This window comes from Streptomyces sp. NPDC001070 (assembly GCF_053598835.1).
Map to the genome: position 1 here is coordinate 112,367 of NZ_JBSFLB010000007.1, position 56,331 is coordinate 168,697.

A 56,331-nucleotide genomic window follows, 5' to 3' on the forward strand; every position below is an offset into this window, starting at 1 on the left:
ACGCCATTCGTTCACATGTTCGACTCTGAGGACATGGCCAGGCCGGGCCAAGCCCGCGCGGCACCAGCCACTCGATCGAGCTACTCCCCGGCATTGAGCTCCATCCGGCCCGCAGCTCGACGACGGCCTGAATGACGGGAGCAGTATCAGTCACAGGGCTGTCACAAGGCCGGCCCTTACTCGGTCATCAGACGCAAAAGGGGCACATCGTTCGAGCCCTGTGTCACCGACCCTCCCAGACTCCCGAGGACAGCACTCGATGACCACGACCAGCCTCGACACAGTGACACTCGGTAAGCAAGTTAACGCGTCTGATATATCCGACACGGCAATCGCGCTGTTCGACGAGCAGGGGACGGTCGCCGCATGGACACACATCGCCGAACGGCTCGTCGGATTCTCCGCCGGGCAGGTCGTGGGCCGGTCCGCCGCACTCGTGCTGCCATCCTTCGGCGAAGCGACGACGACATCAGCGTTCGTCGAGCAGTGCCGTGCCGAAAACGGCTGGTCGGGCGCGACGGCGGTGCGCCACCGGGACGGCCGTGTACTCGACGTCAACCTGCGGATCACGATGTTGCGAGGTCAGGACGGAACAGCGCGATGGCTCGCGTCCGTGACCGACACCGTCCCGCAGGCCGGGGACGGGATAGACGGATCGGTGCGGGGGCCCCTCCTCGCCCGCGCGCCGATCGGTGTCGGCATTCGTGACCGGCGGCTGCGGTGCACCTACGTGAACGACGTTGCCGAGAGCCACGACGGCCTTCCGCGTGCCCGACGGCTCGGACGTCGATTCACCGAGGTACTGCCCGGTGCCAATGCCGAAACAGTCGAGGCGGTGATGCGACAGGTCCTCCAAAACGGTGCGACCAAGGTCCACGAGTACCGGACGTGGCTGCCGACGAGCCAGGGCCCGGAGCACCAGTTCGCGGCTTCGTTCCAGTGTCTCCAGGGCGCCGACGGCGAATCGCTGGGGGTGTGCGTCATCAGCGCCGACGTCACCGCGAGCCGGCAGGCGCGTGAGCGCCTCGCCGTCCTCAGCCAGGCCAGTGCACGTCTCGGCAGCACCCTGGATGTGATGCAGGCCAGCCAGGAACTGGCCGACCTTGCCGTGCCTCTGCTCGCCGACTACGTCGCCGTGGACCTGGAGCAGTCGGTCCCGTTCGGCGAGGGGCCCCCGCTCCACATAGGCTCGATAGGCGGGCGCCTCCCCGCTTTCCGACGTGCCGGTCTGGCCTCGATCCACCCAGGAGTCCCAGAATCCCCATGGAAGCGCGGTGAGCCAGTCCTCAGGCCGCCCGCCTCACCCCTCACCGACATCCTGCACACCGGGAGGTCCCACCTGGAGCCGATCCTGGACAGGGCTGCGGGCACATGGATCGACCAGGACCCTTCACGGGCTCAGAAAATCCACGAGAACGGCATGCACTCCCTGATGGTCGTACCCATCCGCACGCAGCGCGCCGTGCTGGGCGTGGCGGTGTTCTTCCGCACCGAGGACCCGGTGCCGTTCCATGAGGCCGATCTCCTCCTGGCCGAAGAACTCGTCGACCGCGCCGCGCAGGCGTTGGACAACGCCCGCCAGTACGCTTGCAAAAACACCGCAGCCCTCGCGCTGCAACGCCATCTGCTGCCCCGCCATTTGACGGGCGGCACGGCGGTCGAGGTGGCCTCGCGCTACCTGCCCGCGGACGTGAACCACGGTGTCGGTGGCGACTGGTTCGATGTGATCCCGCTGTCCGGCGCGCGGGTGGCGCTCGTCGTCGGCGACGTGGTCGGGCACGGCCTCCACGCGGCCGCGACCATGGGCAGGCTCCGCACCGCGGTCCACACCCTCGCCGACATGGAGTTGCCCCCCGACGAACTGCTGACCCACCTCGACGACACGGTCCAGCGACTGGGCGAGGAAGACTGCGATCTCCCGGACCAGATCCCGGCGGTGACGGGCGCCACCTGCCTGTACGCGATCTACGACCCGGCCACCCGCCGGTGCACCATGGCAGCGGCCGGGCACCCACCGCCCGCGGTCGTCGACCCCCTGGGCCGGGTCACCTTCCCCGACCTGCCCAGCGGATCTCCCTTGGGCATCGGGCTGGGGGACCCCTTCGAGGCCGTGGAGATGGAACTGCCCGAGGGAAGCCTCCTGGCCCTGTACACCGACGGCCTGATCGAGACCCGCAGCCACGACATCGAAGAGGGAATGCACCGCCTGGGCGGCGCCCTCGCACAACCGGACCGCTCCCTGGAAGAACTCTGCGACACCGCAACACGAACCCTTCCGGACCACGCGCCGTGCGACGACATCACGCTTCTCCTCGTCCGCGCCCGCTCCCTCAGCCCGAGCCGGATAGCCTCCTGGACACTGCCCAGTGACCAGGCGGCCGTCTGCAGCGCCCGCAACCTTGCAGCCCGTCAACTGACGGAATGGGGCCTGGAAGGTCTTGAAGACGCCACGAAACTGATCGTCAGCGAACTCGTCACCAACGCCATCCGCCACGGCAGCGGACAGATCGGGCTGCGGCTCATCCGACACCAAGTCCTGACCTGCGAAGTGTCCGACACCGATTCCTGCATCCCGCGCCCGCGTCGCGCACGCACCACGGACGAGAACGGCCGCGGCCTCTTCCTCGTCACCAAGCTGTCCCGCAGGTGGGGCTCCCGCTCGATACCGGGCGGCAAGGTCGTCTGGGCCGAACAAGACCTCCCCCGCACATCCGGGCCCCGATCGGCTCGTACCTGAGGCGAACCCACCGACCTCGCGAAGCGGGCTTCGCGGGGGCGTCCGACACACCTCCGGCACACTCTGTGCCGCTGACACCCTCTGACAGACTCCGCCACAGGTCAGAGCGCTGCGAGAGGCGATCTACCAATTCACTCCGGGAAGTCTCTGTGCTCAGCGCCGAACAGTGCAGACGGGAAGCCGTACGAGGGACGCGGACTCAAGCACCGCTCCCGGCGTGCCAATCCCGCCCGTCCTGGTCGCACTGCTGCGCCGGCATATCGAGCAGTTCGGCACGGGCGACGATGGCCGAATGTTCCGCGCCGCCCGAGGTGGGCCCGTCCGGTCACAGGAATACGTATGGAAAGAGCCACGCACGCGCGCCCTCACACCAGCTCAGGTGGCGTCACCGCTCGCACTCATCCCGTACGGCCTGCGGCACGCGTGCGTGTCCTTCTGGCTGCGCTCCGGCGTCAGCCTTGCCGAGACGGCACGCCGGGCCGGACAGAGCATCGCCGTACTCCAGCGCTACGACGCGAAGGTGCTGGACGGCGAGGAAGAGCGCATGAACGAGCTGATCGACAAGGGGTTCGCAGAGCAGGACCGGGACGACCGTCCGACGCCGTGAATCCTGGCCGCGGGTTGGCCATACGCCCTGGTCGAAACCGGGATATGGCCGATCCACGGTGAGACAGGGTGAACGTCAGAAGAGGTGCCCCCGTGTCTAGGGCACCCCTTCTGACCATTGCCTTTGCTGCCATTGCGGAGAGTGTGGGATTTGAACCCACGGTGACATCGCTGCCACGACGGTTTTCAAGACCGTTCCCTTAGGCCGCTCGGGCAACTCTCCCCGCGCCGCCGTTCCGGGTTGCCGGGCCGGGGCGGCGCGGGGACAGCCTAACGGGTCGGCTCAGCTGCTGCTGTCGCCCTTGCGTTCGCCGAGCGTGAGGGTGGCGGTGTGGGTCTGGCCGTCACGGATGTACGTGAGGGTGACCTTCTCGCCCGGCTCGTGCTGCCAGATCTCGCCGATGAGGGTGGGGCTGGAGTCGACCACGGTGTCGTCGAACTTGGTGATGACGTCGCCGGAGCGCAGGCCCGCCGCGTCGGCGGGGCCGCCGGAGGTGACCGCGTCGGCCCCGGTGGCGATCTTGGCGCCCTCGCCGCTGTAGCTGGAGTCGACGTGGACGCCGATGACGGCGTAGATGGGCTGGCCGGTCTTGATCAGGCCCTCGGCGACCCGGCGGGCCTGGTCGATGGGGATGGCGAAGCCCAGGCCGACGCTGCCCGACTGGGAGGTGCCGTCGTTGCCGCCGGTGGACTGGATGGCCGAGTTGATGCCGATGACGGCTCCCTCGGAGTTGAGCAGGGGGCCTCCGGAGTTGCCGGGGTTGATCGAGGCATCGGTCTGTATGGCGCTCATGTAGGAGGCGTTGGAGCCCGCGCCGTCGCTGGAGGCGATGGGACGGTGCAGCGCGCTGACGATGCCGGTGGTGACGGTTCCGGAAAGACCGAAGGGGGCGCCGATGGCGATGGTGGAGTCGCCGACGGCGACCTTGTCGGAGTCGCCCAGCGCGAGCGGGGTGAGCTTGTCGGGGGTGACCCCCTTGAGCTTGATGACGGCGACGTCATAGCCCTGGGCGCGACCGACGACCTCGGCCTCGTACTTCTTGCCGTCGGAGAACGTCGCGGTGAGCTTGCCGCCGTCGGCGGCGGGGGCGACGACGTGGTTGTTGGTGAGGATGTGGCCTTCCTTGTCGTAGACGAAGCCGGTGCCGGTGCCGCTCTCCTGGCGGCCGGAGGCCTCGATCGTGACGACGCTGGGGAGGGCCTGCTTGGCGATGCCCGCGACCGAGTCGGCGGCGCGGCTGAGGTCCTTGGGGTTGCCGGCCGAGGAGACGGTGGTGGAGGCGGCGCTGTCGTTGCGGTCGGCGGCCCAGAAGCCGACGCCGCCGCCGATGCCGCCCGCGACGAGCGCGGCGACCAGGACGGCGGCGACCAGGCCGCCGTTGCCGCGCTTCTTGGGCGCGGGGGCGGCGGGCACGGGGGTCCCCCAGACGGGGCCGACGGGGCCGGAGGGACCCATGGGGCCCGAGGGCCCCGCGGGACCGCCGTACGGCTGGGTGGGCGGCGCCGCGACCGGCGGCAGGGGCGCGGTCTGCGGGTCGGCCTGAGGCGCCGCGGGGCCGGCCGGATGGACCGGGGTGGCCTGGGGCACGGCGGCCTGGGGCGCGGTGGGCGCGTCGGCCGGAGGCGCCGCGGGGGTGGCCTGAGGAGCGGGCTGGGGCGCGGCGGGAGGACCGGCCGGCGGCGCGGCCGCGGCGGGCGTGGGAGACACGGGCGCCGGAGGCGCCGCCGGAGCCGCCTGGGCCGGGGAAGCGGCCGGCGGCGCAGCCGGAGGCGCGGGAGGCGCAGCGGGAGCGGTGGGCTCAGCGGCTGCGGGCGGCTGCGTCGGCAGCGCCGCCGGAACCGGGCCGACCTCGTTCTCGGTGCTCACGGCTGTTCTCCTCGGATTATGCGTTGTGTGCCGTGCGTACGGCTACGGCTACGGTACGTACGACGACCGACAGGATGGACACAGCTTTTCCCACCGGGTGTCAGACCGCCGTAAGCAGCGGCCGTTCCCGGTCCGGCGGATGGCACCATAGCCCGGTGACTGATCTCCGCGCGATCCAGGTCGTGGCGCACCGGGGAGCGTCGGAGGACGCCCCGGAGCACACGCTCGCCGCTTACCGCAAGGCGATCGAGGACGGCGCGGACGCCCTGGAGTGCGACGTACGCCTCACCGCCGACGGCACCCTGGTCTGCGTCCACGACCGCCGGGTGAACCGCACCTCCAACGGGCGGGGCGCGGTCTCCGCGCTGGAGCTGGCCGATCTGCGCACCCTGGACTTCGGCAGCTGGAAGGCGCAGGGCGGCGGAGCGCGGGCCGGCGGCACCCGGCGCCGCGCCTCCCCGTCCAAGGAGATCCGTTCCCTCCTCGAAGCCGATGCCGAGGCCCCCGACCGCTTCGACGCCGACCCCGACGAGCTCAGCCGTGTGCTGACCCTGGAGCGGCTGCTGGAACTGGTCGCGGACACCGGCCGCCGGGTGGAGTTGGCGATCGAGACCAAGCACCCCACGCGCTGGGCGGGCCAGGTCGAGGAGCGGCTGGTGGAACTGCTGGACCGGTTCGGGATGCTGTGGCCCGAGCCGGGCGAGCCGTCCCGGGTCCGCGTGATGAGCTTCTCCCCGCGTTCGCTGCGCCGGATCCGGCTGGCCTCCCGCGATCTGCCGACCGTCCTCCTGATGCAGTACGTGCTGCCCCGGCACCGCGACGGCCGGCTGCCGGCCGGGGTGGGGATCGCCGGGCCGAGCATCCGCATCCTGCGCTCCCACCCGGACTACGTGGAGCGGCTGCACCGCGCGGGGCGCCGGGTGCACGTGTGGACGGTCAACGAACCCGAGGACGTCGAACTCTGCGCGCGGCTCGGCGTCGACGCGGTCATCACCGACCGCCCCAAGCAGGTGCTGGCCCAACTCGGGCGCGGCTGAAGGGAAAACGGACGATCCCGTTCCCCGGGCGGTGTGCACCGGCGCGTTCGGAACCTGTCCGATCGTTGTGTGTGCCCCAAGAGATCGCAGTTGGCCGGTTTCCGGCGCAGAAGGACAGGGCATCCATCCCGTGGCGTGGGGTGAAGGAGGTCTCGGGGGTGGCGTTGGTGGTGGCCCAGGAGGTGCCGACGTCCTCGACCATGGCCCTGCCTCATGGTCCGGGGGGCGTGGCCGAGGCACGGCGCAGGCTGCGCAAGGAACTGTGTGCGTACGGGGTCGCGGAACCGGTGGTCGACGACGCCGTGCTCATCCTCTCCGAGTTGCTGAGCAACTCCTGCCGGCACGCCCGGCCGCTGGGCGAGGACGCGCCGTCCTCCAACGAGAGCGGCATCAGGGCCGCCTGGCGGATCGACGAGGACGGGCTGCTGACGGTGGAGGTCACCGACGGCGGCGGGCCGACCCGCCCACTTCCGGCCAGTCCCTCACTCACCGCCCGCGGCGGCCGCGGGCTCGGCATCGTACGGAACCTGTCGCTGCGCTGGGGTGTGCGCGACGCCCCCGGCGAGGTCACCGTGTGGGCGATGCTGGCGGTGCGCAGCCGTCACGCGCGGCGTGACGACCTCGCGCCCCAACTCGACATCCCGATCGACTTCGCGGACCCCTTCGACGACCTCCCGTAGGCCCCGCGGCGCAGTTGCCCGGCCTCCCCGGGCGCGACCTCCCCTGACCGCGGACGGCGTGGCGCTAGGCTCACGGCCGGAACACCGCCGTTACCGGGAGAGATCGAGCCATGGCGAAGAAGCGCCCGACGAAGACGAAGGCCCCCGCCCGCCCGCAGATCGCCGACGGGGAGATCCCTGTCGTCGGGGCCCGGGAGCCCTGCCCGTGCGGCTCGGGGCGGCGCTACAAGGCGTGCCACGGCCGTGAGGCGGCGCACGCGGTGACCGAGCTGGTGCGGCGGCCGTTCGAGGGGCTCCCCAACGAGTGCGACTGGGTGGCGCTGCGCGAGCTGGTCCCCGCCGCCACGGCCCGGTTGACGCTGAGGGACCCGCTGCCGGAGGGCGTGCCGTCGGTCACGCTGGCGACCGTGCTGCCGATGGCCTGGCCGGGACTGCGCCGTGACACCGGCGCCGTGCTGCTCGGGCTGCAGAACGACACCGCCTCCGGGGACATCAGCCGGGATCTCGCCGACACCCTGCTGCGCGCGCTCGATGCGGAGCCGGGCAACCCGGTGGCCGGGGGGCGTCCGGCCCCCGAGGGCCCGCGGCTGCAGGACCTGCTGGACCTGGACGCCGCGTTCGAGCCGGTGGTGCACACCGGGTTCGAATTCTGGCTGGAGAACGCGGAGTCGGCCACCGGCGAGGTCGCCGCCTCGCTGGAGCGGGCGAACGCGGCCGTGATCCCGACGGTCCGGCTGACCGGGGTGGACGCGGCGTACTGGTGCGAGACCCCGGAGAAGAACCACCTGCGCTGGGTGATGCCGCACCCGGAGGAGCAGTTGCTGGACGCGCTCGCCCGGCTGCACGCCGCGGGCGCCTCGTCGCTGGGCGAGGGCACCCGGCTGGTCGGCTCGTTCCGGGCGCACGGGCTGGTCGTCCCGGTGTGGGACCTGCCGGCGGGCGTGTCTGCGGACGAGGTCGAGAAGCCGGCGGCGGCCTTCGGCGAGCGGCTGGCCGAGGCGCTGGAGCGGACGACGCCGCTGACGGCGGACGAGCGCCGGGCGCGCAGCGGCTTCACCAACCGGCAGATCACCCTCAGCTGACCGGTCTTCTGCGCCGGTAGCCGCAGTTCAGGCCATGATCGCCGGTTGGTGATCCTGGTCACAGCCACCCCCGGCCGGAGGTGGAACCAGGGCCGGAACCCGTGCCCCGGATTTGCGTACGGGCGAAGTCTTGTTACCGTTTGAACAGTCCGGTCGCTGGTGCATCCCCCGTCGCCAGCGACCGGACGTTTCAATGCGCGGACCCGCTGCGCAGCAGCGGGCGCTCCCCGCCCTTCTCGGCGATCTCCGCCACCGCCATGTACGGCTCCGCCGCTCCCGCGACCGTCGGTTCGCGCGGCGTCTCGCAGCTCCCGCTCCGCCCCTTCGCGGCGATGACGCACCGCGCCTGCACGGTCCGTCCGTCGGGCCGCATGAGGGTCAGCACACCGTCCAGGGGCCGGCCCGTGGTGTTGTCGTAGTAGGTGCGCGCCCAGGTGTCGCCGTCCTCGCCGATGGTGCAGGTCTGCGCCCGCAGGCCTTCGGGGGAGGTCAGTTGGGGACCGCAGGATGCGGTCTGGCGTTCGGATTCGGCCAGCTTCGGCAGGGTGTCGAACACACTGGAATCGCTTGACAAAAGCTCGTCTTCGGTGACCGCCGCGGTCACGTCCACGGGCACGGCGGGCACGGAGGGCACGAGGGGCCCCGCGGTGGCGCCGGTCAGGGGCAGCAGCGCGGCGACCGTCACGACCGTGGCGAGGGCGGTCATCCGCAGGTTCGGCGCACGCATCATGCGCAGAACATAGCGGGAGAAACGGACATGGAACGGGGGCCGTTGCCCGTTCGCCGGACAGCGGCCCCCGCTCCAACCCGAACGAGTGACGGCCGCCGGGGACCGGCAGCCGTCACATGCGTCGGCGCTCCGGCAAGGGAGCCGGTGTCAGTACGAGAGCCGGCTGCCGTCCGGGGCCGTACGCCCCGCCTGCACGAGGGTGTCGACGATCACCCGGACGCTGGGCAGCCACGGCGACGAGTCGCCCTCGTCCACCACCGGCGGACGGACCCAGCGCGCCCCCGCGGTGCCGCCGGGCCCCACCGGTGACGGCGGCAGGACGAGATAGCCGCCCTGGCCGTGAAAGCGCAGCGAGGTCGGCACCCATTCGTGACGGTCGAGCAACTCGCCCAGTTCCTCCAGGGAGTAGGGCCGCACCAGCACCGCGAAGCGCGTGGGGGTGGCCACGACCGGGCCGGTGCGCACCCCCTGCCTGCCGAAGACGCCCAGCGCCCGCGCCCCGGCGACGGACGGCAGGCTCACCGCCGATACCCGGTCGCCCGTGGCGAGCACGAGCGGCTGGTCCGGCCGCTGCGTCCACCACCAGCGGACCATCCGTGGATCGCGGGTCGCCGCGAGGAGGCCCGGATCATGCGGATGGGCGCCCGGCACCGGGCAGTCGGGGCGCAGACAGGCGCATCCGCCGCGTGCGTCCGTACCGGCTCCGGGGACCACGGGCCACTGCCACCGCTCGGCGCAGGTGAGCGCCGCACGCAGCAGCTCCGGACTGCTCTTGCGTCGCTTTCCGAGGATCTCGCGCATCTGCGCTCGTTCCTTTCCGTTAGCGCTCAGGGATCTGCCCATGACACAACGTAATCTGGAACACACCGCTTACGAGGCAGCGCATCACGTCTCGAGCCGAGCGTGGAACGTGGCGGGGGGTGGCGCACACTGGCGCTTGTTCGTCCTGCGGAGTGCTGGGAACTGCTGCGTGTGCTTGCGTTTGCTGCTGTGTGCGGTCCCGCTGGCTGTGCAACACCCCGCCATGGGGGGAGGGTCGGCCGTCTCCGTCTATGACGCCCTGACAGGGGCGCCGGGTTCCTGAGGCCGCCAACTCCCATCCGGTACGTACCCACTACGGCGGATATGACGCGCTGTCGAACCCCTTCAGTCGACAACTAATTGTGGCACGCGGTGCCCTTTTTCGGCCATAGTCATGCGTCTACCCGGACTCGCCGACACCAGCCCTGTCACCTGGGCAATCCTGGACACACCCACGAGTAGGCGGTAGAAGGGAATCCATTGATAGCGGCGCAGCATGAGCTTGGGGGTTTGCAATGCTATTGACAGAAATGCGCTGCTCTGTGGAGCCGCCGCCGCGGCACGACAAAGATCGTGAAAGCCGGCGGCCATGAGCGCCGCGCGCCTACCGAAAGTGGCCGGAATCGACTCACCCATTCCGACACCGGCGCACACTTCCTCCCCCTCGGTCGAACAACAATCCCAGCCGGACGACCCGAACGCACATTCCGGGACGCTGGATCCGGTCGGCCAACTCACCGCCGTCCAGGACAGACTGGCCTCCTGGGTCTCCGACCTGACCACGCTGCACGAGCTCACCGAGTGCCTGGCCAGGACCGCGACCCTCGAGGACGCCCTGCGCGAACTGCTGCGCGCCGGAGGCGCCTTGGTCGGCGCCCGGCGCGGTCTGGCCGCGGTCTCCCCCGCCGACCGGCTCGGTCCGGCCACCGTCGTAGGCCTCGGTCTCGGCCCGGCCGACCTCGGCACGCTGGAGACCGTCCCGCTGCCCGCCGCCCCCGAGGCGGTGCCCGCCGAGGAGATCCACACCGACCTGCGCCACGAGCCCGGCCTCGACCAGCGCCATCGCGAGGTCGCCCTCCGGCTCGGCTTCGGCGCCAGCTACGCCCTTCGGCTGTCCGGCGAGTCCGCCGGCCGGCTGGGCTCGGCCCTGTGGTTCTACGACGAGCCGGCCGAGCCCGTGGAGCGCCAGCGCCACCTCATCGGCCTGTACTGCCGGTACGCCACCGAGCACCTGGCCCGGCTGCTCGAACTGGACCGCAGCCGTGCCACCGTCGCCACCCTCCGCGAGGAACTGCTGCCGACCCGGCTGCCCCGGGTCCCCGGCGTCCGCATGGCCGTACGGCACCGCCCGGCCGTCGGGGGCGGCGGCGACTGGTACGACGCCCTGCCGCTGCCCGAGGGCGCGCTGGGCCTGTCGGTCGGCGGGGTCAGCGGCGGCGGCATGGGCGCGGTCGCCGCGATGGGGCGGCTGCGCGCCTCCCTGCGGGCGTACGCGGTGATGGAGGGCGAGGACCCGGTCGCCGTCCTGTCCGACCTGGAGCTGCTGCTGCGGCTGACCGAGCCCGCCCGGTCGGCGACCGCGCTGTTCGCGTACGTGGAGCCCGCCTCCCGCAAGATCGTGCTCGCCGGCGCCGGGCACTGCCCTCCGCTGGTCGTCGGCGGTCACCGGGTCGAGTACGTGGAGACCTCGCTGTCGGCGCCGCTGGGCATGCTCAGCTGCTGGGAGGCGCCCAGCGTCGACTTCCGGGCACTGGCCGGGGAGACCCTGCTGCTCTACACCGACGGCCTGCTGCACCGCACCGGCGATCCCGTCGACCGTGCCTTCGCCCGCCTGCACGCCGCCGCGGCCTCCGCCCCGCGCACCGCCCGGGACGACCCCGCGCAGCTGGTCGAACACGTCCTGCACACCATGCTCCCCGACGACCGGGAGGACCCCCACCGCACCGAGGACGTCGTCCTGCTCGCCGCCCGCTTCGACTGACCGCCTCCGGGGACCGCGGCCGGTCACCCCGCGCACCCACTTACGATGGGGTGGTCTACAGCGAGGAGGCATGACGTGGCCGAGGACCGCGCTCTGGGGGCACCGCCCAGCCGCCAGGCTGGGGGAGAGACCCCGGAAGGCGACGAGCCCATCAAGCAGCGGAAGAACGGCCTGTACCCGGCCGTCTCCGACGAGCTCACCGAAGTGATGAAATCCGGCTGGGCCGACACCGAGCTGCGCGATCTGCAGCCGATCGAGCAGGCTCCGTACGCCGCCAAGCGGCGCGCGGCGCTGTCCGCCCGTTTCCCGGGCGAGCGGCTGGTGATCCCCGCCGGCAACCTGCGCACCCGTGCCAACGACACGGACTACCCCTTCCGTGCCGCCAGCGAGTACGTCCACCTCACCGGCGACCAGACGCAGGACGCCGTCCTGGTCCTGGAGCCCAACGGTGACGGATCCCACGACGCCACCGCCTACCTGCTGCCCCGCTCCTCCCGCGAGAACGGCGAGTTCTGGCTGGACGGACAGGGCGAGCTGTGGACCGGCCGCCGGCACAGCCTGGCCGAGGGCGAGCTCCTGCTGGGCATGCCGTGCGCCGACGTCCGCAAGGTCGCCGACGCGTTGCGCGAGGCCACCGGCCCGGTCCGGGTCGTCCGCGGCTACGACGCGGGCATCGAGGCGGCGCTGACCGACAAGGTCACCGCGGAGCGCGACGCCGAGCTGAAGGAGTTCCTGTCCGAGCTGCGGCTGGTCAAGGACGAGTGGGAGATCGGCGAGCTGCAGAACGCCTGCGACTCCACGGTCCGCGGCTTCGAGGACGTCGTCCGGGTCCTGGACAAGGCCGAGGCGACCTCCGAGCGCTACATCGAGGGAACGTTCTTCCTGCGCGCCCGCGTCGAGGGCAACGACGTCGGCTACGGCTCCATCTGCGCCGCCGGCCCGCACGCCACCACCCTGCACTGGGTCCGCAACGACGGTCCGGTCCGCTCCGGCGACCTGCTGCTGCTCGACGCCGGTGTGGAGACCCACAGCCTCTACACCGCCGACGTCACGCGCACGCTGCCGGTCAACGGCACGTACAGCGACATCCAGCGCAAGATCTACGACGCCGTGTACGAGGCCCAGGAGGCCGGCATCGCCGCCGTCCGCCCCGGCGCCGCCTACCGCGACTTCCACGACGCCGCCCAGCGCGTCCTCACGGAGAAGCTGGTCGAGTGGGGCCTGTTGGAGGGCCCGGTCGACCGCGTCCTGGAGCTCGGCCTCCAGCGCCGCTGGACCCTCCACGGCACCGGCCACATGCTGGGCCTGGACGTCCACGACTGCGCCGCCGCCCGCACCGAGACCTACGTCAACGGCACCCTGGAGCCGGGCGTGGTCCTCACGGTCGAGCCGGGCCTGTACTTCCAGGCCGACGACCTGACCGTGCCGGAGGAGTACCGCGGCATCGGCGTCCGCATCGAGGACGACATCCTCGTCACCGAGGACGGCAACCGGAACCTCAGCGCGGGCCTGCCGCGCCGATCCGACGAGGTCGAGGCCTGGATGGCCGGCCTCAAGGGCTGACCCCGCCGCACGCCACGAAGGCCGGGGTCGCGCGGAGTTCCGCGCGGTCCCGGCCTTCGTGGCGTGTGGACCGTGCCCCGCGCTAGCCCACCTTGAGCAGCGAGTCGTCCCGCCACTTGAGGATCTTGTCGAAGCTGACCACCGCCCCGTGCCCGGGACGGTTGTGGAAGTGGACATGGTCCACGAGCGCCTCGATCAGGAACAGCCCGCGCCCGTGCTCGGCGTGCTGGTCCTTCTTCGCCAGCGGTCGTACGGAGTGGTGGGTGCGGCGCAGATCCGGGGCGAAGCCCGGTCCGGAGTCCGCCACCTCGATGCGGCAGCGGTCGCCCTCGATGCGGGCGGTGACCCGGTACTCGCCGTGGGCCGCGTGCTCAACGGCGTTGGCACAGGCCTCGGTGAGGGCGACGGACAGGTCGTAGGAGATGTCGGGGTCGACCCCGGCCGTCTCCATCGTCCCCAGCAGGAGCCGGCGGGCGAGCGGCACGCTCGCAGCCTCGCGCCGCAAGTGGAGGGACCACCAGATGCTCATGCTCAGCCTCCTGGCTGCGGCTCGACATACCGATACGTATTGCCCCGAAACACGGTCGGTAAGCGTGGCGTTGACGTGATGCCAGCCATACGGCGGATGCGACGGCTCCGTAGGCGGGTGTAGGAACGGCGCCGGGCGCCGTAGCACAGACCGCCGCCCTACGGGACCCGCGGTACGCAAGAGGAGCGCGCGGTGAGAGGATGACGCCCGTCATGTCTTCTCCCGTGCGCGCCGGCGCCGATCTGCGACTGCTGCGGGCCGCGGTGTTCACCGCGGTCTGCGTGGTGCTGTCCGCGGGCGCGCACATGCTGGTGTCGGGGCACGGGGTGCCCGGCTGGACGCTGGTGGTGGGCTGGCTGACCGTTTTCGCGGTCGCCGCGCCGCTCGCCGGGCGGGAGCGCTCGATGCCGGCGATCGCGGCCGGTCTCGCGGCCGGACAACTCGCGCTGCACGTGCTGTTCAACGCGGGCGGGGTCTGCGGACGCGGCGGCGGGCTCGCCGAGATCGCCGGGCGGCTGCTCTGCGACGAACAGGCGACCCGGCTCTCCGCCCATGCGCACGGCATGGCCGGGGTGGGCCACATGGGCGGAATGGCCGGCATGGCCGGAATGCCCCCTACGGCCGCCGAGAGCACGCTGCTCTCCTACAGCCTTCCCATGCTGCTCGGGCACGCGCTCGCCGCGGTGACCGCCGGCTGGCTGCTGCGCCGCGGCGAGGCCGCGCTGTGGCGGCTGCTCGCGCTGTCCGCCCGCGGGCTCGCGGAACTGTCGGGCGGCGCCCTGCGCCACGCCCTCGCGCTCGTACGCGTCCTGCTGACCGGGACCGCGGCGGCGCCCGCCGCCGTGCCGGCCCCGCGCCACGCCGGGGACACCGGCGGCGCGCCGCGCACCGTACTGCTGCGGCACAGCATGGCCAGGCGCGGCCCGCCCGCGTGCGCCCCCGCGGCCTGAACGCGACCCGCTCCACCGACGTATGAGGGCGGAGTCGCGAGGGCCGCACGCGTGCCATCCGCCACTCTTCCTCCGTCACAGTGGAGTCTTCGCATCATGAACACCGTCATGCGCCGCGCCACCGCCCTCGCCGCCCTCACCGGGGCGGCCCTGCTCGCCACCGCCGTCCCCGCCTTCGCGCACGTGAGCGTCCAGCCCGGCACCGCCGCCAAGGGCGGTTACAGCACGGTCGCGTTCAAGGTCCCCAACGAGGACGACAAGGCCACGACGATCAAGGTCGAGGTCAACCTGCCGGCCGACCACCCGATCGCCTCGGTCTCCACCCAGCCGGTGCCCGGCTGGACCGTGCAGGTCGCCAAGACCAAGCTCAAGACCCCGCTGAAGTCGGACGACGGCGACATCACCGAGGCCGTCACGAAGATCACCTGGAGCGGCGGGCAGATCAAGCCGGGCGAGTTCCAGCAGTTCCCGGTCTCCCTGGGCCCGCTGCCCGACGACGCCGGCCAGCTGGTCTTCAAGACGCTCCAGACGTACGACAACAAGGAGGTCGTGCGCTGGATCGAGGAGCAGCAGGAGGGCCAGGCCGAGCCCGAGCACCCGGCGCCCGTGCTGACGCTCTCCGACGAGGCCGACGACGGCCACAGCCACGGCGCCTCCGCCGCCGACGACAAGGCCACCGCGGCCGCCTCGGCGAGCGAGCACGACGACTCCGAGCGGGCGGCGTCGGACGACGCCGGTGACACCACGGCCCGCGTGCTGGGTGTCGTCGGCATCGTGGTGGGGGTGCTCGGCGTCGCCTTCGGCGTACTGGCCGGCCGCCGCCGCGGCACGGGCACCCCGTCCGCCTGACGCACCATCGCCGGGGCGGCCGTCGCGCACGTGCCGCGGCCGCCCCGGCGCCGCAACCGAGTTCCTGGGGAATCCCTGATGCGTACCACCTTCAGGGCGGCGGTCTCCGCCGCCGCCGTCACCGCCCTCGCACTGGCCCTGGCCGCATGCGGTGGCCCGGACGGCACCGCCGCCGTGTCGGGCCCCGAGCCCGTCGTGTCCTTCGAGGCGACCCCGAAGGCGGCGACCGTCCTCGACACGCCCTTCGAGAAGCCGGACATGATCCTCACGGACACGCACGGCAAGAAGTACGACCTGGTCAAGCAGACCGAGGGCCGGCCGACCCTGCTCTTCTTCGGCTACACCCACTGCCCGGACGTGTGCCCGACGACGATGAGCGACATCGCCATCGCCAAGTCGAAGCTGACCAAGGCGGAACAGGACAGGCTCGTCGTCGTCTTCGTCACCACCGACCCCGAGCGCGACACCCCGCAGCGGCTCGGCGAGTGGCTGGGCGCGCAGGACAAGTCCTTCGTCGGCCTCACCGGTGACTTCGCCACGATCCAGGCCGGCGCGCGGTCGCTCGGCGTGGACGTGGAGAAGCCGGTGAAGGAGAAGGACGGCAGCATCACCGTGACGCACGGCGCCCAGGTGATCGCGTACTCTCCGAAGGACGACAAGGCGCACGCGCTGTACATGTCGGGGACGACCTCGGACCAGTTCGCGGCCGACCTGCCGAAGATCATCAAGGGGCGGACGCCGTGACCCGTCCCCTGCTGCGGATCCCCGCTGCGGCGGCCCTGGTGCTGTTCGGCGCCACCGCCTGCTCCGCCTCGCCGGACAGCGGCCCCGAGCTGAAGGTGAGCAGCGCCTACATCCCGCAGCCCGCGCTGGCGGACATGGCGGCCGGCTACTTCACCGTCACGAACACCGGTGGCGAGGACGCCCGGCTGACCTCGGTCACCAGCGAGCTGTCCGGCGACATCACCCTGCACAGCACCCAGGACAACCGGATGCGCCAGGTGAGCTCCTTCACGGTCCCGGCGGGCGGGCGGCTCACGCTCGCGCTCGGCGGCAACCACCTGATGCTGATGGACCTGGGGCACAAGCCCGTGGCCGGCGAGCAGGTCTCGCTGCGGCTGCACTTCGACGACGCGGGCACCATCGACGTACGGGTCCCGGTCAAGCCCGCGGGCTACCGCCCGGGGGACTGAGGAGAGCGCCATGACGGTGATGACGAAAACCGCACTGCGCCTGCTGGCCGTACCGCTCGCCGTACTCGGCCTGCTGCTCGGCACCGCCGGGCCGGCCTCGGCGCACGCCGCGCTGGTCGGCACCGACCCGGCACAGGGATCCGTCGTCGAGACCGCGCCGGCACAGGTGCGGCTCACCTTCTCCGAGGGTGTGCTGCTGTCGAAGGACTCCATCCGCGTCCTCGGCCCGGACGGCGAGCGCGCCGAGACCGGCGCGGCGAACGACGCGGGCAGGGGGAACACCACCGCTGCCGTGGCCCTGCGCCCGGGGCTCGGCAAGGGCACGTACACCGTCGCGTGGAAGGTCGTGTCGGCCGACAGCCACCCGGTGGCGGGCGCGTTCATCTTCTCGATCGGCGCCCCCTCCGAGACCACGGTCACCCTGCCCACCCAGGAGGTGGGCGGCGGCACGGTCGGCACCCTGTACGACATCGCCCGCTACGCGTCCTACCTCGGCTTCGCGCTGCTCGTCGGCGCCGCGTTCTTCCTCGGGGTGTGCTGGCCGGACGGCGCGCGGACGCGCTCGATGCGGCGGCTGGTGGCCACCGGCTGGGCCACGATGGTCGCCGCGACGATAGCGCTGCTGATGCTGCGCGCCCCGTACGCGAGCGGAGGCGGGCTCGGCGACGCCTTCGACCTCGGCGGCATGCGGGACGTCCTGGACACCCGGCCCGGCGCGGCACTGCTGTCCCGGCTGCTGCTGCTCGCCGCGGGCGCGGTGTTCATCGCGGTGCTCTTCGGCAGCTGGGCCAAGCGGGAGGACCCGGTCGAACGCCAGGACCTCGCCTGGGGCCTGGCCATCGGCGGCACGGTCGTGGCCGTCGGCCTGGCCGCGACGTGGGCGATGGCCGAGCACGCCTCGGTCGGCGTCCAGGCGTCGGTGGCGATGCCGGTCGACATCGTGCACCTGCTGGCCATGGCCGTCTGGCTGGGCGGCCTCGCCGCGCTGCTGGTCGCGCTGTGGACCGGGCAGCGCGTGGAGCGGGCCGCCGTGCAGCGCTTCTCGCGGATCGCCTTCGGGGCCGTGGTGACGCTGGTCGCCACCGGCGTGTACCAGTCCTGGCGCCAGCTCGGCTCCTGGGAGGCGCTGGTGTCCACCGGGTACGGGCAGCTGCTGCTGGTCAAGATCGGCCTGGTCATCCTGCTGGTGGAACTGGCCTGGCTGTCCCGCCGCTGGACCGCGCAGCTCGGCGAGCCGGCCGTCCGCGGCAAGGCCGCCGTCGCCCACCCGGTCGCGGCGGGACGCAAGGGCGGGGACGGGGCGGGCTCCGGCTCGTCCGAGCGCGACGGTCAGCTGGCCCGGCAGGAGGCCGCGCTGGCCAAGGAGCGCGCCCGCAAGGAGCGCGACGCCGACACCGAGCGCACCGGGCTGCGCAAGTCCGTGCTGGCGGAGGTCGCGGTCGCGGTCGTGGTGCTCGCCGTCACCACGCTGCTCACCGGCACCCAGCCGGGGCGGGCGGCCGAGGAGGGCGCGGCGCAGCGCGCGACGGCGCCGGTGACCCAGGTGCCCGAACCGCTGGACGTGAAGATCCCGTTCGACACCGGCGGTCCCGGTGGCAAGGGCGAGGCGGAGGTGACGCTCGACCCGGGCGGCGTCGCCGAGAACGAGCTCCACCTGCTGGTCACCGCCCCCGACGGCCGGGCCTTCGACGTCCCCGAGGTGCAGATCTCGTTCACCTTGAAGTCGAAGAAGATCGGCCCCATCCCGGTGACGCTGGGGAAGATCGACACCGGCCACTGGAGCGCCGAGAACGTCCAGATCCCGATCCCCGGGGAGTGGACGATCGCCGTGACCGTACGGACCTCGGACATCGACCAGGTCACCCGCACCAAGGTAGTGAAGATCGACTCATGAACGACCGTCCTCAGGAGCTCTCGCGGCGCCGTCTGCTCGGCGCCGCGGGCGCGGCGGGTGCCGCCGGACTGCTCGTCGGCGGCGCCTCGGGTGCCGTCGCCGCGCACGCGACGCGTGACGAGGCCACCGCGCTGACCTCGGTCGGCGCCACGGCCGTCCCGTTCCACGGCACCCACCAGGCAGGCATCACCACCCCGCTGCAGGCCCGCGGCCACCTGGTCGCCTTCGACCTGGCCGCGGGGGCGGGCCGCAAGGGCGCCGCGGCGCTGCTGCGCCGCTGGTCCGCGGCGGCCGAGGCGATGGCCGAGGGCCGGGCGCCGTCGGGCGACAACCAGATCGCCCTGGACGCCGGGCCGTCCTCGCTCACCGTCACCTTCGGCTTCGGCCGCACCCTCTTCGGCAAGGCGGGCCTGGCCGACCGGCTGCCGGAGGCGCTCGCGCCGCTGCCGGACTTCGCCTCCGACGCGCTCGACCGCGGGCGCAGTGACGGCGACCTGTGGATCCAGATCGGCTCCGACGACGCGCTGGTCGCCTTCCACGCCCTGCGCGTCCTGCAGAAGGAGGCCGCGGGCACGGCCTCGCTGCGCTGGCAGATGAACGGCTTCAACCGGACCCCGGGCACGACCGCCGAGCCGCGCACGGCCCGCAACCTGATGGGCCAGATCGACGGCTCCAACAACCCCAGGCTCTCCGACCCCGACTTCGACGCGCGGGTCTTCGTCCCCGCCGCCGGCTCACCGGAGTGGATGGCGGGCGGTTCGTACGCCGTCGTCCGGCGCATCCGCATGCTGCTGGACTCCTGGGACAACCTGCCCCTGGAGCGCCAGGAGAAGGTGATCGGACGCCGCAAGTCCGACGGCGCCCCGCTGTCCGGCGGCACCGAGGCCACCAAGCCCGACCTGGACAGGATCGGGCCGGACGGCAGGGCCTTCGCCATCGCTGCCGACGCGCACGTCCGCGTCGCCGCCCCCGCGTCCAACGGCGGCGCGGCGATGCTGCGGCGCGGCTTCTCGTACCACGACGGCTACCGGGAGGACGGCACGCCGGACGCCGGGCTGCTCTTCGTGGCCTGGCAGTCCGACCCGCTCAAGGGGTTCGTCCCGGTGCAGCGCAAGCTCGACCGGGGCGACGGGCTGTCGCGGTTCCTGCGGCACGAGGCCGCCGGGCTGTTCGCGGTGCCGGGCGGTGCGGCGCCGGGCGAGTACGTGGGGCAGCGGCTGCTGGAGTCGTGAGGCTCGCCGCGCGGGCCCGACGACAGGCTCTAGGCTGGCAGACATGTCGCCGGCGAGCCGCTACACCTATCTCGGCCCTGAGGGCACCTTCACCGAGGCCGCGCTCCGGACGCTTCCGGAGGCCGCCACGCGCGAGCTGGTACCGATGGTCTCGGTGCAGGCCGCGCTGGACGCCGTGCGCAGCGGGGAGGCCGCGGCCGCCCTGGTCCCCATCGAGAACTCGATGGAGGGCGGCATCACCGCGACCCTGGACGAACTGGCGGCCGGCACCCCGCTGATGATCTACCGCGAGGTGCTGCTGCCCATCGCGTTCGCGCTGCTGGTGCGACCGGGCACGCGGCTGGGGGACATCAAGACGGTCACCGGCCATCCGGCGGCGCAGGTGCAGGTCCGCAAGTGGCTGTCGGCGCACCTGCCGGACGCCGCGTGGGAGTCGGCGGCGTCGAACGCCGACGGCGCGCGCCTGGTGGCGGAGGGCCGCTACGACGCCGCGTTCGCGGGCGAGTTCGCGGCACCGACGTACGGGCTGGAGCCGCTGGTCACCGAGATCCACGACGCGGCGAACGCCGAGACCCGCTTCGTACTGGTCGGGCGCCCGGCCCGGCCGGTCGCCCCGACCGGCGCCGACAAGACCTCGGCGGTGTTCTGGCTGGGCGACGACCACCCGGGCGCGCTGCTGGAGCTGCTGCAGGAGTACGCCGTACGCGGGGTGAACCTGATCCGCATCGAGTCGCGGCCGACCGGTGAGGGGATCGGCCGGTACTGCTTCTCCGTGGACTGCGAGGGGCACATCACCGAGCGCCGGGTCGGCGAGGCGCTGATGGGCCTGAAGCGGATCTGCCCGCAGGTGCGCTTCCTCGGCTCGTACCCGCGGGCGGACGAGGTGCCGCCGCAGCAGCGCAAGGGCACCACGGACGAGGAGTTCACGGCGGCGGCGGACTGGCTGGGACGTGCTCTGGACGGGCGGATCTGAAGACCTCTCGCGGCGCTTTTCCGGGCCCGTCGGTGAACAACCGGTGGGCCCTTCGCTTATCCACCACGTTATCCACAGGCCCTCTCCGAGGGCTGGGGATAAGTCGACAGAACAAGTCACCCAAGGAGCCGCCAGATCGACAAATCGGCACACTCGCAGCAAGTGATCCCACAGACTTACAGGTCATCATTCGTCATCCCAATACCTTCGAACAACTCGATAGAGGGAAGAGTTCTCACTCGAAAGTGAGTGTTAGGAGGGTTTGGACCGGGAATCCATGGTCCGGCAGCCGCCCCACGGAATGATCAAGTCCATCTTCCACAGCTCATCCACACCCGCTGTGGACAAGCGAGGGGGAAGCCTTCCCCCTGTGGATAACTCCCCGCTCCGGACCTGCTCCAACTGCCCTTGTCCACAGGCCACATGCCCTCCCGGAGGGATGCGCAGAATTCGGTTGACGGTTACCTTCCCGCCATTATCGGCCGGGCCCCGTTTCCCGCGCCCTCCTTTCGAAGCGGACATAACCTCCCATAAAGCACTTAACTTGTCGCGTCGACACCCGGCGCACCGGTAGCCTGTCCCCGTGATTGACCTTCGCCTGCTTCGTGAGGACCCCGACCGTGTGCGCGCCTCCCAGCGCGCCCGTGGAGAGGACGTCGCGCTCGTCGACGCCCTGCTCTCCGCCGACGAGCGGCGCAGGTCCTCCAGTACCCGCTTCGACGAGCTGCGCGCGGAGCAGAAGGCGCTGGGCAAGCTCATCGGCAGGGCCCAGGGCGAGGAGAAGGCCGAGCTGCTGAAGAAGGGCGGCGAGCTCTCGGCCGCCGTCAAGGCCGCCGACACCGAGCAGCACGAGGCCGCCGAGGAGGCGCAGCGCCTGCTGCTGCAGCTCGGCAACATCGTCCACCCGGACGCCCCCATCGGCGGCGAGGAGGACTTCGTCGTCAGGGAGGTCGTCGGCGCCCCGCGCGACTTCGCCGCCGAGGGCTTCGAGCCGAGGGACCACATCGACCTCGGTGATCTGCTCGGCGCCATCGACGTCGACCGCGGCGCCAAGGTCTCCGGCTCGCGCTTCTACTACCTGACGGGCGTCGGCGCGCTGCTGGAGCTGGCCCTGGTCAACGCGGCCGTCGCGCAGGCCACCGCGGCCGGCTTCACCCCCGTGCTGACCCCGACGCTGGTCAAGCCGGAGGCCATGGCCGGCACCGGCTACCTGGGCCAGGTCGAGGACGACGTGTACTACCTGGAGAAGGACGGCCTGTACCTGGTCGGCACCTCCGAGGTCCCGCTCGCCGCGTACCACATGGACGAGATCATCGACGCCGCCAAGCTGCCGCTGCGCTACGCCGGCTTCTCGCCCTGCTACCGGCGCGAGGCGGGCTCGTACGGCAAGGACACCCGCGGCATCATCCGGGTCCACCAGTTCGACAAGGTGGAGATGTTCGTCTTCACCCGGCCCGAGGACGCCGAGGCCGAGCACGAGCGGCTGCTGGAGTGGGAGAAGCAGTGGCTGACCTCCCTCGAACTGCCCTACCGGGTGATCGAGCTCGCCTCCGGCGACCTCGGCTCCTCGGCGTCGCGGAAGTTCGACTGCGAGGCGTGGATCCCCACCCAGGGCAAGTACCGCGAGCTGACCTCGACCTCGAACACCACCGAGTTCCAGGCCCGCCGGCTCTCCGTCCGGCTCCGGGACGAGAACGGCACCCGGCCGCTGGCCACGCTCAACGGCACGCTGTGCGCCATCCCGCGCACGATCGTCGCCATCCTGGAGAACCACCAGCAGGCCGACGGCTCGGTCCGCGTCCCCGAGGTCCTGCGCCCGTACCTGGGCGGTCGTGAGGTGCTGGAGCCGGTCGCCAAGTGACCGCTCCGCTCCCCTACCGTCTGATCGCGACGGATCTCGACGGCACGCTGCTCGGCCCCGACCACACCGTCTCCGAGCGTTCCCGCAAGGCACTCGCCGCGGCCACCGCGGCGGGTGCCGCGCACATCGTCGTCACCGGGCGCCCGGTGGCCCGTACCGTGCACGTCCTGGACGACCTCGGCTATGAGGGCCTGGCCGTCTGCATGCAGGGGGCGCAGGTCTACCACGCGGGCGAGCGGCGGCTGCTGACCTCGGTCACCCTGGACCGGCAGACCGCCCGGGCGGCGCTGGCCAAGATCGAGGCGGCGACCGGCCCGCTGGCCGTCGCGGCGGCCCTCGACGGCTTGGACGGGGACATCGTGCTCGGCCCCGGCTACCGGCTCTTCGACTCCGAGCTGCCGGTGGGCGGCGAGGTGGACGACGTGGAGGAGCTGTGGGCGTCGCCCATCAGCAAGCTCTACGTCCAGCACCCGCGGCTGGGGGACGACGAGCTGTCCGAGGCGGCCACCGCGGCGGCCGGCGGACTGGTGAGCGCCGTGATGTCCGGTACGGGCATCGTGGAGCTGCTGCCGCTGGGCCTGTCCAAGGCCCGGGGCCTGTCGCTGGCCGCGCGCCGGCTGGGGCTGGCCGCCGGGGACACCATCGCCTTCGGCGACATGCCCAACGACCTGCCGATGTTCGAGTGGGCGGCGCACGGCGTCGCGATGGGCAACGCCCACGAGCTGCTGAAGGCCGCCGCCGACGAGGTCACCGCGCCCAACGGCGAGGACGGGATCGCCCTGGTCCTGGAGCGGCTCTTCCCCTGGCTGTGAGCCCGCGGCACGCGAGGCCGATCAGCAGGGCGGTGAAGTGCCCGAGGTCGGTGTAGGTGCGGCCCGGCATCACCAGGGGATACGCGAAGAAGCCCGCGACCGCCAGCAGGTAGGGCAGTCGCCAGGGCGGCCGTACGAAATAGGTGAGCACACCGATGACGCCGGCCAGACCGTAGCTGACGCCGATGTCGACGGTGTGGGCGAGCGAGTGCGGCAGCAGGTCGGTGCGGATGCCCATGAAGACGGCCTGCTCGCTGAGGAGGGTCGCCCCGACGTGGGCCAGGGCGGCGACGCCCAGCCAGTGGCGCGTGCCGAGCCGGCGCTCGGCGGGGGCGTGGACCGTCTCGAAGAAGAGGACGTACAGCGCGAAGGCCGGGGGGGACTCGATCCACAGCGCGCTGACGATCAGCACCCGCACCGGGTGGGAGCTCAGCTCCGCCAGATTGGTGCTGTTGTGGTGCAGGAGGAAGTACCGCAGATGCGGTGAGACCGTCGCCAGAACGCCGCTGGTGACGGCCAGTACCAGCAGCCAGGTGTGCGTTCCGGGGGTGGAGCGCACCCAGGCGCGGATCCTGGGGAGGACCCGGCCCGCCGCGCCGCGGAGTGCGGCGCGGCAGTGCCTGGTTTCGGCGGTATCCGCCGTGTCGTCCGCTGCCATCCCCTCCATCGTGCGGCAGGGGGGCGGGGACTTCAGCAGGTTCAGGCCGCCTTGATCGCGGAGATGTCGAAGGTCAGCTTGACCTTGTCGCTGATCAGGACGCCGCCGCCCTCGAGGGCCGCGTTGTAGGTGAGGCCCCAGTCGCCGCGGTTGACCGTCGTGGAGCCCTCGAAACCGACGCGCAGGTTGCCGTAGGGGTCGGTGGCCGAGCCGTTGTAGACGAAGTCGATGGAGACCGGCTTGGTGGTGTCCTTGATGGTCAGGTCGCCGTGCATGCGGTAGGTCTCGTCGTCGACCTGCTCGGCGGAGGTGCTGCGGAAGCGGATCTCCGGGTAGGTCGCCGCGTCGAAGAAGTCGCCGGTGCGCAGGTGCTCGTCGCGCTGGGCCTGGTTGGTGTCGATGCTGACGACCTTGATGGTCACCTCGGCGGAGGAGTTGGCCGGCTTGGCGCCGTCCAGGGTCAGCTTGCCCTCGTACTCGGTGAACTGGCCGCGCACGGTGGTGACCATGGCGTGGCGCACGGAGAAACCGACCTCGCTGTGAGTCGTGTCGATGGTGTAGTCACCGGTCAGGTGCGCCAGGTCGGCGGAGGCGACGGCGGTGGTCGTCGCGGTCTCGGCGGTGTCGCTCTTGCGGCTGAACAGGCCCATGGTGAACTCCTCGGGGACGTCTTGGTTTACGATTCAACCTCTTTCACCGTAACGGCATTCCCTTGAATTTTCAAGGAGGGCTGTGACGTGGACCACTTACGAGGGAGTGGGACGAGGCGCCGGCGGCGCCGGGACAGCCGGAACCGGAGGCGGGCGGCGGCCCGGCCGGCGAGCGCGTCGATGCGGTGGGCCAGCTCCGGGCTGAACAGCGCGATGAGCAGGCCGAGGGCGGCCAGGAGCAGTCCCACGGCGAAGAGCAGCGGAGTCTCGGACATCACGCCGCAAATCTGACAATCCGATGTACGGACGTCAGGGGAGCAGGGCCGCCCGGGCGGCAGAAGACCACCCGGGCGGCCCACGGCTAGGCCGGAACGATCACTCCTCGCCGGCCAGCGTCAGCGACCGCATCCGCTGCCCAGCGAAGGCGGTGGCGGCCAGGGTGACACCGATCAGCAGCACCACCGCGAGCGGCAGCCCCACGTCGGAGCTCACCGTCCCCTCACCCGCGATCTTCTGCGCCAGCGCCAGGGCCCACTGCTGCACGCTCAGCGTGCGCGCCCCCGGCACCAGACTGCCGATCAGCGACTCCCAGATCAGGGCGTAGACCAGGCCGAAGACGACCGCCTGCCGGGTCACCACCCCCAGCAGCAGGAAGAGCGAGGCGTACGTGACCGAGGCGGCCGCCGCCGCGGCGGTGAAGGCGACCGCGACGCCCTGGCTGTTCCCGTTGAGGATGAAGCCGGCGATCAGGGTCGGCACCGCCGAGAAGACCACCGAGACGCCGATGGCGACCAGCAGCTTCGTGACGATGATCGTCGGCCGCCGCACCGGCTTGGCCAGCAGGTAGATGATCGAGCCGTCGTCGATCTCCGGCCCGATGGCGCCGGTCCCGGCGATCACGCCGACCAGCGGCACCATCGTCGCCAGCGCGAAACCGCCCAGCACCGAACTCGCGATGGAGTCGTCGGCGCCGACCAGCGCCCGTACCGCCACGGAGATCAGGATCAGCAGCGCGGGCAGGGCGAACAGGACCAGGGCCCGGCGGCGGCCCAGCAGCCCCCGGTAGGTCAGCCTGGCCACGGTGGGATTGAACATCGAAGCTCCTTACAGCCGTGTGCCTACGCCGTGACCAGGTAGGAGAAGACGCTCTCCAGGGACTCGTCGGACGGCGAGACCGTGAAGAGCCGGATGCCCCGCTCCCGCGCGACGCGCGGCAGCAGCTCGGTGAAGCCGGCGAAGTCGATCGCCTGGATCCGCAGCGCCCGCTCCTTCCAGTCCAGCTCGATGGCGGCCGTGGAGCCGTCCGCGATCAGCGCGGCGGCGAGCGCCCGGTCGTCGCTGGAGCGCACCAGGTAGCGGTGCGGCCGGTCCGTCATCAGCCGGCGGATCTTGCGGAAGTCGCCGGAGGCGGCGTGCCGGCCGGCGACGACCACCTCGATGTGGCTGGCCAGCTGCTCGACCTCCTCCAGAATGTGCGAGGAGAACAGCACCGTGCGGCCCTCGGCGCCCATCCGCCGCAGCAGGTCCATCAACTGCAGCCGCTGGCGGGGGTCCATGCCGTTGAAGGGCTCGTCCAGCAGCAGCACCGAGGGGTCGTGCACCAGGGCGGAGGCCATCTTCGCGCGCTGCCGCATGCCCTTGCTGTACGTGGAGACCGGGCGGTCCTGGGCGAACTCCATCTCGACCGTGGCCAGGGCGCGCTGCGCCGCCGCCCCCGGATCCGGCAGGCCGTGCAGCTCGGCGTTGGCGACCACGAACTCGCGGGCCGTCAGGAAGTCGTACATCGCCTCCCGCTCGGGGACGATGCCGATGGCCCGGTACACCTGCTCGTTGCGCCAGACGGTGGAGCCGTCGAGGGTGACGCTGCCGGCCGAGGGGGCCAGGAAGCCGCCCATCATGTTGATCAGGGTGGACTTGCCCGCGCCGTTGGGGCCGAGCAGACCGGTGACGCCGGGGCCGATCGTCATCGTCACGTCGTTGACGGCGACGACGTTGCCGAACCAGCGGGACACGTGGTCGATGGACAGGGTGGTCACGACAGTACGGCCTTTCGGTAGCGGCGCATCAGCAGGCCGAAGGAGCCGGCGATCACGGCGAGGAGGGCGAGGAGGTAGACCGTGCCGACGAGCGCGTTCTTCGGGCCCGCGCCGTCGACGAAGCTGGAGGACGCGCCCAGCCACCAGGTCTGGGCGCCGTCGATCAGCGTGATCGGCGAGAACAGGCCCAGCCAGCCGATCACGTCGTCGTTGCCGTGGATCGAGGCCACTCCCTGGACGCTGGTCACCGCGCCGTACGAGAGCGTGAACACCGCGATGACCGCGGCGACGCCGAAGCCCCGGCGCGGCGTCAGCGCCGCGATGACCAGGCCGATGCCCGCGAAGAGCAGGGAGAGCAGCAACTCGGCCAGCAGGGCCTTGGCGAAGCCCGCGCTCTGGTCGCTCACGTCGAACTTGGCCAGCAGCGCGCCGACGTACATGATCAGCAGCGGGGTTCCGGTGAGGATGAACAGCGCCGTGGTCAGCGCCGCGAACTTCGCCGCGACGTAGTCGACCGCCTCGATCGGGCGGGAGAAGTACAGCGGGGTCGTCTTGAACCGCAGGTCGAGCGAGACCGCCTGCGGGGCCTGCGCCGCGAGGTAGAGGCCGATCACGGCCTGCATGATGATCGCGTACTGGGTGTACTCGATCGGCAGCTTGGTCGCCTTCGTCCCGATCGCGACCGCGACCATGATGGCGGCGGGCCCGCACATCACGGCGAAGAGGATCATCGGCAGCACCTTGGACTTCGCCGAACGGCCCAGCCCGTAGGCACCGCGCAGGCTCTGCGCGAACAGCGACTGGCGGGCGTAGGCGCGGCCCAGGCGCGGGCCGTCGTAGTGCCGGTACCCGATGTCGTGGATGACGTCGGCGGCCGGCGGCCTTCCCTCAAGCTGCGTCATGGTCGTCCCCTCCCCGGAAGATCTCGGCGATGCGGTGCCGGTGCTGCTCCATGCGCACCAGGCCCGTGCCGAGCTCCGCGACCGCGTCGCGGACCGCGTCGTACGTCTCGTCCCCGTCGATGTCGACCATGATCAGCCGGCCGTCCGAGTGCGCGTTGAGCCCGGCGGCGGTCAGCTTCGCCACCAGTTCGTCCTCGTGCTCGGTGACCTCGACGGTGAGCGAGGCGGTGGCCTGGGTGAAGTCGCTGGTCGAGGAGGAGCGCAGGAGGGAGCCGCCGTCGATGACGACGATGTGGTCACTGGTGCGCTCAAGCTCACCGAGCAGGTGGGAGGTGACCAGCACGGAGATGCCGAACTCGGTGTGCACCCGGCGGATCAGCTCGAGCATGTCGTCACGGCCGACGGGGTCCAGCCCGTTCGTCGGCTCGTCGAGCAGCACCAGCCTGGGGTCGTGGACCAGCGCCTGGGCCAGCTTCACCCGCTGCTTCATACCCGTGGAGTAGCCGCCCATGGGGCGGTACCGCTCCTCGTACAGGCCGACATGGCGGAGCGTGTCCGCGGTGCGCTCGCGCGCGGCCGTCGGCGGCAGCCCCGAGATGCGGGCCATGTGCACGACGAACTCCGTCGCCGACACGTCCGGCGGCAGGCAGTCGTGCTCCGGCATGTAGCCCACGTGGGCGCGGATCGCCGCGCCCTGCGTCGCCACATCCATGCCCAGTACGGAGGCCCGGCCTTCCGTGGCCGGCGCCAACCCCAGCAGGATCTTGATCAGGGTCGACTTGCCGGCTCCGTTGGCACCGACCAACCCGGTCACACCGGGTGCGATGTCGACGGTGAGCCGGTCCAGAGCGGTCACCCTCGGGTACCGCTTCGTCAGGCTTTCGGTAGCGATCACAGTCACGCCACGAACCTAGTGGCGTAGGCCACACCCCGTCGTCAGCCTGGGGGGCGGTTGTGCGTAGTCCTTGGGGCTGACCCTCCCGTAGGGGAGGTGGTGCGGAGCGTCCGTCTTGCCGGGGTTCTCCTCCTGCGGGGCACGCGGTTCGGCTCGTTCAGTCGGTACGGCCGGTTTCGGTCGGGTACGGACGGTTCGGTCGAATAGGGCAGGTTCAGCCGTGGCGGGGCGTCCGGGAGCGCTGTCGGCTCCACCGGTCTCCCTCGGCGGGCTGGTTGTTGCGGTGGTGCGTTGTGCCGTGCCGCGTTGTGCTGTGTGCGGTAGTACGTGCCTCGCCGTACGCGCGGATGCGGCGGCAAACGCCGTCGTGCGCGGGCGAGTCGGTGGCCGGACTGCCCTGGGACCGGGTGCGGTCCCGGATGTCCTGCCGCTCGTGGGGACTCGTCATGCCGGCGGTGAACGTCACAGCCTCGGGGGTGCTGGTCGTCTCCGGCATCGTCGTCCTCGTCCTCGTTCTGGTGCTTGTGCTTGTGCGTGAGCTAGTGCTCGTTGCCGTGCTCGCACTGCTGCTACTGCTCGGGCCTGTGCCCGTCGTCCAGGGTGCCCGGACGGTCCCGCTGTCGTGGGCGCTCAGGGTCGGGACGGCTTGACACTCCGTCAACGGGCGCCGTGGGGCGCGCCGTACGGGCTGGTCACACCCGTCCGCGAAGGTCATGCGCAGAGCGCCCACTCGCGGCGGGGGGTGCGGGCGGGTGCCTCGGTCGCGTCGGTCAGTACGGGGTCGAGGCCGGCGTCGCCGATCGGACGGGTGCGCACACGGGCGACCGGAGAGGCCCCGTGGGCCTCGGCCCGGATGCGCTGCTTCATCGTCGGCGGCAGGGACAACGCGCTGGACGGACCGGTGAAGCGGGGCAGCGGGACGAAGGGGACGGACTCGACGGACTCGACGGACTCGGCGCACTCCACGGGCTCGGACTCGGACTCGGCGGACCGGACCGGCCCGACGGGCTCACGGCGGTACGACGGCACTTCGGGTGTCCGTTCGCCTGGTTCGACGCGGAGCCCGGGACCGGACACGGCGGCGCACAGCGCGAGGGGTCGCGGAGCCGGCTCCGGAGCGGGCGCCGGTACGCAGAGGCGGACGGCCTCGGCGGTCGGCAGGTAAAGGGTGCCGGGAACGGTCTCCGGTCGCGGCGCGGCCGGAACCGTGCTACGCGACTCCGGGACGGCGAACCCCAGGTAGGCGACCATCTTGAAGAGCAGAGTGACGAAGACGTCCCAGAACGACTTGACGTGGGCGTTGGCAGCCATGACCTCTCACTTCCTCGGTTGAGTCGGGAGCGACTAATCCGATGATGCGGAAGTGAGCACGAAATCCTTGATGCCGCACCCCGAGGGCGCCGATATTCCGATCAACACCACTCGGGTGGCCCAGCCGGTGCCCCGGCCGGCCGGTCCCACGACGGTTCTCCGGCCAGGTGGGCCAGGAGTTGCAGCTTCTCGTGGGAGGGGGTACCGGGCTCGGCGTGGTACGTCACCAGGATCTGGCCGGGCGCGTCGGGCAGGGCCAGTTTCTCGTAGTGCAGGTCGAGTTCCCCGACCTGTGGGTGGAGCAGGAGGGTGGTGCCGCTGGTCTTGTGGCGTACGTCCACCCGCGCCCACAGGGTGCGGAAGCGCTCGCTGCGCAGGCTCAGCTCGCCGACGAGTTCCACCAGACGGGGGTCCGCGTCGAGATCGCCCCCGATGGCCGAGCGCAGGAAGGCGACGGACTTGGCGGTCATCGTGTCCCAGTCGCGGTAGAAGGCCCGCATCCCGGGTTCGAGGAAGGCCGCGCGCAGGGTGTCCACACCGGGCGCGAAGTAGGGGCTGAGCGCGATCGCCGCCGGGTTCGCGGCGAGCGTGTTCATGTATCGGCCCTGGACGAGGGCCGGGGTGGTGGGCCACTGCTCGATGAGGGTCCGCACGCCCGGGCTGACCCGTTCCGGTCCGGCGGCCTTCCCGCGCCGGGCGCCGCGGGCGGGCCGGGCCAGTTCATGGAGGTAGCGCTCGGCGTCGGTGTCGAGGTGCAGGGCGCGGGCGATGCTGTCCAGGACCTGGTCGGACGGGTGCCGGTCGCGGCCCTGCTCCAGGCGCAGGTAGTACTCGACGCTGATCCCGGCGAGGAGTGCCACCTCCTCGCGGCGCAGCCCGGGCACCCGCCGGCGCTCGCCCGCGGGCAGGCCGACGTCCTCCGGGCGCAGCCGCTCCCGGCGCACCCGCAGATAGTCACCGAGACTGATGCCTGTGGCCATGGATTCGAGGCTAACCCCGGTCCGGCGGCTCATCCTGTCCCCGCGGGCACCAGGATGGGCGGGGTCTGGCCCGGGACGCCGGGTCCGCCCAGGCTCGGGGGCATGACACAGCGAGCAGCAGTTCCGACCCCCTTCGGATTCGCCTCCACCGCGGACGAGGTCCTGGCCGGCGTGGACCTCTCGGGGAAGCGGGTCCTGATCACAGGGGCGACCTCGGGCATCGGCACGGAGACGGCACGCGCCCTCGCCGCGGCCGGCGCATCGGTCGTCCTGGCCGTGCGCGACCCGGCGGCGGGCGAGGCGGCCGCGGCGCGGATCCGCGCGGCGACCGGCAACGCCGACGTCACCGTCGGCGGACTCGACCTGGCCGACCTCGGATCGGTCCGCGACTTCGCCGGGGCCTGGCGCGGGCCGCTCCACATCCTCGTGAACAACGCCGGGATCATGGCGCTGCCGGAGCTCACCCGCACCCCGCAGGGCCGTGAGCTGCAGTTCGCCGTGAACTTCCTCGGCCACTACGCGCTGACCGTGGGGCTGCACGGCGCGCTCGCCGCGGCGGGCGGCGCCCGGATCGTCTCGTTGAGCTCCAACGCCCACACGGCCGCGCCGGTCGTCATCGACGACCTCGACCACCGCTTTAGGCCCTACCAGCCCCTCGGGGCGTACGGGGAGTCGAAGACCGCGGACGTGCTGCTGGCCGTCGAGGCCACCCGGCGCTGGGCGGACGACGGCATCCTGGCGAACGCCGTGCACCCCGGGGCGATCCCCACCAACCTGCAGCAGCACACCGGGGGGATCAAGACGCCGCCCGAGCGCCGCAAGACCCTCGCGCAGGGCGCGGCGACCTCGGTGCTTGCGGCCGCCTCCCCGCTGCTGGACGGGGTGGGGGGACGCTACTTCGAGGACTGCGGCGAGGCGCCGCTGCTGGAGGAGCGGCCGCCGCTGTTCGGTGGCGGCGTCGCCCCCTTCGCCCTGGACCCGGAGAACGCCCTGCGCCTGTGGACGGCCGCCGCCGCGCTCATCGCGTGACCGCGTACCGGCGGGACGCACCCGGCGGGCGGGCCGGGGATCGCCGCGCGCCGGTGACCACGGCCGGGGGAGGGCCACCCCGTAGGGTTGGGAGCATGCGCCTGAGCACTGTCATCCTGCCGATCCACCGCTGGAACGAGGGCCGGAAGGTCTGGCGTCGGGCCGAGGAACTCGGCTTCCACGCCGCCTACACCTATGACCACCTGTCCTGGCGCAGCTTCCGGGACGGCCCGTGGTTCGGCGCGGTGCCGACGCTGACGGCGGCGGCCGCAGCGACCGAACGGATCCGTCTGGGGACGCTGGTGACCTCGCCGAACTTCCGGCACCCGGTGACGCTCGCGAAGGAGCTGATCACGCTCGACGACGTCAGCGAGGGCCGGCTGACGCTCGGCATCGGCGCCGGCGGGGTGGGCTTCGACGCGACCGCGCTGGGTCAGGAGCCGTGGACGGTGCGGGAACGGGCCGACCGCTTCGGCGAGTTCGTCGACGTTCTGGACCGGCTGCTGACGGAGCCGGTGGTGACGCACGAGGGCGAGTTCTACTCGGCGCACGAGGTGCGGAACATCCCCGGCTGCGTGCAGCGGCCGCGGCTCCCCTTCGCGGTGGCGGCGACGGGTCCGCGCGGGATGCGGCTGGCGGCGCGGTACGGCCAGGCCTGGGTGACCTACGGCGACCCCAAGGGGCCGGCCGACGTACCCGTCGAGGAGTGCCCCGGGGTCGTGTCGCGGCAGTTCGACAAGCTGGAGATCGCCTGCGCGGAGATCGAGCGCGATGCGCGCGAGCTGGACCGCGTCCTGCTGACCGGGTCCACGGCCGAGCGTCCGCTGGAGTCGCTCGACGCGTTCGTCGACTTCGCGGGCCGCTACGCGGAGATCGGCATCACGGAGATCGTGCTGCACTGGCCGGTGCCGGACTCCGTCTACGCGGCGGACGAGAAGGTCTTCGAGCGCATCGCGACGGAGGCCCCGGCCCAGCTCAGTTGAGCCGGCGGCGGGCGTTGCGCCGCCACTGGCCGAGCAGCACGGGCGACGCCGCGGGCGGCGGGCCCGCGGGACACACGTCGAAGTGGCTGATCCGGCACGTGTCGGAGGGCGCCGCGGCTCGCAGATTGACCGCCGTGCCGTCGCCCGCGACACGCCAGCGACGGCCCGCCGGAATGACGGCGAGGGGCCACTCGCCGGGCTCGATCAGGATCCAGCGGCCACCGGAGGTTCGGTGCCAGTGGGCGGCGCAGGCACACCGGCCGCAGGACGTGGCGGTGCCGGCCGCCGGGTCGGCGACGGGTATCGCGGTGCGGGCGGCCGTGCGGATGCCGTCCACGACGGTCGCCAAAGCGTCGGCCAGGAGCACCGGTTCCCGGTCGGGCTGCTCTTCACAACGCACAAGGGCCATGAGGTGATGGTGGCACCCGGCACTGACACCGGCGACGGAGTGTGTGGCGGTGCTCGCACTCCGCACCCGCCTGCAGCCATGTGCCACCGCATAAGGGACCATGGGTCGGTGACCTCAGCCACCCAGCATCCCCGGACCCCGGACGCCACCCTCGCGGCCCCCGCGCCGCGGCTGATCGCCACCGACCTGGACGGCACGCTGCTGCGCGACGACAAGACCGTTTCGGCCCGTACGATCGCCGCGCTGGCGGACGCGGAGGCCGCGGGCATCGAGGTCTTCTTCGTCACCGGCAGACCCGCCCGGTGGATGGACGTCGTCGCCGGGCACACCGCCGGCCACGGCATGGCGATATGCGCCAACGGCGCCGCCGTCTACGACCTGCACCGCGGCAGGCGGCTGCTCGCGGCCTACCCCCTCGACCCGCGGGACGCGCTCGCCGTCGTCGCGGTCCTGCGCACCGCCGTCCCCGGCACCACCTTCGCCGTGGAGCTGACCGGCGGCTTCGCCTACGAGCCGGAGTACCCGCCGTACGCCCCCACGCCCGACGCGGTCGTCGCGCCGGTGGAGGAGCTGCTGGACAACGGGCACCAGGGCCAGCCCGTGCTGAAGCTGCTGGCCAAGCACCCGTCCATCGACCCGGACGTCTTCCTGCGCACCGCGCGGGCGATGGCCGGGGAGCACGCCGAGATCACCCGGTCCAGCGCGTCGGCGCTGCTGGAGATCAGCGGCACGGGGGTCAGCAAGGCGACGACGCTCGCGCGCTGCTGCGCGGACCTCGGCATCTCCGCCGAGGAGGTCGTGGCCTTCGGGGACATGCCCAACGACCTGCCCATGCTGTCCTGGGCGGGCACCTCGTACGCGGTCGCCAACGCCCACCCGGACGTGCTCGCCGCCACCACGCACCGCACGGTGGCGAACGAGGAGGACGGCGTCGCCCGGGTCATCGAGCGGATCCTCGCCGCCCGCTGACCCGTCCACCGGCCGCCGTCGGGCCGGGGTGGCCCCGGGGACTCACAGCGGCGCCTCCCACGCGAGGGTCGTCCCCTTGCCGTCCGGCCCGGGACCGAAGATCGACTCGCCGCCCAGCGACTCCGCGCGCCGCGCGAGATTGCGCAGTCCGCTGCGCCGCCCGGTCTCCGGGATGCCGACGCCGTCGTCGGAGACGATGAGCCGCACGCCCTCGCGGCCGTCGGCGAGGACGGCGGTGGCGTCGAGCACCACCTCGACCCAGGTGGCGCCCGCGTGCCGCTGCACGTTGGACAGCGCCTCGCGCAGCGCGGCCACGAGATTGCGGGCGCTGAGCGCGCCCACCCGCGAGTCGACGGGGCCGACGAACCGGACGGAGGGCTGGAACCCCAGCCCCCGGGCGGCCGTGCCGGTCTCCCGCAACACCTGGGCGCGCAGCCCCGTCGGGGCCTCGTCCCGCGGCTCCTGCTGCAGCGCGAAGATCGCCGTCCGCACCTCCTGGATGGTGGCGTCCAGCTCCTCGACCGCGTGTGCGATGCCCTCCTCGGCGTCGGGGGGCAGCGCCTTGCGCCGGGCGCCCTGGAGCATCAGGCCCGTCGCGAAGAGCCGCTGGATGACCAGGTCGTGCAGATCGCGGGCGATCCGGTCGCGCTCCTCGTAGACGGCCAGCCGGTTGCGGTCCCGCTGCGCGTCGGCGAGCAGCAGGGCGAGCGCGGCCTGGGCCGCGAACTGGGTGGCGACGAAGCGCTCGTCCTCGGTGAACCCCGGGGCGCCGTGGGCCCTCGGCAGGGCGAGCGCGCCCATCACGTGGCCGCTGCTCTGGAGCGGGAGCATCATGCAGGCGCCGAAACGCGGGGCGATGGCCGTGGTCATCCGCGCGTCGGTCGCGGCGTCGTCGATGAACACCGGCTCGCCCGCCATCAGCGGCGCGACGGGCGGGCTGTCCGCCTCGAGCACCGTGCCCACCAGGCCCGCGGGCTGGTCGGCCGAGACCGCGACCACCTCCAGGCCGCCCTCGACGGTCGGCAGCAGAACGAGGCCCGCGTCGGCCCCGACCAGCGCGCGGGCCTGCTCGGCGACGACGTCGAGCGCGTCACCGGTCGGTTGTTCGTCCGCCAGCAGCGCGGTCGTGACCGAGCCGACGGCGTCCAGCAGCTTGGCCAGTCGTTCTGCCATACGGCGAGCCTAGGGCGGTGCCGCGTCCTACGCCGTGATCGACTCCGGCTCCGGCGCGCCCACGCCGGCCGGGGCGTCCGCCACCCGCTCGCGGTCGAGGCCCCGGCGGAAGGGACCGTCCGCGGCGGCCAGCTCCCGGTACGCGCCGCGCTGGACGACGCGGCCGTGGTCGAGGACGAGGATCTCGTCGACGCCGTCCAGTCCGGTGAGGCGGTGGGTGATCAGGACGGTCGTCCGGCCCGTGGTCGCGGTCAGCAGATCGGCGGTCAGCGCGTCGGCGGTGGCCAGGTCCAGGTGCTCGGCGGGCTCGTCGAGCACCAGGACGGGGAAGTCGGCGAGCAGCGCGCGGGCCAGCGCCAGCCGCTGGCGCTGGCCGCCGGACAGGCGGGTGCCGTGCTCCCCGACCGGGAGGTCGAGGTCCAGGTCGAGCCGGGCGGCGGCAAGGGCCGCCCGCAGCTCCGTGTCGGCCGCGCCGGGACGGGCCAGCCGCAGGTTCTCGCGGACCGTGCTGTCGAAGGCGTGCGCGTCCTGGGCGCACAGGCCGACCATGCGGCGTACGGCGTCGCCGTCGAGGGTCGTCGCGTCGGTGCCCGCGAGGGTGTACGTGCCCGACTCGACGTCCAGGAAGCGCAGCAGCACATGGGCGAGCGTCGTCTTGCCCGACCCGGACGGCCCGACGACGGCGATCCGGCGGCCGGGCGCCAGTTCGAGGTCGACACCGTCCAGCGCGGGGTGCCGCTGTCCCGGGTGGCGGGCCGACAGCCCGCGCAGCACCAGGGGGTGGGGCCCGGCGGGCGCGGCCGCGGGCCGCTCCGGCTCCCGTACCGGCTCCGGGGCGTCGAGCACGTCGTGCACCCGCAGTGCCGCCTGGCGGCTGCGCTGCCGGTACTGCGCCGCGAGCGGCATGCCCGCCACCGCCTCGAAGGCGGCGAGCGGGACGAGCACGACGACCGCGAGCGCGACTCCGGGCAGCCGTCCCCCTGCCGCCGCCTGGACGCCCGCCCAGGCGCAGACGGTGACGGTCAGCCCGGTGACCAGCGCGCCGAGCCCGGCGCCGAGCGCCGCCCCGGCCGCGGAGCGCGCCGCGATCCGGGTGAGCAGACGGTCCGCCTCGGCCGCCTTCGCCCGGCGGCCTGGCAGCGCCCCGGCGACCGTCAGCTCGGCGGTACCGGTGAGCACGTCGACGACCTGGGCCGCGAGCTCGCCGCGGGCGGGGGCGAGGGCGCGTTCGGCGCGCCGGGCGAGCGCCGCGGACACGGCCGGTACGGCCCCCCCGGCGGTGAGCAGTCCGACCGCCAGGGCGGCACCGGCGCCGGGGAGCAGCCATGCGGTGAACGCGGCCGACGCGGCGCCGCCGAGGACGGCGGCGCCGGCGGGGAGCAGCCAGCGCAGGAAGTGGTCCTGCAGACCGTCCACATCGGCGACGAGGCGGGAGAGCAGGTCCCCGCGCCGGGTGTCCCGCAGCGCGGCGGGCGCGAGCCGTTCCAGCCGGCGGTAGACCGCGACCCGCAGGTCGGCGAGGGCGCGGAAGACAGCGTCGTGCGAGACCAGCCGCTCGGCGTAGCGGAACACGGCACGGCCGATGCCGAACGCCCGCGTCGCGGTGACCGCGACCATCAGGTAGAGGACCGGCGGCTGCTGGGAGGCGCGGGAGATCAGCCAGCCGGAGGTCCCCATGAGGCCGATGGCGCTCAGCAGTGCGAGCGTGCCCAGGAGCAGCGCGAGTGCGAACCGCGGCCGCAGCGGCGACGCGGCCCGGCGCACCCGCTTCGCCGGGTCGGCGGCGGTGCCGCGGCCGATGGCGCGCGCCGTGTGCTCCGCAGAGCCGGAGCCCGCCACCGTGGTGGACGGCCCGAGCGGGGCGGTCACGGTCCCCTCCCGCGCCTCGGCGTCCGCCGCGTACGTGCCGGACGGCACCGCTCGCCGTGCCGGTGCCGGTACCGGGTACGCGGGCCCGGGAGCTTCATGCCGGCCGGGAGAGGTCGGGTCGACGGGAGCGACCTCCGCCCCGGCGGTCCGGTCGCCCAGGCGCACCCTGCGGTCGGCCACGGCGAGCAGCGCGGGCCGGTGCACCACGAGCAGTACCGTGCGCCCCGCCGCGAGCCGCCGGACCGCGTCGACCACGGCCGCCTCCGTCTCGCCGTCGAGCGCGGCCGTCGGCTCGTCGAGCAGCAGCAGCGGCCGGTCGGCGAGGAAGGCCCGCGCCAGGGCGACCCGTTGCCGCTGCCCGGCGGAGAGTCCGGCGCCGCCCTCGCCGACGGCGGTCGCGGGATCGAGCTCCGGGGCGCCCGCGTCGTGGAGCGCCGCGCGTACCTGGGCCGGGGTCGCGTCGGGCCGGGCGAGCCGCACGTTGTCGGCGATGGTCCCGGCGAACAGGTACGGCCGCTGGGGCACCCAGGCGATCTGGCGGTGCCAGCCCGCCGGGTCGTACGCGGCGAGGTCGGTCCCGTCGACCAGGACGCGCCCCGCGGTCGGCTCGGTGAAGCCGAGCAGCACGCCGAGCAGCGTGGTCTTGCCGATCCCGCTCGGCCCGGTGAGGGCGACGGTCTCGCCGGGGGAGACCCGCAGGGAGAACGTGCCGAGACGGCCCTCGACGGCGACGCCGTCCAGCTCGACGGCCGCGGTCCGCAGATCGGGGGCCGGGGCGGTACCGCGCCGCGGCGGCGCGGTCTCCAGGACGGCGAATACCTCGTCGGCGGCGGAGAGCCCTTCCGCGGCCGCGTGGTAGTGGGCGCCCACCTGGCGCAGCGGCAGATATGCCTCGGGCGCCAGAACGAGGATGACCAGCCCCGTGTAGAGGTCGAGTTCGCCGTGGACCAGCCGCATGCCGACGCCAACGGCGACCAGGGCGACGGAGATGGTGGAGAGCAGCTCCAGGGCGAAGGAGGAGAGGAAGGTGATGCGGAGCGTCCGCATCGTGGCGCGCCGGTATTCGGCGGTGATGGCGCGGATGGACTCGGCCTGGGCCTTGGCGCGGCCGAAGACCTTGAGGGTGGGCAGGCCCGCGACGACGTCGAGGAAGTGGCCGGACAACCGGGCGAGCAGGTGCCACTGCCGGTCCATGCGGGCCTGGGTGGCCCAACCGATGAGGACCATGAAGAGCGGGATGAGGGGGAGGGTCAGGGCGATGGTGAGCGCCGAGACCCAGTCCTCGGTGACGATCCGGGCGAGGACGGCGGCGGGCACGACGACGGCCAGCCCGAGTTGGGGCAGGTAGCGGGCGAAGTAGCCGTCGAGGGCGTCGATGCCCCGGGTGGCCAGGGTGGTCAGTTCGCCGGTCCGGCGCTCGGTGAGCCCTGCCGGGCCGAGTGCCGTGACGTGCTCCAGCAGCCCTGTGCGCAACTGGGACTTGACGGCGGCGGCGGCGCGATGGGCGCACAGCTCGGTGAGCCAGGAGACCGCCGCCCGGCCGGCCGCGACACCGGCAAGCAGCAGCAGCGGGGTGCGCAGCGCTCCGGCGTCGAGACCGTCCTGGAAACCCCCGATCACGATTTCCGCGATGAGCATCGCCTGCGCGATGACCAGTCCCGCGCCGACGAGACCGAGCAGGACGGAGACGGCGAGGAACCCGCGGGTCGAGCGGGCGTACCTCAGAAGCCGGGGGTCGACAGGTTTCACGTGAAACAGCCCCTCAATGTGCTTCGGCGATGTGCTGGGTGCCGATCCGCTTGCGGAACACCCAGTACGTCCAGGCCTGGTAGAGCACGACCAGCGGGGCCGCTATCCCGGCGCACCAGGTCATGATCTTCAGCGTGTACGGGGTCGAGGAGGCGTTCTCCACCGTCAGGCTCCACGCCGGGTCCAGCGAGGACGGCATGACGTCCGGGAAGAGCGTCAGGAAGAGCATCGCCACCGCGGCCACCACCGTGACCCCGGAGAAGGCGAACGCCCAGCCCTCGCGGCCCCGCAGATTGGCGCCCAGTGCCGCCAGCAGCGCGAGCACGGCGGTGATCGCGGCCACCAGGCTCGCGGCGGCCCCGTCCTCCGCCTGCGTCCAGGCCAGGAAGGCCAGGGCGAGTACGGCGGTGACGACTCCGGCACGGGTGGCGAAGCGGCGGGCGCGATCGCGGATGTCGCCGAGGGTCTTCAGGGCGGCGAAGACGGCGCCGTGGAAGGTGAAGAGGCTCAGGGTGACGAGTCCGCCGAGGAGGGGGTAGGGGCCGAGCAGGTCCCAGACCCGGCCGGTGTACTCACCGGACCTGTCGATCTTCACCCCGTGCACGATGTTGGCGAACGCCACGCCCCACAGGAACGCGGGGAGCAGGGAGGTCCAGAAGATGGCCCACTCCCACGTGGTCTGCCAGCGCTCGTCGGCCCGCTTGGCGCGGTACTCGAAGGCGACGACCCGGATGATCAGGCAGAGCAGGATCGCCAGCAACGGCAGGTAGAAGCCGGAGAAGAGGGTGGCGTACCACTCGGGGAAGGCGGCGAAGGTGGCGCCGCCGGCGGTGATCAGCCAGACCTCGTTGCCGTCCCAGACCGGGCCGATGGTGTTGATCAGCACCCGCCGCTCGGGGCGGTCGCGGGCGAGCAGCCGGGTCAGGACGCCGATGCCGAAGTCGAAGCCCTCGAGGAAGAAGTAGCCGGTCCACAGGACGGCGATGATGACGAACCAGACGTCGTGGAGGTGCATGCCGTCGCTCCCTAGTACGAGAAGGCCATCGGGCGGTCGGCGTCGGCGTCGCCGCCGATCTTCGTGGGGGGATCGAGGTCGGCCTCGGTGAGCTCGGGAGGCCCGGCCTTGGCGTACTTGACCAGGAGCTTGACCTCGACGACGGCGAGGACGGCGTAGAGCGCGGTGAGGACGATCAGCGAGATCAGCATCTCGGCGGTGGAGACGCCGGGGGAGACCGCGTCCTCGGTGCGCAGCAGCCCGTACACGGCCCACGGCTGGCGGCCGTTCTCGGTGAAGATCCAGCCCCAGGAGTTGGCGATCAGCGGGAAGCCCATGGTGAGCAGCCCGATCCGCCAGTACCAGCGTGAGAGCGCGGGGGTGAGGGCGGTGTTCTTGGTGAGCATCAGATGCGGTGGCTCGTCGTCGCCCGTGCGCCGGCTCTCGGCGAGCCAGAACCTGCGGCGGGTGAGCCAGAGTCCCGCGAGGCCGACCGCGAAGGAGGTCATGCCGAAGCCGATCATCCAGCGGAATCCCCAGTAGGCGACCGGGATGTTGGGCCGGTAGTCGCCGGGGCCGTACTTCTGCTGCTCGGCCTTGTTGACGTCGTTGATGCCGGGGACGTACGACCTGAAGTCGTCGTGGGCGAGGAAGGACAGCAGCCCGGGGACCTCGACGGCCACGGTGTTGTGGCCCTTCTCGACGTCGCCGTAGGCGAAGACCGAGAAGGGGGCGGGGGCCTCGCCGTCCCACAGGGCCTCGGCGGCGGCCATCTTCATCGGCTGCTGCTCGTACATGACCTTGCCCAGCCGGTCGCCGCTGAGGGCGGTGAGCAGACCCGCGACGACCGCGGTGACCAGCGCGAGGCGCAGCGAGGTCTTCATGACGGCGACGTGCTTCCTGCGGGCCAGGTGGTAGGCCGCGATGCCCATCATGAAGGCGGCGCCGGTCAGGAAGGCCGCGCTCAGGGTGTGGAAGACCACGACGACGGTGGTGTTCTGGCTGATCACGGCCCAGAAGTCGGTGAGCTCGGCGCGGCCGGTGGACTTGTTGTAGCGGTAGCCGACCGGGTGCTGCATCCAGGAGTTGGCGGCGAGGATGAAGTACGCGGAAAGGATCGTGCCGAGCGAGACCAGCCATATGCAGGCCAGGTGGATCTTCTGGGGGAGCTTGTCCCAGCCGAAGATCCACAGGCCGATGAAGGTGGACTCGAAGAAGAAGGCGATGAGCGACTCGAAGGCGAGCGGGGCGCCGAACACGTCACCGACGAAGCGCGAGTAGTCCGACCAGTTCATCCCGAACTGGAACTCCTGGACGAGGCCGGTGGCCACGCCCATGGCGATGTTGATCAGGAAGAGCTTTCCCCAGAACTTGGTCGCCCGGAGGTACTTCTCGTCGCCGGTGCGCACCCAGGCCGTCTGGAGGCCGGCGGTCAGGGCCGCGAGGGAGATCGTGAGGGGGACGAAAAGGAAGTGGTAGACGGTCGTGATGCCGAATTGCCATCGCGCGACGATGACGGAGTCCAGTGCCAGGTCCACGCCACGCCTCCTATCTTGATGCGCTTGTGAAAGTGAACGCATTCACAAGGTCAGTATGCCGCACACACTTTCGCCCCCTCACACCGGGGGGCGTGAGGGGGCGAAAGGGGGCATGTTATGGGGCCGTCCGGCCCCCGGGGAGGCGTCGCCGGGCGGGTTACAGCTCCTTGCGGAAGGCCTCGGCCGTACGCAGCAGGACGTCGTTGGCGGCGTTCTCACCGATCGTGATCCGCACGCCCTCCCCCGCGAACGGACGGACCGTGACGCCGGCCCGCTCGCAGGACGCGGCGAAGTCGGTTGTGCGCTCCCCCAGCCGCAGCCACACGAAGTTGGCGTGGGTCTCCGGAACCGTCCAGCCCTGCGCGGTCAGCCCGTCGTACACCCGGGTCCGCTCCGCGACCAGCGCGTCCACCCGCTCCAGCAGCGCCGCCTCGGCGCGCAGCGAGGCCACCGCCGCGTCCTGGGCGAGCTGGCTCACGCCGAAGGGGACGGCCGTCTTGCGCAGCGCCGCCGCGACCGGCTCGTGCGCGATCGCGAAGCCCACGCGCAGGCCGGCGAGGCCGTACGCCTTGGAGAAGGTGCGCAGCACCGCGACGTTGGGGCGGTCGCGGTAGACCTCGACGCCGTCCGGCACCTCGGGGTCGCGGATGAACTCCTTGTACGCCTCGTCCAGCACGACCAGCACGTCCGAGGGGACGCGGTCCAGGAAGCGCTCCAGCTCGGCGCGGCGGACCACGGTGCCAGTGGGGTTGTTGGGGTTGCAGACGAAGATCAGCCGCGTCCGGTCCGTGACCGCGGCGGCCATCGCGTCCAGGTCGTGGGTCTCGTCGGCGTCCAGCGCCACCGGTACGGAGGCCGCCCCGCTGATCTGCGTGATGATCGGATAGGCCTCGAAGGAACGCCAGGCGTAGATCACCTCGTCGCCCGGGCCGGCGGTCGCCTGCAGCAGTTGCTGCGCGACCCCGACCGAGCCGGTGCCCGTCGCGATGTGCTCCACCGGCACCCCGAAGCGGTGTGCCAGCTCCGCGTGGAGCGCCGTGCACGCCATGTCCGGGTAGCGGTTGAAGCTCTCCGCGGCGGCGGTCGCCGCCTGAAGGACACCGGGCAGCGGCGGATAGGGGTTCTCGTTGGAGGACAGCTTGTAAGCGGTCACTCCCTCTTCCACGGCCGGGGGTCTACCCGGCTTGTACGTGGGGATTCCGTCCAGTTCGCGGCGCAGTTTGGGGCTCATGCCCCACACCATACGAGTGCCCGCCCGGCCGGGGGAGGCCCTGATGACCGCGGGCGCACAGCAGGGGCTCGCGGTCGTCGGGTCAGGCTGTGCGACCCACCGTGCGCCGGTGGCGCGCGCGGTGGCGCGCATCCCTCGTAGGGGTGAGTTGATGGCTGTGCGCACCTCGGGGCAGAGGGCGGGCGACGCCGTGCAGCCGACCCGTAACCGGTGGTAGCCACCCCTCGCCACCTGCGATTTCCCGGCCGGGCCCGGCGCCGGGAGTGGGGAAACGTATCTGTCAACGGCTTCTCCGGCACCCCGCGAAAGGACCACCCGAGCCCTACTATCACCACGCCATGACAGCAGCAGGGAACCATCAGGCGAGCAGGCCCGTCGGACGCCGGCTGGAGCGGGCGGGCATCAGGGACGTCGCCGCCGCGGCCGGTGTCTCGATCACCACTGTCTCCGACGCGCTCAACGGCAAGGGCCGACTGCCCGACGCCACCCGCCGCCATGTCCGCGAGGTCGCGGACCGGCTGGGCTACCGCCCCTCCGCCGCCGCCCGCACGCTGCGCACCGGCAGGTCGGGGCTGATCGGGCTGACGGTGACGACGTACGGGGAAGAACCTTTCACCTTCACCGAGTTCGCGTACTTCGCCGAGATGGCCAGGGCCGCCACCTCCGCCGCCCTGGCCCGCGGCTACGCCCTGGTCATCCTGCCCGCCTCCTCCCGGCACGACGTGTGGAGCAACGTGGCGCTGGACGGCACGGTCGTGATCGACCCCTCGGACCACGACCCGATGGTCACGGAGCTGGTGCGGCAGGGCATCCCCGTGGTCAGCGACGGGCGCCCGGCCGGCAGCCTGCCCGTCCGGGCCTGGGTGGACAACGACCACGAGGCCGCCGTGCTCGGCATCCTGGAGCACCTGGCCGAGGCGGGGGCCCGCCGGATCGGACTGCTCACCGGCACCAGCACCGACACGTACACCCGGCTGTCCACCACCGCCTACCTCGGCTGGTGCGAGCGGATCGGCCAGGAACCCGTCGTCGAGGCCTACCCGGCCCACGACCCGTGCGCCGGCGCCGTCGCCGCAGACCGCCTGCTGGCCCGCCCCGACCGCCCCGACGCGGTGTACGGCCTCTTCGACCCCAACGGCACCGACCTGCTGGCCGCCGCCCGCCGCTACGGGCTGCGCGTGCCCGACGACCTGCTGCTGGTCTGCTGCAGCGAGAGCATGGTCTACGCGACGACCGAGCCGCCGATCACCACGCTCTCCCTCAAACCGGGCCGGATCGGCACCGCGGTCGTCCAGCTGCTCATCGACGCCATCGAGGGGGTGGACGCGGGCCGCCCGGTGCAGCAGGTCATGCCGACCGACCTGATCGTCCGCACGTCCTCCCAGCGCCGCTCGCCGCGCACGACCGTCAGTCCCCCCCGTGGGCCCGCGGGGGGTTAGGAACGGCCTCCTCCGGGGCGAGAAGGGCCCGCCCCGGGGGGATTTGTCCGCGCCGGATGAAATCGCTATCAGCAGGTGTGTCACGCCACGACATCGTCATTCCTATGATGGGCGGATGGTGGCGCGACGGTGGAGGGGTCGATGACTCAGGGGGCAGGTCAGGGACCCATGCTCGGTACCTCGTACGGCTGGTCTCCGGACCCCGCGGAGGCGGTGGCGCACGGCGCGGCCGTCGGGGCCCCGCCCGGCCTCCAGACAGGGCAGGAGCCGACCAGGATCGACGAGCAGCTGGTGCCGGCGGAGTACACGCCCACCCAGCACGACCTTCCGGTGGTAAGCGCCGCCGACCCGCAGGCCCTGGGCCCGCTCTACGTCGTCGGCGACGTGCACGGCTACGTCGACCAGCTGCGGGACGCCCTGTACGCGACCGGGCTGATCGACTCCGAGGGCCACTGGGCGGCCGGCAACGCCCGTCTGTGGTTCCTCGGCGACTTCACCGACCGGGGCCCGGACGGCATCGGCGTGATCGAGCTCGTCATGCAGCTGTCCGCGGAGGCCGCAGCGGCCGGCGGCTACGCCAGGGCCCTCATGGGCAACCACGAACTGCTGCTGCTCGGCGCCCACCGCTTCGGCGACACCCCGGTGAACTCCGTCGCCGGCACCGCCTCCTTCCTTGCCGCCTGGCGTCTCAACGGCGGCCAGACCAGCGACATGGAGCGGCTGCAGGACCACCACATCGCCTGGATGTCCCGGCTGGACGCGGCCGCCGTCGCCGACGGCCACCTGCTGCTGCACTCCGACACCACCGCGTACCTGGAGTACGGCAACACCATCGACGCGATGAACGACGCCGTCACCGGCATCCTGCAGCGCGGCGACGCCGACGAGTGCTGGGAGCTGTTCCGCAAGTTCACCCGGCGTTTCGCCTTCCGCGGCGAGTCGGGACCGCAGGCCGCCCGCGAGCTGCTGGAGACTTACGGCGGCCATCGCGTCGTCCACGGTCACAGCCCCATCCCGTACCTGCTGGGCGAGGCCGGAGGAGAGCACGGGGCCGAGCAGCCGGACCGGTCCGCCGTCGTCGAGGGTCCGCACGTGTATGCGGAGGATCTGGCGGTGGCGATGGACGGCGGGGTGACCATGGAGGGCAAACTCCTGGTCGCACAGCTGCCGTTGTAATCCCGGAAACCCCCATTTTCCGGAAACACTCTGTCACCGCGTCACCTCTGCGCTCTACCATCGGGATATCCGTAGGCAGCTTCTCCTCCGCTTCCGCCCAGCCGGACCGGGTCTTGTCCTTCGTGAACTCCGGGCGGCACCGGAGACGGAGCATCGGGGGATGCACATGAACAGCGCTCCACACCTGCTGACCGAGGACCGCCCGGAGTTCGAGCGCGCCCTCGACACGGCTCTGCACTCGGAGGGCACGCGGGCCGCCCTCGCCGACGCGCGGAACCCTTTGAACACCGAGCAGTTGCGCACCATGGCGCTCAACGCGGCCGAGCCGATCTCCGCGTGCGCGGCGCCCGAGTACGAGCAGTTCGTCAAGGTCCGCGAGGCCTTCGCGGAACAGCGACGCGAGGCGCGGGCCGCGTCCGTGTCAGGCCTGGGCTACGCGGCTGCAGCGGCCCCGGTCGCCGCCGCGGACGGCTCCGGGGCCGGGCTGTTCGCGGTCGTCGCCGTGCTCACGCCGATCCTGGCGGGCACGGCCGCCCTCATCTTCCTGGTGCTCGGGTACGCCATGGGCTTCGGGCACCCCGAGCCGGCGATCGCCCCTCCGCTGCGGCAGGCCGGCTGGCTCTTCGCGGCCGTCGCCGCCTGCGGCATCGTCATCGGCATGGTCGGACTGCTGCTCACCGCGCTGCGCAACGGGTCGACCGCCCTCCACGACCCGCCCGACAACGAGCCCCGGGACGTCGCGCTCGCCCGCGAGCTGTGGCGCCGGGCCCTGGTGGAACGGGGGCTGCAGCCCTTCCTCGACGACGCCCTCGCCAAGGCCGCCGGCGCCGCGCCGGCCGCACCGGCCGCTCCCTCGCCGGCCACCGGCGGCGGCAACTCGCGCATGCCCCGACTCGGTTACTCCCGCCCCGACTTCAGCAGCCCGGGCCCCGAGTCCTCCCCCGAACCCGGCCACCGCTTCACCAGCCCGGACTTCTCCAGCCCCGACTTCTCCAGCCCGGACTACGGCGGCCCGGACCACGCCCCGGAGTAGCCGGGGCCGTCCCCGGCGGGCCCCGGGGAGTGTCGTACCCCCGTGGCACAGTGCGGGCATGGACATCGACCGGTTCTGGCACCTGATCGAATCCGCCCGCTCCGGTGCGGCGGCCGGTGGCGAGCCCTTCGACGCGGTGCTGGTGAGCCTGCTCGCCGAGCGCCCGACGCGGGAGATCCTGGAGTACGCGGAACGGTTCGACGAGGTGCACGACGCGCTGTACCGCTGGGACGTCTGGGCCGCCGCGTACCTCATGGGCGGCGGCTGCTCCGACGACAGCTTCATCGACTTCCGGGCGGGCGTGATCGCCCTAGGCCGTGAGTGGTACGAGCGTGTCGCCGCCGGGCCCGACAGCCTGGCCGGGCACCCCGCCGTGGTCGAGGCCGCGGGGGCCCGCCGTGACGAGGCCCTGTTCTACGAGGAGGTCAACTACGTTGCCGGCGAAGCCTTCGAGCGGCTCACCGGAGACCGGGACGCCTTCTACGCCGCATGGGCCGGGTACCGGCCGGCCCAAGGGCAGGGCACGGCGGAAACGGACATGGGGGAGGACTTCGACTTCGACGACGACGCGGAGATGCACCGGCGGCTGCCCCGCCTGGCCCGTCTCTGCCTCGGACCGGACGACCGGGGCCAGTCCGCGTAGCGGGTCCACCGGCAGCCCGGGCGGGCTGCCGGTGGCGCCGGGTCAGTCCGCGATCGGGAGGTAGACCCGGTTGCCCGAGGCCGCGAACTCCTGGGACTTGGCGGCCATGCCCGCCTCGATCTCCTCGGCCGTGCCGCCGTGCCGCCGGCGGATGTCCTGGGAGATCTTCATCGAGCAGAACTTCGGCCCGCACATGGAGCAGAAGTGCGCGGTCTTGGCCGGCTCCGCCGGCAGCGTCTCGTCGTGGAACTCCCGTGCCGTGTCCGGGTCGAGGGCCAGGTTGAACTGGTCCTCCCAGCGGAACTCGAAGCGGGCGTCGGACAGCGCGTCGTCCCACTCCTGGGCGCCGGGGTGGCCCTTGGCCAGGTCGGCGGCATGGGCGGCGATCTTGTAGGTGATCACGCCGGTCTTGACGTCGTCGCGGTCGGGCAGGCCCAGGTGCTCCTTGGGGGTGACGTAGCAGAGCATGGCCGTGCCCCACCAGGCGATCATCGCGGCGCCGATGCCGGAGGTGATGTGGTCGTAGGCGGGAGCGATGTCCGTGGTGAGCGGGCCGAGGGTGTAGAACGGCGCCTCCTCGCAGATCTCCTGCTGGAGGTCGACGTTCTCCTTGATCTTGTGCATGGGGACGTGCCCCGGCCCCTCGATCATGGTCTGCACACCGTGCCGCTTGGCGACGGTGTTGAGCTCGCCGAGCGTGCGCAGCTCGGCGAACTGGGCCTCGTCGTTGGCGTCCGCGATGGAGCCGGGACGGAGCCCGTCGCCCAGGGAGTACGTGACGTCGTAGGCGGCGAGGAGCTCGCAGAGCTCCTCGAAGTTCTCGTAGAGGAAGCTCTCCTTGTGGTGCGCGAGGCACCACGCCGCCATGATCGAGCCGCCGCGGGAGACGATGCCGGTCTTGCGGCGGGCGGTCAGCGGCACGTACCGCAGCAGCACGCCGGCGTGGACGGTCATGTAGTCCACACCCTGCTCGGCCTGCTCGATGACGGTGTCCCTGTAGATCTCCCAGGTCAGCTCCTCGGCCTTGCCGTCGACCTTCTCCAGGGCCTGGTAGAGGGGGACGGTGCCGATGGGGACGGGGGAGTTGCGCAGCACCCACTCGCGGGTGGTGTGGATGTTGCGGCCGGTGGAGAGGTCCATGACCGTGTCGGCGCCCCAGCGGGTGGCCCAGGTCATCTTCTCGACCTCCTCCTCGATGGAGGAGGTGACGGCCGAGTTGCCGATGTTGGCGTTGACCTTCACCAGGAACCGCTTACCGATGATCATCGGCTCGGTCTCCGGGTGGTTGACGTTCGCCGGGAGGACGGCGCGTCCCGCCGCGATCTCCTCGCGCACCACCTCGGGGGAGACGTTCTCGCGGATCGCGGCGTACTCCATCTCCGGGGTGATCTCGCCCCGCCGCGCGTACGCGAGCTGGGTCAACGGCCGCCCGGGCAGGCCGCGCCGGGGGAGGCGGGGGCGGCCGGGGAAGACGGCGTCCAGGTTGCGCAGGCCGCCGCGCGGTGAGGTGTGTTTGACGCCGTCGTCCTCGGGGCGGACGGGGCGGCCGGGGTACTCCTCGGTGTCGCCGCGGGCGACGATCCAGTTCTCGCGCAGCGGCGGGAGGCCGCGGCGCACGTCGGTGGTGATGTTGGGGTCGGTGTACGGGCCGGAGGTGTCGTACAGCGTCACGTCCTGGCCGTTGGTCAGATGCACTCGGCGGACGGGGACCTGGATGTCCGGGCGGGACCCGGTCACATAGCCCTTGTGCCGGCCGATTTCGCGCACGTGTGCATCCTGCATGGTCATGAGACCCACTCCCTACGCCGGCATTACCCGGTAACAGGTTCAGCGGTCGGCGCAGCTGGTGGCCCTCGGCCGGTCAGCGCCCTCTCAGCCCGGTGCTCCGAGCTCCCGCGTTTGCAAAGGCGCCTCAACGCTAGCGGGTCCTCGCTGACGCACACCAGGGGGTGTTGCGATGATCGGGCGGTGGACTCCGCTCACTCGCACGCACACGCACACGCCCACGCCCACGGTCACGGGCACGGACCGGTGCCGCCGGTCTCCAGGCATCTGCGGAAGGTCATCGCCGCGATCCTGATCCCCTTCGTCGCGGTGGTCGTGGCCGGCCTGGTGGTGCTGTGGCCGGGCGGTGTGCCGGCGCACGAGCGCACCGGGGTCGGCTTCGACCAGCAGACCCAGTCCGGCCGGGTGGTGAAGGTCGAGGACGTCAAGTGCTCGGACGTCAACGCCGAACCGGGCACCGGCACGACTCCCTCCCCCGGGCCGTCGGCGGCGCCGTCCACCGGCCCCGCGATCTGCCAGCGCGCGACCATCGAGGTCACCTCGGGCAAGGACGGCGGCCGCACCTTCACCGAGATCGTGCAGCCGACCCAGACCCGGCACTACACGCAGGGCCAGAAGGTGCTCCTGGCGTACGCGCCCCAGGCGCCGCGCGAGTTGCAGTACTCGGTGACCGACGTCGACCGGGCCCTCCCGCTGTGGCTGCTGGCCGGGATCTTCGCGGCGGTGGTGGTCGTGGTCGGCCGGCTGCGCGGGATCCTGGCGCTGGTCGCGCTGGTGATCAGCTTCGCGGTGCTGACGCTGTTCATCCTCCCGGCGATCCTGCACGGCAGCAATCCGCTGCTGGTGGCGGTGATCGGCGGCAGCGCCATCATGCTGATCGCGCTCTACATGTGCCACGGCCTCAACGCCCGCACCTCGGTGGCGGTGCTGGGCACCCTGTGCTCGCTGCTGCTGATCGGCGTGCTGGGCTCGGTCTTCATCGACTGGGCGGTGCTCAGCGGCAACACCTCGGACGAGACCGGGCTGATCCACTCCCTCTACCCGGGCATCGAGATCCGCGGTCTGCTGCTGGCCGGCATCATCATCGGTTCGCTGGGCGTCCTCGACGATGTGACGGTGACCCAGACCTCGGCCGTGTGGGAGCTGCGGGAGGCGAACCCGGGGGCGAGCCGGCGCCGGCTGTACTCGGCGGCGATGCGCATCGGGCGGGACCACATCGCCTCGGTCGTCAACACCCTGGTGCTGGCCTACGCGGGCGCGGCGCTGCCGCTGCTGCTGCTCTTCTCCATCGCGCAGCGCAGTGTGTTCGCGGTGGCCGGCAGCGAACTGGTCGCCGAGGAGATCGTGCGGACCCTGGTCGGCAGCATCGGACTGGTGGCGGCGGTGCCGTTGACGACGGCGCTGGCCGCACTGGTGGTGTCGGCGGACCGCGGCAGCGGCGACACTGTTCCCGCGGGCACCGGTCGCGGGCACCGGCGCCGCGCCAAGTGACCCGGGGAGGGGGCGGGGACGTGGTCGGACTGCAGGGGCGGGTGACCGGGACGGTCGGGCCGGGGCTGGTCGGCGAGGTGATCGTGCAGGTGCGCGGCGGCGCGGAGGCGTTCCTGGCGTATCCGGCGACCGCCGGGGAGCGCATCGAGAAGGGCACGGTCGTGGTGGTCGTGGAACACCTGCCGCCGCGCACCGTGTACGTGGCGCCCGCGTACGGCTGAGCGGAGCGGTCCGCTCCACGTCAAGAAAGCGACAAGGATCCGCCAGGATCTACCGGCCCGTCACACACAGGCGCACACTCCCGTACGCGGCCCCGATCGGGGCCAATCGTAAGGGGGCGTATGCCGATGTTGATCGGCGTTGCGGCGGGCGGGGCGCTCGTCGCGGTCATCATTCTGGTCGGCCTGTTCAGGCTCATGTGGCGGGTCGCCGAACCCAATGAGGCACTGGTCATCTCCGGTTCCAAGCACCGTACGGACGGTGTGGGGGAGGGGATGGGATTCCGCATCGTCACGGGGCGCGGAACGCTGGTCGTGCCGGGCGTCCAGGTGGTGCGCAAGCTGTCGCTCGATCTCAACGAGGCCGAGCTGAACGTGGACTGCGTCACCCAGCAGGGCATCCCGCTGAAGGTGCACGGCGTGGTCATCTTCAAGGTCGGCGACGACATGGTGTCGATCGCCAACGCCGCCAGGCGTTTCCTGGACCAGCAGAAGTTCATGGCCGAGCGGGTGCACAACGTCTTCGCCGGTCATCTGCGCTCCATCGTCGGCGGTCTGACGGTGGAGCAGATGATCCGGGACCGGGAGCGGCTGACCGCCGAGACCCGGGCCGCCTCGGGTTCCGAGATGGAGAAGCTCGGACTGATCATCGACTCGCTGCAGATCCACGAGATCGTCGACCCGACCGGGTACATCAACAACCTGGCCGCGCCGCACGCGGCCGCCGTGCACCGCGACGCGCGCATCGCGCAGGCGGAGGCGGACCGGCTGGCCACCGAGGCCGAGCAGCAGGCGGCGGCCCGCATGGCGGAGGCCACCCGGGACAGCCAGATCCTGCAGGCCGGCTACATGGCCGAGCGGGACAAGGCCACCGCGGCCTCGCGGCAGGCGGGCCCGCTCGCGGAGGCGGCGGCCCGGCAGGAGGTCGTGGTCCAGGAGACCCGGGTCGCCGAGCTGGAGGCACAGCGGCGCGAGCAGCAGCTGCAGGCGGACGTCCGCAAGCCGGCGGACGCCTCGGCGTACGAGAAGCGGACGCTGGCCGAGGCCGAGCGCGACGCGCGCATCTCGGCGGCCGAGGCGAAGGCCCGCGAGACCGAACTGGCCGCGGCCGCCGAGGCGAACCGGGTGAAGGCCGCCGCGGCCGCGCAGGCTGAGCAGACCAGGGTCAGCGGCGAGGCCACCGCCGCGGCCACCCGGGCCACGGGTGAGGCAGAGGCCGCCGCCACCCAGGCGCGCGGTCTGGCGGAGGCCGAGGCGGCCAAGGCCAAGGGTCTGGCCGAGGCCGAGGCGATCAAGGCGCGCGCCGCCGCTCTGGCGGAGAACCAGGAGGCGGTCGTCGCCCAGCAGCTGGCCGAGAACTGGCCGGAGATCGTCCGGGCGGGCGCCGAGGCCTTCGGCAACGTCGACCACATGGTGCTGCTGAACGGCGCCGACGGCATGTCGGAGATGTTCGCCAAGGCGCTCACCATGGGCGGCACGGGGCTGGGGCTGGCCCGCCAGCTGCTCGCCCAGATGAACGGCGCGACCGGCGCGGACCCCTCGCCGAACGGTGCGGCGCCGCGGAGCCCCGAGCGCGTCCGGCTCCAGGACTGAACGACGCGGATCCCGTGGGGCCCGGTCACGACCGGGCCCCACGGGTCACCACTTGTCGCGGGAGTCGGACGAGGACGAGGTGAACTTCTTGACCACGTACACCAGACCGCCGACCAGCGCCACGAAGACCAGCACCTTGAACAGCAGCCAGAACAGGAAGCCGATCGCGCTGGCGATCATGCCGCCGAAGACCACGATCGCGATCACCGGTACCGCGACCCACTTGACCCACCAGGGCAGGCCCTCGAAGAGCTTCACCGTTTCCTCCTCCGTATCGTCCTTCCACTCCCAGGCTAGGGCCGCGAAGGCCCCCTGCGGAGGCCCCGCGGTCCCCATCCGTCCCTGACCCTCCCCCTACGGGACACCGGGGGCGGACGTCCTCACGCCTCGGGGGGCGAGAAGACCACCATGACCTTCAGGTCCTCGGTGATGTGGTGGAAGCGGTGCGGCACCCGGGCCGGGACGTAGACCACGCTGCCGCGCGCGACATGGGTCGTCTCCTCCCCCACGGTGATCAGTGCCCGGCCGCTCACGACCAGGTAGATCTCGTCCTGCGCGTGCGGCTTCTGCGGGTCGAGGTCCCCGGCCGCCAGCGCGTAGAGCCCGGCGGACATGTTCCGCTCGCGCAGGAAGCTGAGGTACGCGCCCTCGTTGGCGGCTCGCTCCGCCTCCAGGTCGTCCAGCCGGAACACCTTCACTTACCCGCTCCCTCACACCTCTGTGCCTGCGCGATCACTTCTGCGACGATCTCAGCCATGATGAACTTCGTCGTCAAGACGCTCGCGAACGCCGGGGCCCTGCTGGTGGCCATCTGGCTCGTGGGCGACATCACGCTCACCGGTGACGACACCGCTCACAAGGCCCTGACCCTCATCCTCGTCGCCCTGGTCTTCGGCGTGGTGAACTGGCTGGTGAAGCCGCTGGTGAAGTTGCTCTCGCTGCCCCTGCTCGTCCTGACCCTGGGGTTGTTCACGCTGATCGTGAACGCCCTGATGCTGCTGCTCACCTCCTGGATCTCCGGCAAGCTCGACCTGGACTTCCACGTCGAGGGCTTCTGGGCCGCGTTCCTGGGCGGCCTGATCATCAGCATCGTGTCCTGGGCGCTGAACATGGTCCTCCCGGACGAGGACTGACCCCGGGGGCTGCATCATGGAGCCCATGAGCGCTCCGTCCTCCCGCACCCCGCTGCGGGTGTGCTTCGTCTGCACCGGCAACATCTGCCGTTCGCCGATGGCCGAGTCCGTCTTCCGCGCCCGTGTCGAGGAGGCCGGGCTCGGCGGCCTGGTCTCCGTCGACAGCGCGGGCACCGGCTCCTGGCACGAGGGCGACGGCGCCGACCACCGCACCGTGGCGGTGCTCCGCGCGGCCGGGTACGGGCACGAGCACATCGCGCGCCAGTTCCAGCCCGAGTGGTTCGCCGGTCTCGACCTGGTGATCGCCCTCGACTCCGGCCATCTGCGGGACCTGCGCCGGCTGGCGCCCACCCCGCAGGACGCCGCCAAGGTGCGCCTGCTGCGCTCCTACGACCCGGCCGCCGAGGGCGCTGACGGCACCGGGGACGGCCGCGGCCTGGACGTGCCCGACCCCTACTACGGGGACATCAGCGGCTTCGAGGAGTGCCTGGAGATGTGCGAGGCCGCCGCCGAGGGCCTGCTGGACGCCGTACGCGACGCCCTCGGCGAGCCCGCGCCCGCGCCGTGACCCGCCCGCCGGGGCTCGCGGACCGGGTCGCCGCCCTGCTGGGCGAGCCGGTGACCGAGCTCGGCGCGGTGGGCGGCGGCTCCATCTGCCGGGCCGCCCGGCTGCGGCGCCCCTCGGGCACCACCGTCTTCGCCAAGACCCTCCGGGACGCCCCGCCGGGCTTCTTCGCCGCCGAGGCCGCGGGCCTGCGGCTGCTGGGCGCGACCGGCACGGTCGCCGTACCGGAGGTGCTCGCCGCCGACGACCGCACCCTCGTCCTGGAGTGGGTCGAACCCGGCCCGCCCACCCCCGGCGCGGCCGAGCGCCTCGGCCGCGAACTGGCCGCGCTCCACTCCCACCCGGCCCAGGGGTACGGGACCGCGCACCCCGCCTGGATCGGTTCGCTCCCCCTGCCGTCGCCCGGCTCCCCCGAGGACTGGCCCGCCTTCCACGCCGGCCGGCGGCTCCTCCCCTTCCTGCGGCAGGCCGCCGACAACGGGGCCATGACACCCGTCGACGTCCGCTCGGTCGAGCGGGTCTGCGAGCTGCTGCCGCGGATCGGCGGCCCGCCGCAGCCGCCCGCGCTGATCCACGGCGACCTGTGGTCGGGCAACGTCCTCTTCGCCGCTGACGGCCGCGCGCGCGTCGTCGACCCGGCGGCGCAGGGCGGGCACCCCGAGGCCGATCTGGCGATGCTGGAACTCTTCGGCTGCCCGCACCTGGAGCGGGTGCTCGCCGCGTACGAGGAGGTCCGTCCGCTCCCCGGCCGCCGTGAGCGGCTGCCGCTGCACCAGCTGCACCCCCTGCTGGTGCACGCCGTCCTCTTCGGGTCCGGTTACGGGGCCGCCGCCGGACGCGCCGCGCGCGAGGCCCTCGCGTCCGCCTAGCGGACGGCCGTGATCGATGGCCCGTACACCGGTATCTTCCGCCTGTACGTTCGCGAAGACGGGGAGAGCGAGGAGACGGCGATGACGGAGTACGAGAGCAGGCCCGGGGACAGCACGCGCAGCGTGCACGCGGGCCGGCCGCCTGCCCGGCCCCACGAGCCCGCGCTGCCCGGCCCGGTGTTCGCCGCGCACTTCCACCTGCCCGGCGACGTCACCGGCCCGTACACCTACGGCCGCGACGAGAACCCCACCTGGACCCGGCTGGAGGAGGCGATCTCCGCACTGGAGTCCCCCGACGCCCCCGCCGAGACGCTGGTCTTCTCCTCGGGCATGGGTGCCATCTCCTCGGTCCTGTTCTCCCAGGTGCGTTCCGGCGACACCGTCGTGCTGCCCTCCGACTCCTACCAGGCCACCCGCACCCTCCAGGGCCGTCTGGAGGACTACGGGGTCTCCGTGCGCCTGGCGCCCACCGCCGACGACGCCCAGCTGAAGGCGCTGGAGGGCGCCCGGCTGCTGTGGATCGAGACGCCCTCCAACCCGGGCCTGGACGTGTGCGACATCCGCCGGCTCGCCGACGCCGCGCACGCCGCCGGCGCTCTCGTCGCGGTCGACAACACCCTCGCCACCCCGCTCGGCCAGCGCCCCCTGGACCTGGGCGCGGACTTCTCCGTCGCCAGCGGCACCAAGGCGCTGTCCGGCCACGGCGACCTGCTGCTGGGGTATGTGACCACCCGTCGGCCCGAGCTGGCCGCCGCGGTGCGGCTGTGGCGCAAGACCGTCGGTGCGATCCCCGGCCCCATGGAGGCCTGGCTCGCCCACCGTTCGCTCTCCACGCTCGCGCTGCGGGTGGACAAGCAGGCCGCCAACGCCCTGGAGCTGGCCGCCGCGCTGCGCGAGCGCCCCGAGGTGACCGGCGTGCGCCACCCCGGTCTGGCCGGCGACCCGGCACACGGCGTCGCCACCGCGCAGATGACCCGGTTCGGCAGCGTCGTGTCCTTCACGCTGCCCGACAAGGAGCACGCCGAACGCTTCCTGTCCGCGTTGCTGCTGACCACCGAGGCCACCAGTTTCGGGAGCGTGACGAGCACCGCCGAGCGACGGGCCCGCTGGGGCGGGGACGCGGTCCCCGAGGGCTTCATCCGCTTCTCGGTCGGGGTGGAGGACGCGGCCGACATCGTGCGGGACGTGATGCACGCCCTGGACGCCGCCGCACGGTAGCGGCGGCTGTTCATCTGGCACAGATATATCTGCGTAGAGGACCCTACGCAGAATGGGTGGCCCGAGCCTCCCCCCTCGTGGCTCGGACCACCCTGGCTTGACGCGCGGAGATCCGCTCGAACAAGGCTAGTTGACTCTGCGTCAGTGTCCAATCACAGTTGCGATACAGACCTATCGATATATTTATATGTTGCGGCCAAGTCGGCGGCCCGGAGGGAGCGGTTCCATGGATCTGGCTCTGCTGCGCACGTTCGTCACCGTGCACCGAGCCGGTTCCTTCACCAGGGCCGCCCAGCTCCTGGGACTGTCCCAGCCCGCCGTCACCAGCCAGATCCGCAGCCTCGAACGGCAGGTCGGACGCCCCCTGTTCCTCCGCCTGCCGCGCGGCGTCGCCCCGACCCCCGTCGGCGACGAC

At 72.2% G+C, this 56,331-nt stretch carries 54 protein-coding genes, 1 tRNA gene and 1 pseudogene (2 of these 56 only partly in view); 32 read left to right on the plus strand and 24 right to left on the minus strand.

From position 1 onward, the window contains the following. Positions 1–15, minus strand: the beginning of a protein-coding gene (locus ACWDAS_RS11300) for a hypothetical protein (RefSeq protein WP_450388625.1). Its footprint begins 255 nt before the window's first position; 15 of the gene's 270 nt are visible here — the first part of the coding sequence; it begins with the start codon at positions 13–15; its stop codon lies beyond the left edge, outside the window. Positions 16–259: 244 nt separating this feature from the next. Here ACWDAS_RS11300 and ACWDAS_RS11305 point away from each other — a divergent pair, with 244 nt between their 5' ends. Then, a complete protein-coding gene (locus ACWDAS_RS11305) occupies positions 260–2,737 on the plus strand; it encodes a SpoIIE family protein phosphatase (protein ID WP_450388626.1) in 2,478 nt (825 codons plus the stop codon). A gap of 379 nt (positions 2,738–3,116) precedes the next feature. Further along, positions 3,117–3,344 (plus strand): hypothetical protein, encoded by a 228-nt coding sequence (locus ACWDAS_RS11310; protein ID WP_450388627.1) that lies wholly within the window; start codon positions 3,117–3,119, stop codon positions 3,342–3,344. Positions 3,345–3,479: 135 nt separating this feature from the next. Here the strand turns inward: ACWDAS_RS11310 and ACWDAS_RS11315 are convergent. Then, positions 3,480–3,566, minus strand: a tRNA-Ser gene (locus ACWDAS_RS11315). A 60-nt stretch (positions 3,567–3,626) separates the two neighbouring features. Further along, the gene (locus ACWDAS_RS11320; protein WP_450388628.1) at positions 3,627–5,210 is read right to left on the minus strand and encodes a S1C family serine protease; all 1,584 of its coding nucleotides are present in this window, start codon (positions 5,208–5,210) and stop codon (positions 3,627–3,629) included. A 155-nt stretch (positions 5,211–5,365) separates the two neighbouring features. On the opposite strand from ACWDAS_RS11320, the gene ACWDAS_RS11325 reads away from it, so the two are divergent. From ACWDAS_RS11325 to ACWDAS_RS11335, 3 genes are all read left to right on the plus strand, one after another. Further along, entirely contained in the window at positions 5,366–6,247 is an 882-nt protein-coding gene (locus tag ACWDAS_RS11325) for a glycerophosphodiester phosphodiesterase (protein ID WP_450388629.1), read from the plus strand. A 158-nt stretch (positions 6,248–6,405) separates the two neighbouring features. Then, a complete protein-coding gene (locus ACWDAS_RS11330) occupies positions 6,406–6,927 on the plus strand; it encodes an ATP-binding protein (protein ID WP_450388630.1) in 522 nt (173 codons plus the stop codon). A gap of 110 nt (positions 6,928–7,037) precedes the next feature. Next, positions 7,038–8,009 carry a DUF5926 family protein gene (locus ACWDAS_RS11335; protein WP_450388632.1) on the plus strand — a complete coding sequence of 324 codons (972 nt, stop codon included), beginning with the start codon at positions 7,038–7,040 and terminating at the stop codon, positions 8,007–8,009. A 190-nt stretch (positions 8,010–8,199) separates the two neighbouring features. Here ACWDAS_RS11335 and ACWDAS_RS11340 read toward each other — a convergent pair whose 3' ends face one another. Then, a complete protein-coding gene (locus ACWDAS_RS11340; protein WP_450388634.1) occupies positions 8,200–8,739 on the minus strand; it encodes a hypothetical protein in 540 nt (179 codons plus the stop codon). Between the two features lie 147 nt (positions 8,740–8,886). Further along, entirely contained in the window at positions 8,887–9,540 is a 654-nt protein-coding gene (locus ACWDAS_RS11345) for a bifunctional DNA primase/polymerase (RefSeq protein ID WP_450388635.1), read from the minus strand. A 613-nt stretch (positions 9,541–10,153) separates the two neighbouring features. Here ACWDAS_RS11345 and ACWDAS_RS11350 point away from each other — a divergent pair. Both ACWDAS_RS11350 and ACWDAS_RS11355 read left to right on the plus strand, forming a co-directional pair. Beyond that, on the plus strand, positions 10,154–11,521 hold the full coding sequence (locus tag ACWDAS_RS11350) for a PP2C family protein-serine/threonine phosphatase (protein WP_450388637.1): 1,368 nt from the start codon (positions 10,154–10,156) through the stop codon (positions 11,519–11,521). Between the two features lie 75 nt (positions 11,522–11,596). Next, a complete protein-coding gene (locus tag ACWDAS_RS11355) occupies positions 11,597–13,084 on the plus strand; it encodes an aminopeptidase P family protein (protein WP_450388639.1) in 1,488 nt (495 codons plus the stop codon). A gap of 82 nt (positions 13,085–13,166) precedes the next feature. Here ACWDAS_RS11355 and ACWDAS_RS11360 read toward each other — a convergent pair whose 3' ends face one another. After that, entirely contained in the window at positions 13,167–13,613 is a 447-nt protein-coding gene (locus tag ACWDAS_RS11360) for an ATP-binding protein (protein WP_450388641.1), read from the minus strand. 212 nt (positions 13,614–13,825) lie between these two features. On the opposite strand from ACWDAS_RS11360, the gene ACWDAS_RS11365 reads away from it, so the two are divergent. The 9 genes from ACWDAS_RS11365 (at position 13,826) to ACWDAS_RS11405 (ending at position 23,377) form a co-directional block, all read left to right on the plus strand. Continuing rightward, positions 13,826–14,563: a hypothetical protein gene (locus ACWDAS_RS11365; protein WP_450388643.1), complete on the plus strand. Its 738-nt coding sequence runs from the start codon at positions 13,826–13,828 to the stop codon at positions 14,561–14,563. 96 nt (positions 14,564–14,659) lie between these two features. Beyond that, positions 14,660–15,412, plus strand: coding sequence for a YcnI family copper-binding membrane protein (locus tag ACWDAS_RS11370; protein ID WP_450388644.1), 753 nt, complete (start codon positions 14,660–14,662; stop codon positions 15,410–15,412). A 78-nt stretch (positions 15,413–15,490) separates the two neighbouring features. Next, entirely contained in the window at positions 15,491–16,156 is a 666-nt protein-coding gene (locus ACWDAS_RS11375; protein ID WP_450388646.1) for an SCO family protein, read from the plus strand. Continuing rightward, entirely contained in the window at positions 16,153–16,605 is a 453-nt protein-coding gene (locus tag ACWDAS_RS11380; RefSeq protein WP_450388648.1) for a copper chaperone PCu(A)C, read from the plus strand. Before ACWDAS_RS11375 ends, ACWDAS_RS11380 begins: the two co-directional genes overlap by 4 nt. Before the next feature lie 10 nt (positions 16,606–16,615). Then, positions 16,616–18,499, plus strand: coding sequence for a copper resistance CopC/CopD family protein (locus tag ACWDAS_RS11385; RefSeq protein ID WP_450388650.1), 1,884 nt, complete (start codon positions 16,616–16,618; stop codon positions 18,497–18,499). After that, positions 18,496–19,731 carry an iron uptake transporter deferrochelatase/peroxidase subunit gene (gene efeB / locus ACWDAS_RS11390; protein WP_450388651.1) on the plus strand — a complete coding sequence of 412 codons (1,236 nt, stop codon included), beginning with the start codon at positions 18,496–18,498 and terminating at the stop codon, positions 19,729–19,731. The genes ACWDAS_RS11385 and efeB overlap by 4 nt, the downstream gene beginning before the upstream one ends. Before the next feature lie 43 nt (positions 19,732–19,774). After that, complete coding sequence (gene pheA / locus ACWDAS_RS11395; RefSeq protein WP_450388653.1) at positions 19,775–20,704, plus strand: prephenate dehydratase; 930 nt, start codon at positions 19,775–19,777, stop codon at positions 20,702–20,704. A 583-nt stretch (positions 20,705–21,287) separates the two neighbouring features. Then, the gene (gene serS, locus ACWDAS_RS11400; RefSeq protein ID WP_450388655.1) at positions 21,288–22,565 is read left to right on the plus strand and encodes a serine--tRNA ligase; all 1,278 of its coding nucleotides are present in this window, start codon (positions 21,288–21,290) and stop codon (positions 22,563–22,565) included. Continuing rightward, positions 22,562–23,377, plus strand: coding sequence for an HAD family hydrolase (locus ACWDAS_RS11405; protein WP_450388657.1), 816 nt, complete (start codon positions 22,562–22,564; stop codon positions 23,375–23,377). Before serS ends, ACWDAS_RS11405 begins: the two co-directional genes overlap by 4 nt. Here ACWDAS_RS11405 and ACWDAS_RS11410 read toward each other — a convergent pair. The 7 genes from ACWDAS_RS11410 to ACWDAS_RS11440 form a co-directional block, all read right to left on the minus strand. Beyond that, positions 23,313–24,035, minus strand: a complete 723-nt coding sequence (locus tag ACWDAS_RS11410) for a rhomboid-like protein (RefSeq protein WP_450388658.1) — start codon at positions 24,033–24,035, stop codon at positions 23,313–23,315. The two genes, ACWDAS_RS11405 and ACWDAS_RS11410, sit on opposite strands and share 65 nt — an antisense overlap. Positions 24,036–24,076: 41 nt before the next feature. After that, positions 24,077–24,685, minus strand: a complete 609-nt coding sequence (locus ACWDAS_RS11415) for a YceI family protein (protein ID WP_450388660.1) — start codon at positions 24,683–24,685, stop codon at positions 24,077–24,079. Positions 24,686–24,711: 26 nt separating this feature from the next. After that, complete coding sequence (locus ACWDAS_RS11420; RefSeq protein WP_450388662.1) at positions 24,712–24,963, minus strand: hypothetical protein; 252 nt, start codon at positions 24,961–24,963, stop codon at positions 24,712–24,714. Positions 24,964–25,060: 97 nt separating this feature from the next. Next, complete coding sequence (locus ACWDAS_RS11425) at positions 25,061–25,780, minus strand: ABC transporter permease subunit (RefSeq protein WP_450388664.1); 720 nt, start codon at positions 25,778–25,780, stop codon at positions 25,061–25,063. 23 nt (positions 25,781–25,803) lie between these two features. Continuing rightward, positions 25,804–26,721 carry an ABC transporter ATP-binding protein gene (locus ACWDAS_RS11430; RefSeq protein ID WP_450388666.1) on the minus strand — a complete coding sequence of 306 codons (918 nt, stop codon included), beginning with the start codon at positions 26,719–26,721 and terminating at the stop codon, positions 25,804–25,806. Next, positions 26,718–27,623 carry an ABC transporter permease gene (locus tag ACWDAS_RS11435; protein WP_450388668.1) on the minus strand — a complete coding sequence of 302 codons (906 nt, stop codon included), beginning with the start codon at positions 27,621–27,623 and terminating at the stop codon, positions 26,718–26,720. The genes ACWDAS_RS11430 and ACWDAS_RS11435 overlap by 4 nt, the downstream gene beginning before the upstream one ends. Beyond that, entirely contained in the window at positions 27,610–28,524 is a 915-nt protein-coding gene (locus ACWDAS_RS11440) for an ABC transporter ATP-binding protein (RefSeq protein WP_450388670.1), read from the minus strand. Before ACWDAS_RS11440 ends, ACWDAS_RS11435 begins: the two co-directional genes overlap by 14 nt. 449 nt (positions 28,525–28,973) lie before the next feature. Here ACWDAS_RS11440 and ACWDAS_RS11445 point away from each other — a divergent pair, with 449 nt between their 5' ends. Continuing rightward, on the plus strand, positions 28,974–29,168 hold the full coding sequence (locus ACWDAS_RS11445) for a hypothetical protein (protein WP_450388672.1): 195 nt from the start codon (positions 28,974–28,976) through the stop codon (positions 29,166–29,168). Positions 29,169–29,229: 61 nt separating this feature from the next. Here ACWDAS_RS11445 and ACWDAS_RS11450 read toward each other — a convergent pair whose 3' ends face one another. Together ACWDAS_RS11450 and ACWDAS_RS11455 are read right to left on the minus strand one after the other, a co-directional pair. After that, positions 29,230–29,829, minus strand: coding sequence for a DUF6344 domain-containing protein (locus ACWDAS_RS11450; RefSeq protein ID WP_450388674.1), 600 nt, complete (start codon positions 29,827–29,829; stop codon positions 29,230–29,232). 101 nt (positions 29,830–29,930) lie between these two features. Further along, complete coding sequence (locus ACWDAS_RS11455; RefSeq protein ID WP_450388676.1) at positions 29,931–30,809, minus strand: helix-turn-helix domain-containing protein; 879 nt, start codon at positions 30,807–30,809, stop codon at positions 29,931–29,933. Positions 30,810–30,911: 102 nt separating this feature from the next. Here ACWDAS_RS11455 and ACWDAS_RS11460 point away from each other — a divergent pair, with 102 nt between their 5' ends. Both ACWDAS_RS11460 and ACWDAS_RS11465 read left to right on the plus strand, forming a co-directional pair. Beyond that, positions 30,912–31,838 carry an SDR family NAD(P)-dependent oxidoreductase gene (locus tag ACWDAS_RS11460; protein WP_450388678.1) on the plus strand — a complete coding sequence of 309 codons (927 nt, stop codon included), beginning with the start codon at positions 30,912–30,914 and terminating at the stop codon, positions 31,836–31,838. 95 nt (positions 31,839–31,933) lie between these two features. Continuing rightward, complete coding sequence (locus ACWDAS_RS11465) at positions 31,934–32,821, plus strand: LLM class flavin-dependent oxidoreductase (protein WP_450388680.1); 888 nt, start codon at positions 31,934–31,936, stop codon at positions 32,819–32,821. Here the strand turns inward: ACWDAS_RS11465 and ACWDAS_RS11470 are convergent. Then, positions 32,814–33,230 (minus strand): DUF6083 domain-containing protein, encoded by a 417-nt coding sequence (locus ACWDAS_RS11470; RefSeq protein WP_450388682.1) that lies wholly within the window; start codon positions 33,228–33,230, stop codon positions 32,814–32,816. The two genes, ACWDAS_RS11465 and ACWDAS_RS11470, sit on opposite strands and share 8 nt — an antisense overlap. A 108-nt stretch (positions 33,231–33,338) precedes the next feature. Here ACWDAS_RS11470 and ACWDAS_RS11475 point away from each other — a divergent pair, with 108 nt between their 5' ends. Next, complete coding sequence (locus ACWDAS_RS11475; protein ID WP_450388684.1) at positions 33,339–34,199, plus strand: Cof-type HAD-IIB family hydrolase; 861 nt, start codon at positions 33,339–33,341, stop codon at positions 34,197–34,199. Positions 34,200–34,241: 42 nt separating this feature from the next. On the opposite strand, the pseudogene ACWDAS_RS11480 reads toward ACWDAS_RS11475, so the two are convergent. The 5 genes and pseudogenes from ACWDAS_RS11480 to hisC all read right to left on the minus strand — a co-directional run. After that, positions 34,242–35,348: pseudogene (locus ACWDAS_RS11480) on the minus strand (GAF domain-containing sensor histidine kinase); the annotation flags it as partial. A 51-nt stretch (positions 35,349–35,399) separates the two neighbouring features. Beyond that, entirely contained in the window at positions 35,400–38,990 is a 3,591-nt protein-coding gene (gene cydD / locus ACWDAS_RS11485) for a thiol reductant ABC exporter subunit CydD (RefSeq protein ID WP_450388686.1), read from the minus strand. A gap of 13 nt (positions 38,991–39,003) precedes the next feature. Beyond that, a complete protein-coding gene (gene cydB, locus ACWDAS_RS11490; protein WP_450388688.1) occupies positions 39,004–40,005 on the minus strand; it encodes a cytochrome d ubiquinol oxidase subunit II in 1,002 nt (333 codons plus the stop codon). A gap of 11 nt (positions 40,006–40,016) precedes the next feature. Continuing rightward, a complete protein-coding gene (locus ACWDAS_RS11495) occupies positions 40,017–41,522 on the minus strand; it encodes a cytochrome ubiquinol oxidase subunit I (protein WP_450388690.1) in 1,506 nt (501 codons plus the stop codon). A 157-nt stretch (positions 41,523–41,679) separates the two neighbouring features. Further along, positions 41,680–42,753, minus strand: coding sequence for a histidinol-phosphate transaminase (gene hisC, locus ACWDAS_RS11500; RefSeq protein ID WP_450388692.1), 1,074 nt, complete (start codon positions 42,751–42,753; stop codon positions 41,680–41,682). A 338-nt stretch (positions 42,754–43,091) separates the two neighbouring features. On the opposite strand from hisC, the gene ACWDAS_RS11505 reads away from it, so the two are divergent. The 4 genes from ACWDAS_RS11505 (at position 43,092) to ACWDAS_RS11520 (ending at position 47,044) form a co-directional block, all read left to right on the plus strand. Beyond that, positions 43,092–44,192 (plus strand): LacI family DNA-binding transcriptional regulator, encoded by a 1,101-nt coding sequence (locus ACWDAS_RS11505; protein WP_450388694.1) that lies wholly within the window; start codon positions 43,092–43,094, stop codon positions 44,190–44,192. A 168-nt stretch (positions 44,193–44,360) separates the two neighbouring features. Then, positions 44,361–45,368, plus strand: coding sequence for a metallophosphoesterase (locus ACWDAS_RS11510; protein ID WP_450388696.1), 1,008 nt, complete (start codon positions 44,361–44,363; stop codon positions 45,366–45,368). A gap of 160 nt (positions 45,369–45,528) precedes the next feature. Then, the gene (locus ACWDAS_RS11515; RefSeq protein ID WP_450388698.1) at positions 45,529–46,401 is read left to right on the plus strand and encodes a hypothetical protein; all 873 of its coding nucleotides are present in this window, start codon (positions 45,529–45,531) and stop codon (positions 46,399–46,401) included. A gap of 58 nt (positions 46,402–46,459) precedes the next feature. Continuing rightward, a complete protein-coding gene (locus tag ACWDAS_RS11520) occupies positions 46,460–47,044 on the plus strand; it encodes a DUF4240 domain-containing protein (RefSeq protein ID WP_450388699.1) in 585 nt (194 codons plus the stop codon). A gap of 42 nt (positions 47,045–47,086) precedes the next feature. Here ACWDAS_RS11520 and thiC read toward each other — a convergent pair whose 3' ends face one another. Next, positions 47,087–48,832 carry a phosphomethylpyrimidine synthase ThiC gene (thiC, locus tag ACWDAS_RS11525; RefSeq protein ID WP_450388701.1) on the minus strand — a complete coding sequence of 582 codons (1,746 nt, stop codon included), beginning with the start codon at positions 48,830–48,832 and terminating at the stop codon, positions 47,087–47,089. A gap of 180 nt (positions 48,833–49,012) precedes the next feature. Here thiC and ACWDAS_RS11530 point away from each other — a divergent pair, with 180 nt between their 5' ends. The 3 genes from ACWDAS_RS11530 to ACWDAS_RS11540 all read left to right on the plus strand — a co-directional run bounded on the left by ACWDAS_RS11530 (position 49,013) and on the right by ACWDAS_RS11540 (position 52,131). Beyond that, positions 49,013–50,320 carry a YibE/F family protein gene (locus ACWDAS_RS11530; RefSeq protein ID WP_450388703.1) on the plus strand — a complete coding sequence of 436 codons (1,308 nt, stop codon included), beginning with the start codon at positions 49,013–49,015 and terminating at the stop codon, positions 50,318–50,320. A gap of 20 nt (positions 50,321–50,340) precedes the next feature. Then, entirely contained in the window at positions 50,341–50,541 is a 201-nt protein-coding gene (locus ACWDAS_RS11535; RefSeq protein WP_361791079.1) for a hypothetical protein, read from the plus strand. A 120-nt stretch (positions 50,542–50,661) separates the two neighbouring features. After that, the gene (locus ACWDAS_RS11540) at positions 50,662–52,131 is read left to right on the plus strand and encodes an SPFH domain-containing protein (RefSeq protein ID WP_450388705.1); all 1,470 of its coding nucleotides are present in this window, start codon (positions 50,662–50,664) and stop codon (positions 52,129–52,131) included. Between the two features lie 45 nt (positions 52,132–52,176). Here ACWDAS_RS11540 and ACWDAS_RS11545 read toward each other — a convergent pair whose 3' ends face one another. Continuing rightward, positions 52,177–52,389, minus strand: coding sequence for a DUF5326 family protein (locus ACWDAS_RS11545; RefSeq protein WP_018558186.1), 213 nt, complete (start codon positions 52,387–52,389; stop codon positions 52,177–52,179). 122 nt (positions 52,390–52,511) lie between these two features. Continuing rightward, positions 52,512–52,829 carry a cupin domain-containing protein gene (locus tag ACWDAS_RS11550; RefSeq protein WP_450388707.1) on the minus strand — a complete coding sequence of 106 codons (318 nt, stop codon included), beginning with the start codon at positions 52,827–52,829 and terminating at the stop codon, positions 52,512–52,514. 57 nt (positions 52,830–52,886) lie between these two features. On the opposite strand from ACWDAS_RS11550, the gene ACWDAS_RS11555 reads away from it, so the two are divergent. From ACWDAS_RS11555 to ACWDAS_RS11575, 5 genes are all read left to right on the plus strand, one after another. After that, a complete protein-coding gene (locus ACWDAS_RS11555) occupies positions 52,887–53,264 on the plus strand; it encodes a phage holin family protein (RefSeq protein ID WP_450388709.1) in 378 nt (125 codons plus the stop codon). A 25-nt stretch (positions 53,265–53,289) separates the two neighbouring features. Next, the gene (locus ACWDAS_RS11560; protein WP_450388711.1) at positions 53,290–53,832 is read left to right on the plus strand and encodes a low molecular weight protein-tyrosine-phosphatase; all 543 of its coding nucleotides are present in this window, start codon (positions 53,290–53,292) and stop codon (positions 53,830–53,832) included. Further along, positions 53,829–54,698, plus strand: a complete 870-nt coding sequence (locus ACWDAS_RS11565) for a fructosamine kinase family protein (RefSeq protein WP_450388713.1) — start codon at positions 53,829–53,831, stop codon at positions 54,696–54,698. Before ACWDAS_RS11560 ends, ACWDAS_RS11565 begins: the two co-directional genes overlap by 4 nt. A gap of 81 nt (positions 54,699–54,779) precedes the next feature. Next, on the plus strand, positions 54,780–55,916 hold the full coding sequence (locus tag ACWDAS_RS11570; protein WP_450388715.1) for a cystathionine gamma-lyase: 1,137 nt from the start codon (positions 54,780–54,782) through the stop codon (positions 55,914–55,916). Positions 55,917–56,142: 226 nt separating this feature from the next. Further along, a protein-coding gene (locus ACWDAS_RS11575) for a LysR family transcriptional regulator (RefSeq protein ID WP_450388717.1) crosses the window boundary here: on the plus strand, positions 56,143–56,331 show its start. 708 nt of this gene lie beyond the right edge of the window; 189 of the gene's 897 nt are visible here — the first part of the coding sequence; the start codon lies at positions 56,143–56,145; the stop codon falls past the right edge of the window.

Excerpts from the sequence above, each read along its gene's own strand:
- ACWDAS_RS11505 (WP_450388694.1), top strand. The coding sequence starts at position 43,092 with ATGACAGCAGCAGGGAACCATCAGGCGAGCAGGCCCGTCGGACGCCGG.
- ACWDAS_RS11560 (WP_450388711.1), top strand. The coding sequence starts at position 53,290 with ATGAGCGCTCCGTCCTCCCGCACCCCGCTGCGGGTGTGCTTCGTCTGC.
- ACWDAS_RS11450 (WP_450388674.1), bottom strand. The coding sequence starts at position 29,829 with ATGGCTGCCAACGCCCACGTCAAGTCGTTCTGGGACGTCTTCGTCACT.
- ACWDAS_RS11425 (WP_450388664.1), bottom strand. The coding sequence starts at position 25,780 with ATGTTCAATCCCACCGTGGCCAGGCTGACCTACCGGGGGCTGCTGGGC.
- ACWDAS_RS11360 (WP_450388641.1), bottom strand. The coding sequence starts at position 13,613 with ATGAGCATCTGGTGGTCCCTCCACTTGCGGCGCGAGGCTGCGAGCGTG.
- ACWDAS_RS11375 (WP_450388646.1), top strand. The coding sequence starts at position 15,491 with ATGCGTACCACCTTCAGGGCGGCGGTCTCCGCCGCCGCCGTCACCGCC.
- ACWDAS_RS11385 (WP_450388650.1), top strand. The coding sequence starts at position 16,616 with ATGACGGTGATGACGAAAACCGCACTGCGCCTGCTGGCCGTACCGCTC.
- hisC (WP_450388692.1), bottom strand. The coding sequence starts at position 42,753 with ATGAGCCCCAAACTGCGCCGCGAACTGGACGGAATCCCCACGTACAAG.
- ACWDAS_RS11570 (WP_450388715.1), top strand. The coding sequence starts at position 54,780 with ATGACGGAGTACGAGAGCAGGCCCGGGGACAGCACGCGCAGCGTGCAC.
- ACWDAS_RS11365 (WP_450388643.1), top strand. The coding sequence starts at position 13,826 with ATGTCTTCTCCCGTGCGCGCCGGCGCCGATCTGCGACTGCTGCGGGCC.
- ACWDAS_RS11435 (WP_450388668.1), bottom strand. The coding sequence starts at position 27,623 with ATGACGCAGCTTGAGGGAAGGCCGCCGGCCGCCGACGTCATCCACGAC.
- cydB (WP_450388688.1), bottom strand. The coding sequence starts at position 40,005 with ATGCACCTCCACGACGTCTGGTTCGTCATCATCGCCGTCCTGTGGACC.
- thiC (WP_450388701.1), bottom strand. The coding sequence starts at position 48,832 with ATGACCATGCAGGATGCACACGTGCGCGAAATCGGCCGGCACAAGGGC.
- ACWDAS_RS11410 (WP_450388658.1), bottom strand. The coding sequence starts at position 24,035 with ATGGCAGCGGACGACACGGCGGATACCGCCGAAACCAGGCACTGCCGC.
- ACWDAS_RS11465 (WP_450388680.1), top strand. The coding sequence starts at position 31,934 with ATGCGCCTGAGCACTGTCATCCTGCCGATCCACCGCTGGAACGAGGGC.
- efeB (WP_450388651.1), top strand. The coding sequence starts at position 18,496 with ATGAACGACCGTCCTCAGGAGCTCTCGCGGCGCCGTCTGCTCGGCGCC.
- ACWDAS_RS11370 (WP_450388644.1), top strand. The coding sequence starts at position 14,660 with ATGAACACCGTCATGCGCCGCGCCACCGCCCTCGCCGCCCTCACCGGG.
- ACWDAS_RS11340 (WP_450388634.1), bottom strand. The coding sequence starts at position 8,739 with ATGATGCGTGCGCCGAACCTGCGGATGACCGCCCTCGCCACGGTCGTG.
- ACWDAS_RS11510 (WP_450388696.1), top strand. The coding sequence starts at position 44,361 with ATGCTCGGTACCTCGTACGGCTGGTCTCCGGACCCCGCGGAGGCGGTG.
- ACWDAS_RS11415 (WP_450388660.1), bottom strand. The coding sequence starts at position 24,685 with ATGGGCCTGTTCAGCCGCAAGAGCGACACCGCCGAGACCGCGACGACC.
- ACWDAS_RS11520 (WP_450388699.1), top strand. The coding sequence starts at position 46,460 with ATGGACATCGACCGGTTCTGGCACCTGATCGAATCCGCCCGCTCCGGT.
- ACWDAS_RS11470 (WP_450388682.1), bottom strand. The coding sequence starts at position 33,230 with ATGGCCCTTGTGCGTTGTGAAGAGCAGCCCGACCGGGAACCGGTGCTC.
- ACWDAS_RS11335 (WP_450388632.1), top strand. The coding sequence starts at position 7,038 with ATGGCGAAGAAGCGCCCGACGAAGACGAAGGCCCCCGCCCGCCCGCAG.
- ACWDAS_RS11345 (WP_450388635.1), bottom strand. The coding sequence starts at position 9,540 with ATGCGCGAGATCCTCGGAAAGCGACGCAAGAGCAGTCCGGAGCTGCTG.
- ACWDAS_RS11460 (WP_450388678.1), top strand. The coding sequence starts at position 30,912 with ATGACACAGCGAGCAGCAGTTCCGACCCCCTTCGGATTCGCCTCCACC.
- ACWDAS_RS11305 (WP_450388626.1), top strand. The coding sequence starts at position 260 with ATGACCACGACCAGCCTCGACACAGTGACACTCGGTAAGCAAGTTAAC.
- ACWDAS_RS11555 (WP_450388709.1), top strand. The coding sequence starts at position 52,887 with ATGATGAACTTCGTCGTCAAGACGCTCGCGAACGCCGGGGCCCTGCTG.
- ACWDAS_RS11540 (WP_450388705.1), top strand. The coding sequence starts at position 50,662 with ATGCCGATGTTGATCGGCGTTGCGGCGGGCGGGGCGCTCGTCGCGGTC.
- pheA (WP_450388653.1), top strand. The coding sequence starts at position 19,775 with ATGTCGCCGGCGAGCCGCTACACCTATCTCGGCCCTGAGGGCACCTTC.
- ACWDAS_RS11515 (WP_450388698.1), top strand. The coding sequence starts at position 45,529 with ATGCACATGAACAGCGCTCCACACCTGCTGACCGAGGACCGCCCGGAG.
- ACWDAS_RS11455 (WP_450388676.1), bottom strand. The coding sequence starts at position 30,809 with ATGGCCACAGGCATCAGTCTCGGTGACTATCTGCGGGTGCGCCGGGAG.